Origin of the sequence: Sphingobium phenoxybenzoativorans (genome assembly GCF_018286635.1) — a bacterium.
GTDB classification, from domain to species: Bacteria; Pseudomonadota; Alphaproteobacteria; order Sphingomonadales; family Sphingomonadaceae; genus Sphingobium; species Sphingobium phenoxybenzoativorans.
In genome coordinates this window covers 1-55,484 of sequence record NZ_CP073910.1, presented here as the reverse complement: position 1 = coordinate 55,484, position 55,484 = coordinate 1, and the positions used below count along the sequence as shown (strand labels likewise).

Here is a 55,484-nt window from a genome sequence, read left to right as displayed (position 1 = left end):
GACAAGGACGATCAGGCCAAGCGCGATCGGCCACAGCGCCCGGCCGCCCGGACCCTGCGGAAAGCCGCCGCCGAAACCGCCGCCAAAGCTTTCCCGGCTGCGACGGATCAGCTCGTCTATCGCCGTGGGGCCACGGCCGCCGGAGGGACCGCCGCCGCCGGGCTTTTGCGTCCACGGGTTGCGCGGGCCATCGCTCCGGCCATCGCCTTTATCCCCGCCAGGCTCCTCGCCCCCGGAGTCGTTACCCTTGCCGCCCCACGGCCCCTGGCTCATTGCGGCGACGATTGCGGGCATCCACCCGAATAAACTGCTCATCTGGTCTCTATAGGTAGGCGCAGCGGGGAAAAACAGTCCTCTGCCGCGATTTCCCGTTGGATAGGTGGTGAAGGATGGTTTCGCAGGCGCGCGTTCCGCTCTATGGGGCCGCGCATGACCGATCTTTCCGCCATCGCCGATCGCCTCTCCTCCCTCACCATGGGCCGCACCAGCGGGCTGCGATTGCGCGAGGGCATGCTGACCCTGGTGCTGGACGTGACCGGCCTGTCCAATGACGTGCGCGAGGCGATGGAGCGCGAGGTGCGCCACGCGGTGCAGGATGCGCCGGGCGTGGACGATGTGCGGATCGCGATGACGCAGGAAAAAACCGCGCTGCGGATCATCGCCGTGGGTTCGGGCAAGGGCGGCGTCGGCAAGTCCACCCTGTCGGCGAATCTGGCGGTGGCATTGAAGCGGCTGGGGCATCGGGTCGGGCTGGTCGATGCGGACATTTATGGCCCGTCGCAGCCGCGCCTGATGGGCAGCGAGGGCGAGAAGCCGGAGGCGCAGGACAAGCAGATGTTCCCGATCCAGAGCCGCTGGGGCGTGCCGATGCTGTCGATGGGGCATCTGGTGAAGCCGGGGCAGGCGATCGCGTGGCGCGGGCCGATGGCGGGCAATGCATTGAGCCAGCTTGTCGATGCGCGCTGGGACGGGATCGACACGCTGATCGTCGACCTGCCGCCCGGCACCGGCGACGTGCAGCTTTCGATGATCCAGAAGCACAAGCCCGCGGGCGCGGTGATCGTCTCCACGCCACAGGACCTGGCGTTGATCGACGCGGCGCGCGCGGTCAGCCTGTTTGAGCAGGCGGGCGTGCCGCTGATCGGGCTGGTGGAGAATATGGCGGGCTATGCCTGCCCGTCATGCGGGGAAGTGTCCGACCCCTTCGGCTCCGGCGGGGCGGAGAAAGCGGCGGGCGAGATGGGCATGCCGTTCCTGGGACGGATACCGCTGGCGATGGGCATACGCACGGCATCGGACGCGGGGGAGCCGCCTGCGGCTGGGGATGGCGCGGAGGCGGAGGCTTTCCGGGCGATTGCGGAGCAGGTGGCGGCGTGGTTGGGGAAGGGGCGGTAGTTTGCGATAGGCGCTGATCTGGGCGCTATCTTGTCAGGCTATCATCCAGTTCCCTCAGCCTTGCCTCTATCTGGGGACCGAACTGATAAATATCGGTCAGGTCCGCGATAGTGTGCCTTTCTTCATCCTTCCCGGAAAATGTACCGAAATATTTGGTGGTGACGCCATTGAAGTGCATGCGGGCAATGGATTTGCGATTATTGTCGTCCAACAAAATGGCGGCATAGGATTTCGCGTCACGAAGTATGATCCGCTTTGGATGCACCCACTTCGACGCGATGGCCTGAACAATATGAAACCCTGATATTTCTTCTGCCGTCGTTATAATTTCCGAATTGTCGGTGAGGGCCGTTTCCTCCTCGATATCAGGATCTCTTGGGGCAGAAGCGTTCAGGGCCGAGGACAGGCGTTCCGTGACCAGATCGCGAATGAAAGTGGCGATGGAGTTGGCCAGCAGCTTGGCGAAATGATCCTTGATCGCCGGCGTAAGGCGGCCTTCATGTATGCGCCGCGCCATCATGCCGACAAATTCTTCCGACGGTTCGGAAAACTCCTTCGCCAATTCGATGCGGATCAACGACTGCAGCTTAAGATTGCCTGCTTCCTGCACGATCTTGTCGATGTCGAAGGAAGATTTGGCAAATTTCTCCAGGGTTTTGACGTCGGTTGGCTTGATCGCATCCATCGTGAATGTGAAGAATGGCTTTTCATCCATCTTGTTCGGTTTTTCGATGTCCGCATAAAATTGATAAACCACGCCGTTGGTGAGGACTGCCAGACGCGCATCCGTCACGCTGAAATAACGGAAAAGTTGCCCGGCGTGATTGATGTTCAATTCAAGCGACGAAGGCTTGCATTCGACAAGAATGGTGACCTTCCCACCCTTGCATATCGCGTAATCGACCTTCTCGCCTTTCTTGGTGCCGACATCGGCGATAAACTCCGGCACAACCTCGCTGGGGTTGAAAACATCATATCCAAGAGCCTGAAGAAAGGGCATGACCAAGGCGGTTTTGGCTGCCTCCTCAGTCAGCAAAACTTCGCGATGTTCTATGGTCCGCTTCTGAAGTTCGGAAAGCCGCGTCGCCAGGTCCATGATCCTATCCCCCAATAAGACAAGAACAATGATGCCGTGTCGCCATCATCTGGTCCACGCCAATTGGAGCCATATTTGAGGGATCATATATTTCGAAAGTAAGCCGTTGTTTTTGTTTACGATGATGCAGGCTAGTTGCCACGCTTCCAGATGAAGATGCTGGCCGCACGCGCATCCTGACCACTGTCTTTTGCTGCGGCCTTTTCGTACCTATCTCCACTCATAAAGGAGAACCCCCATGCCATTGACCCGTGACGAAGATATCGCCGCCCTGCTGAACGGGGCGCGGACCATTGCGATGGTGGGGGCTTCGGACCGGCCGGACCGGCCGAGCTATGGCGTGATGCAGGTGCTGCAGGATCATGGATACCGGGTGCTGCCGGTCAATCCGCAAATCCCCGGCGAGCATATTCATGGCGAATTTGTGTGGGACCGCCTGTCCGACATCGGCGTGCCGATCGACATTGTGGACATTTTCCGGAACAGCGCGGCGGCGGGCGCGGTGGTCGATGACGCCATCGCGGCGGGCGCAATGGCGGTGTGGATGCAACTGGGCGTCGTCAACGAGGAAGCGGCGGCGCGGGCCGAGGCGGCGGGGCTGAAAGTGGTGATGGACCGCTGCCCGGCGATTGAGATACGCAGGCTGGGTCTGACGCCTGTGGGGGAGGGGTGAAGGGGGCTGGAGTTGTCCATTTTACGTGGAAGCACTCCAATCTCCGTTCGTGTCGAGCGAAGTCGAGACACTGCGCGAGACTTCTCGACTACGCTCGAAGCGAACGGAGGGGGGTAATTTGCGGAGGCCGTTCGGCTCCAAGTGACTCCCGCCACTTTAGCACCTTCCCGTTTCGCGCGGGGCCTTCTATCAGGCTGATATATGGCGCGCGCACCGGGATCGAAGGAGAGGCAGGGGATCGCGATCGACCGGCGCACGATGCTGGTCGGCGGGGGCGCCGCCGCCGGGCTGCTGGTCGCCTGGAGCCTGTGGCCGCGCGATTACAAGGCCAATGTCAATGTGTCGCCGGGCGAGCAATTGTTCGGCGCTTTCCTGAAAATCGACAAGTCCGGCGTCGTCACCGTCATCGTGCCGCAGACCGAAATGGGGCAGGGGGTCACCACCGTCCTGCCGCAGATATTGGCGGACGAGCTGGGCGCGGACTGGCGCGCGGTTGCGGTGCAGCCAGCCCCGATCAGCGCGCTCTACGCCAATACGCTGCTGGTCGAGGAATGGCGCGGCGGCGACCTGACGACCATGCTGGGCGGCGTGGGCGACTGGGCGCTGAAGGAATATGCCACCCGCAACGCGATCATGCTGACCGGCGGATCGACATCGGTGCGGATGTTCCATGACAGCTATCGCGACGCCGGGGCGGCGGCGCGCGTGCTGTTGTGCAAGGCGGCGGGCAAGCGCTGGGACGTCGCCTGGGAAAGCTGCGACATCAAGAATGGCATCGTGTCGGACGGCGGCAAGCGCCGGTTGAAGATCGGCGAGCTGGCGGCGGAGGCGAGCGCGTTCGACCTGCCGGAGATATTGCCGCTGCGGCAGGATAGCGATGCGGACGGGCGGCTGGCGGGCGAAAGCGTGCCGCGGATCGACCTGCCCGCGCAGATCGACGGATCGATGACCTTCGCCGCCGACATCCGCGTGCCCGACATGCTGTACGCATCGATCCGGCAGGGACCGGTGGGCGATGCGACGCTGGGCAAGGTCAATGAGGCCGCCGCCGCCAAGGTGACGGGGTTCCGCAAGCTGGTGCGGCGCGACCGGTGGGTGGCGGCGGTCGCGTCCAACTGGTGGGCGGCGAACAAGGCGCTGGACCTGCTGGACCCTGTGTTCACCCTGCCGCACAGGCCGGTCGACACCGCCAGCATCGAAAAGGCGCTGGAGGACGCATTTGCGGGGAGCGGCGGACGGCGGCTGTATGAGCAGGGCGACCTGCTGCCGGTGTTCGAGGGCGCGACCATCGTCGCCAGCGAATATCAGGTCGCGCCTGCGCTGCACCTGGCGATGGAGACGATGGCGGCGACGGCGCGGGTGAAGGACGGGCTGGCGGAAGTGTGGATGGCGACGCAGGCGCCCACCTTCGCGCGGGCGGCGATCGCCGAGGCGCTGGGCTTCTCGAAGGGCGATGTGATCCTCTATCCGCTGCATGCGGGCGGATCGTTCGACCGGAAGATGGATTTCGAGGCCGGGGTGCAGGCGGCGATCATCGCGCAGGAAATGAAGCAGCCGGTGCAGCTCATGTGGTCGCGGGCGGAGGACATCATCCGCGACCTGCCCCGCGCGCCCGCCCATGCGCGCATGGCCGCGAAGCTTGGCCGCAACGGGGTGATCGAGGGCTGGCTGGCGAAGGTCGCCGCGCCCGCTGCCCTCGCCGAAACATGGGCGCGGATCGCCGATGGCGCGCTGCCCCATGACGCGGCGAAGGCGGCGTCGGGGCGCGCCGACCGGCTGGCGGTGTCCGGCATGACGACGCCCTATGCGATGAAGAATTTCGCCATCGACCATTATCCCGCCGACATCGGCCTGCCCACGGGGCGCTGGCGGTCCAACGCCAATCATTATTCGGCCTTCTTCACGGAAAGCTTCATCGACGAGCTGGCCAAGTCGGCGGGGATAGAACCGCTGTCCTTCCGCATCCAGATGCTCGGCGGTCAGCCGCGCCTTGCCCATTGCCTCGCCACGGCGGCGGCGATGGGCGGATGGCAGGGCGGGATTGCGGGCAGCGGGCAGGGCATCGCCTGCCACGCGATGAACGGCGCCTACATCGCCGTGCTGGTGGAGGCGGGGCTGAACAATGGCAAGCTGACCGTGCCGCGCATCGTCGCGGCGGTCGATTGCGGCGATCAGATCAATCCCGACATCGCCCGGCAGCAGATAGAGGGCGGGCTGATCTTCGGCCTCGCCTCCGCCATGGGCGCGTCGGGCAGCTATGCGAAGGGCCTGCCCACCCGCGCGATCCTGGGGCGGCTTGGCCTGCCGCGCCTGGCCGATGTCGGCGAAGTTACGGTCGAGCTGATCCGCAGCAATGCGGCGGCGGGCGGCGTTGGCGAGATTGGCGTGCCGCCGGTCGCGCCCGCCATCGCCAACGCGCTGTTCACGGTGACGGGCGCGCGGTTCCGCACGCTGCCGCTGGTGGCGCCGGCATGACGGCGGGATCGGCGCCTCCCCGCGATCACCCCGATGTCCTGCCGCGCCGCATCGGCGTGCTGATCGTCAATCTGGGCACGCCCGATGCGCCGGACGCCAGGGCGGTGAAGCGATACCTGAAGGAATTTCTGTCCGACCGGCGGGTCGTGGAAATCCCGCCCGCCATCTGGCAGCCGATCCTGCGCGGCGTCATCCTGACCACCCGCCCGAAAAAATCCGCCCATGCCTATGCGAAGGTATGGACGGAGCGCGGGTCGCCGCTCGCCTTTCATACGCATGACACGGCCGCCGCGCTGAAGGATGCCTTCGGGCCGGATGTGCTGGTCGACTGGGCGATGCGTTACGGCTATCCGTCCATCCCCTCCCGTCTGGCGGCGATGAAGGCGGCGGGGTGCGACCGCATCCTGATCGCGCCGCTCTATCCCCAATATAGCGCGGCGACGACGGCGACCGCGAATGATGCCGTGTTCCGGGCGCTGGGGGATATGCGCTGGCAACCGGCGGTGCGGACATTGCCGCCCTATCATGACGACCCCGCCTATATTGCGGCGCTGAAAGCGTCAGCGGAGCGGCATCTGGCCGCGCTGGATTTCGCGCCGGACGTGCTGCTCGCCAGCTTCCACGGCATGCCGGAGCGGACGCTGCATCTGGGCGACCCCTATTTTTGCCAGGCGCAAAAGACCGTGCGGCTGCTGTCCGAAGCAATGGGGCGGGAGGTCGCGATCAGCTTCCAGTCGCGCTTCGGCCGCGCGAAATGGCTGGAACCGGCGACCGATACGACGCTGGCGCGAATGGCGTCGGAAGGTGTCCGTTCCGTTGCTGTGATGATGCCCGGCTTTTCCGCCGACTGTCTGGAAACGCTGGAGGAGATCGCGCTGCAGGGGGCGGAGACATTCCACGTAAATGGCGGCAAAAATTTCGCCTGCATCCCCTGTCTTAACGCGGATTCCGAGGCTATCATCTTGTACGAGAGTCTGATTTCGCGGGAACTGCAGGGGTGGTTGAACGTCACCCCATAGGACCCATCCAAGGAGAGGAAAAGCGCATGAGCAGAGTAGCGGTCGTGACCGGCGGAAGCCGGGGCATCGGGGAAGCAATCAGCGTTGCGCTCAAGGAGCTGGGCTATAAGGTTGCGGCCAATTATGGCGGCAATGATGAGAAGGCGAAGGCCTTTTCCGAGGAGACGGGCATCCCGGTCTATAAATGGGATGTGGGCGATCATCAGGCATGCCTGGACGGCTGCGCGCAGATCGCGGCCGACATCGGCCCCGTCGATATCGTCGTCAACAACGCTGGTATCACCCGCGACGGCATATTGCTCAAGATGAGCTTCGACGACTGGAACGAAGTGATGCGCGTCAATCTGGGCGGCTGCTTCAACATGGCGAAGGCCTGCTTCCCCAGCATGAAGGAGCGCGGCTGGGGCCGGATCGTCAATATCGGGTCGGTGAACGGTCAGGCCGGGCAATATGGCCAGGTGAATTATGCCGCCGCCAAGTCCGGCATCCATGGCTTCACCAAGGCGCTGGCGCAGGAAGGCGCGCGGTTCGGCATCACCGTCAATGCGCTGGCCCCTGGTTATATCGACACAGACATGGTGGCCGCCGTGCCGCCGCCGGTGCTGGAGAAGATCGTCGCCAAGGTGCCGGTCGGCCGCTTGGGCAAAGCCGAGGAAATCGCGCGCGGCGTCGCTTTCCTCGTCAGCGAGGATGCGGGTTTCGTCACTGGCTCCACCCTGTCGCTGAATGGCGGCCAGCACATGTATTGAGCCGCAGGTGTCAGTGGCTGTGCCAGTGGTTCGCCCGTCGCGCCTGCGCTCCTTGATGTTCGTGCCGGGCGACCGGCCCGAACGCATGCGCAAGGCGCTCAACAGCGGCGCGGATGCGCTGATCCTGGACCTGGAGGATTCGGTCGCGCTGTCCGCGAAGGAAGGCGCGCGAGCGGAGGTCGCCGCATTCCTGGCGGAAGCCGGAAGGGATGTCGCGCTGTTCGTGCGGATCAATCCGCTGGACGGCGGGCTGGCCGATGCCGATCTTAACGCCGTGATGGGCGCGCGGCCCACCGGCGTCGTGCTGCCCAAGGCCGAAGGCGCGGCGTCGATGGCCGATCTGGACCGGCGGATGCGCGAAAGGGGGGATGAGGACGGCCTGATCCTGCCGATCGCGACCGAAACGCCGCGGGCGATATTCCATCTGGGCGAATATGCCGGGTCGGGCGCGCGGCTGATCGGCGTCACATGGGGGGCGGAGGACCTGCCCGCCGCGATCGGCGCGCTGTCCGCCCGGCATGAGGATGGCAGCTATACGCCGCCCTACGAAATCGCCCGGTCGCTGACGCTGTTCGCTGCCGCGGCGGCGGAGGTCGCCCCGATCGAGACGGTCTATCCCGCGATCCGCGATCTGGACGGGCTTGCGGTCTATGCGGCGCGGGGCGCGCGGGACGGGTTCCTGGGCATGATGGCGCTTCATCCCGATCAGGTGCCGGTCATCAATGCCGCCTTCACGCCATCGGACGCCGCCATCGCGCATGCGCGCGCCGTGGTGGCGGCGTTTCAGGACAATCCGGGCGCGGGCGTGCTTGTCCTGGACGGCAAGATGATCGACGGCCCGCATCTTAAGCGCGCCCAGGCCCTGCTTGCCCGGACGGCGTAAAGCCACTGCTTCCGGCCGTACGGCGCTCCCATATTTCCCAATATTTCTCGATCGATGAGGCGGGCGGCAATATTCGGCTACATTTTGCGACAGAGATGAAATCAGTTCGCAATAGCGATTGACAGTGCGAATGACTCTCAATAACTGACCCCCAACTTTCCGAAGGGGGAATCGATGACTGTGAGCAAGAAAAATCGTGGTGCGACGCCGGCTTTCCTGGCGTTGTCCTGCATTGGCGCCATCGCCACATCGCAGACCGCGTTTGCACAGGACAGCCAGCAGAAGCTGGGTGGCATGACCGTGACCGACACGGCGATCGACGAAAGTCCGATCAAGGTTGAAAAGGCGGAATCGCCGAAATATGTCCGGCCGTTGCTGGATACGCCGCAGACGATCACCGTCATCGGCAAGGAAACGATCAAGCAGCAGAACCTGCTCACCCTGCGCGATGTGCTGAGCACTGTGCCGGGCATCACTTTCGGCGCGGGCGAAGGCGGCTTCGGCTATGGCGACCGCATCATCCTGCGCGGTCAGGACGCGAAGAACGACGTCACCATCGACGGCGTCCGTTCCGGCGCATTCCTGAACCGCAACGAAGTTTATAATATCGAGCAGGTTGAAGTGACCAACGGCGCCAACTCTGTCATGAACGGCGGCGGCTCGGTCGCGGGCACCATCAACCTGGTGACGAAGCGGCCGCTGGCCGACGACCAGACGATCCTGAATGCGGGTGTCGGCACCGACAATTATTACCGCGCCACCGTCGACGCCAACAAGCGGCTGAGCGACATGATCGCCGTGCGCATCAACGCCGTCTATCATCGCAATGACGTGCCAGGCCGCGATGTCGAGGATTATGAGCGCTGGGGCATCGCGCCCGCCATCACTCTAGGCATTGACGGCCCGACCAGCCTGACCCTGCAGGGCGAATATCTGGATGACAAGGCGATGCCGCAATATGGCATCCGCTATTATGCGAACAATGGCGGTTTCGTGCCGGACTTCGATCGCGGCGGCTATTATGGCTTCGCCAATCTGGATCAGCAGAACAGCAAGACCAAGTCGCTCCAGGCGATTTTCAGCCACCAGTTCAGCGACACGGTGAAGATCCGTAACCTGACGCGCTACGAGAATATCAGTCAGGACACGATCACCAGCCAGCCCAACGGCACCTTCTGCCTCGCCTCCACCGGCCGTCAGCCGATGGACATCAACGGCGTTAGCGCAGCCTGCCCGGCAACGGTTCCTGCCGGCTATTATCTGCCGACTGGCGGACGCGGCGTGGAGCGCTTCATTCACAACGAAACCGCCTATAACCAGATCGACCTGAGCGCCGATTTCGCAACCGGCGGCATCGAGCATACGCTGGTGATCGGCGCGTCCGCGCTGTGGGAGAAGTATCGCCAGAACCAGGGCACGCTGCCCCGCAACCCGGACGGTTCAACACCAGCCTTCCCGTTGGTCTACATCAACGACCCGGAGACGATCGTGCAGGGTCCGGCGGGTTTCACCTATGGCAACAACACCTATAACGGCCCGATCAACTTCATCCAGACAAGCAAGAACTTTGGTGAGCAGACCAGCTATGCCGCCTATTTGTTCGATGCGATGAAGTTCACCGACTGGTTCGAGCTGAATGGCGGCATCCGCTATGAGAAGGTGAAGGGCGAAAACCGGACGCTCAGCTATGTGACGACCGCCGGGTCCGCCAATCTGGGCCAGATCAGCGCGGCAACCGGGCCGTTCGAAGTGGATGACAATCTATTCTCCTATCGCATCGGCGCAGTGGTCAAGCCGACACCCAGCACCAGCTTCTATGTCGCCTATGGCAACTCCAAGTTGCCTTCCAAGGTGTCTGTCGATGGTTCCTGCTCTGCGCTGACCTGCAACGTGAAGCCGGAGACGACCGAAAATTATGAGATCGGCGCTAAGGCTGACCTGTTTGACGCAAAGCTGCTGTTGACCGCCGCGCTGTTCCGCAACGACCGGAACCAGATCAAGGTCATTTCGGGCGATCCGACCCTGCCTGACCAGGCGACGGACGGCTTCCAGCGGGTCGAGGGCATTTCACTTGGCGCGTCCGGCAACATCACGCCCAACTGGACGATTTCGGCCAACTACATGTACCTGAAAAGCAAGATCAAACAGGGCGTGTCCGATTATTGCCTCGCCAATCCGGGCGCGGTGGATGCGACAGCGGGAACATGCGCCAACAGTGCGGCCTTCCCCGATCCGACGCGCGGCTATTCGCTGACCAATGCGCCCAAGCATTCGGGCAGCTTGTTCACCACCTACCGCTTCGATTTCGGATTGGAGCTGGGTTATGGCCTGACTTATCAGGGCAAGTTCCTGCTCAATCAGCCGACCCTCGCGCAGCTCACGGCCGGGAACTATGTCGCCTATAATGTGCCGAGCTACACCATTCACCGCTTCATGGTGAACTATCCGATCACGGATCAACTGACGGCGCAGGTGAACGTCCAGAACTTCACCAACGAGAAATATGTGACGACGGTTCGCAACAATGTCGGCGGAAGCTGGGCGCAGCCGGCACCGACCCGTTCGGCGGTGTTCAGCCTGAACTACACCTTCTGATCCCCCTTCCGGGCTGATCACTCTCCTCCGGGGGCGGAGGACGGGCGGGCGCTTTCACTCCCCTTGGGTGAAACGCCCGCCCGCACTGTTTGTGCGAATGCGAAACAGATTGTCATTTGCGGTTCACATGCAATTGATTCGCATTACGCTTTGCGATAAGGCGGCCCCGCCGGGCCAATTGGGAACAGGGGTGGCATGTTCGATACCGTCACGCAGATCGATGAGGTGGCCGAGGCGGATGCCCGCGCCGTCTCGTTCGCGCCGCGCCGGCCCGCCGCTCCGCCGTCCGCCGGGCACAGCAGCGGCGAACGCTATGGCGCCAGGCGGATCAATATGCCCGCCGCCATCGCTGTCGCGCTGATCCATGTCGCCCTGTTCGGCGCGCTGTTCCAGATGCGCACCATCTATATCCAGAAGAAGGCGGCGTCGCTGGCCGTCGTCAACCTGACCCCGCCCGCGCCGCCGCCGCCCGCAGAGGCGGAGCCGGTTCCGCCGACCCGCCCGGAAGTCGTGGCGCCGCGCCCGATCGTGCAGACCCCCGTGCCGGTCGTCTATCAGGTGCCCGTCATCGACAAGATCACGCCGCTGCCCGTGGTTCAGGCCCCGCCTGCGCCACCCGCGCCCGTCGCCATCCCGTCGACCATCGATGCGGGCGACCTGGGCACGCGCATGGTGTCCGGCAAGCCGCCGCGCTACCCGATCGAAAGCCGCCGCAAGCATGAACAGGGTACGGTTGTCCTGTCCCTGACGCTGGGCGTGGACGGGCGCGTGGCGTCGGTGGCGATCACGCAGAGCAGCGGATCGCCCCGCCTGGATGACGCCGCGCGCGACGCCGTGCGGACCTGGCGCTGGGAGCCGACGATCCGGGGCGGGCAGCCGGTGCAGGTGCGCGGCGTCGTCGAAATCCCCTTCGTCCTCAAGGGCTGAGCGCATCCGCCCATGATGATCCCCATTCCCGGTCTGCTCGACGCCGAGGGCGTAGCGCGCGTCCGCGCGCTGATCGACACCGCGCAGTGGGTGGACGGCAATGTCACCTCCGGCTTCCAGTCGGCGCTCGCCAAGCGCAACCTGCAACTGCCCGAAGACTCGGCCGAGGCGCAGCAGGCGGCGCAGATCGTGTTCGATGCGGTCAGCCGCAACGCGCTGTTCATCGCCGCCGCGCTGCCGCTGCGCGTCTTTCCGCCGCTGTTCAACAGCTATGGCGGGGGGCAGGCGTTCGACACCCATGTCGACAATGCGATCCGCATCCAGAAGGGCACCGGGTTCCGCGTGCGCAGCGACCTGTCCGCGACCCTGTTCCTGGAGGATCCGGACGACTATGATGGCGGCGAGCTGACGGTCGAAACCAATTTCGGCGTGCAGCAGGTGAAGCTGCCCGCCGGCGACATGATCCTCTATCCCGCTTCATCCCTGCACAGGGTCGAGCCAGTGACGCGCGGCCGCCGGGTCGCCAGCTTCTTCTGGATTCAGTCGATGGTGCGGGACGACAGCCAGCGCCAGACGCTGTTCGATCTGGACAGCGCCATTCAGGCGGTAGCCGCGACGCAGGGGCAGGGCGCGCCGGAGGTCATCAAGCTGACCGGCGTCTATCACAATCTGCTGCGGCGCTGGGCCGACGCCTGATCGGCGTGACGGGTGCCCCGGCGGCGGTTATCCCACCGGGCATAGCGTCATGATGCGATAATCGTCCGGTTTCTGCCGCTGCTCTTGGCTTCGTAAAGCGCCTTGTCCGCATCCTGTAGCGCCTGTTCGGGGTTGGAGGTGGTGGAGGCGATCCCGGCGGAAAAAGTGACCTGGCCCAGCGGCGCGTCCGTGTCGCGCAGCCGGAAAAATTTCTCGCTGACGGTAACGCGCGCCTGCTCGATCAGGCCGAACGCCTCCGCCTCCGCCATATCGGGGAACAGCGCCACAAATTCCTCGCCGCCGAAGCGGGCCACGGGGTAGGGGGCAAGGCCCGTCTGGAGAATATCCGCGACGGCCTTCAGCACGCGGTCCCCCACGGCATGGCCGAACCGGTCGTTGACCGACTTGAAATGGTCGATGTCGCAAAAGGCGATGGTGATGCGCGCGCTCTTGCGGAACGCCTCCTCAATCTTCTCGTCCATCGCCCGGCGGTTGGACAGGCTGGTCAGCGCATCGCGCGAGGCGTCGTTGCGCGCGGCGTCCAGGTCGAGCCGGAGCTTTTCGGTCTCCTTCTTCGTCTCGGCCAGCTTGCGCTCCACCTCCGCGGTTTTCTGCCGCATCGCGCTGATCACGCCGGCAAAGTCGAACCCGGCGGCGATCTGCTCCATGCCCTCGGCCAGATCGCGGTTGAACGTGCTGGCGTCGGAGAGCGCGGCGGTCGTCAGTTCGGTGAAGGTCAGGGCCTGATGCCGGAGCTGTTTCTGGATATCGTCCATCGCGTCGGACGGGATCGCGGCCGTGTCATCCGCGGCGCCATCCGCGGTGTTCGTCATCATGTCGTCGACCTCACCCTGGGTCAGGCGGACGCCGCCATCGGTGATGTCGTTGACCAGTTTGCGCAGCAGGCCGTTGCTTTCCGTGATGTAGAGAAAGGCGAAAGCATAGTTGGCTGGCGTCGGGTCCAGCATATGCTTGTCCAGGAACCGGATGACCTCCTCTGCGATCTTCCGGTTAGAGCTTTGTTTCCCCACGCATTTCCCCCTTGGCAAGCTCAGAATGCCTGCCTATTCCGATGCTCCTAGAGCAAGAAATGGAACATTGCAGCATCTTTCAATGATAGAAAAACAATCGGGAATTCAGCCTGACCTATGCCTGCGGCATGCGGGGCGTCCGCTTGACCTGTCGAGCCGCCTGTCTAGGAGCTGGCGCGGCTTCGCGGTTGAGCTGGTGAGCGTGGATGGGGCCAGCGAGTTCAGTTTCCAGCGGGTCAGCAACAATCATTATCTCGCCCTGCATGACATCGTTCTGGATCAGGGGCAGATACGCGTCGATGATTTGGCGATGGACCAGAGGCGGGATCTGCGCGGCACCATCACATTTCTGCCAAGTGGATGTTCCGTACAGGGCTGGTCCGCCGCGACCGCCCGGACGAACAGCTTCACCGCGCTCTATTTCGACGCAACGCTGCTGCGGGAGGAGATGGACATGCGATATCGCGAGGCGTCGCTCGCCCCCGTCCTCTATGCGCGCGGGGGACCGCTGCCCGCGACGATGCGCAAGTTCCAGACGGTCTTTGCCGATCAGGCGCTGGACAGCCTCCATGCGGAAAGCGCCTGCCTGATCGCGGCGATAGAGGTGCTGTCGCTGCCGCAGATGCAGGGGGCCGGGCGGTTGACCGCGCGGCAGACCAGCGCCGTGATCGATTATATCGGGGATAATCTGGCGCACGATCTCAGCCTGTCGGATCTGGCGGGCGTCGCGGGACTCAGCCGCTATCATTTCGGCCGCGCCTTCAAGACGACAACGGGGCAATCCCCCTATGCGTTCATCCTGCAGCGAAGGGTCGATGCCGCCGCGGAGATGATGGCGACCAGCCGGATGTCGGTGGAACAGGTGGCGGAGATGTGCGGTTTCCGCACCACCGCCAATCTGCGCAGGAAGTTTCAGCAGGCCAAGGGCATGACGCCGCTGGCCTTCCGGCGGAGCGTGCAATAGCGGCCTTGCGGTTTCGTCCAGCCCGGCGGCCTGGCCTACCCGCGCAGGGCTACCTCCGCCGCCGCCATATAGTCCCGCGTGATCGGCAGGGTGCGGCGGTCGCGGCAATATTGGACCTGGAAATTGACCATGCCGCCATGTTCGAACGCGGCGGTCGCCCCGGCGAGGTAGAAGCTCCACAGGCGGAAGAAACGGGCATCGTACAGCGCCTCTATCTCCGCCTTCTTCTCCTGCGTGCGCTTGTACCATTCGCGCAGGGTCAGCGCGTAATGGAGGCGCAGCACCTCGACATCGGTGATCATCAGCTTGTTGGGTTCTGACCCCGCGACCATTTCCGACAGCGCGGGGATATAGCCGCCGGGGAAGATATATTTGCGGGTGAAGGCGTCCGTGCGGCCTGGCTTCATCCGCCCGATCGTGTGGATCAGCATCACGCCCTGCGGCGTCAGCAGATTGTGGCAGTGGCGGAAAAATTCCTGGAAATGCGCGGTGCCGACATGTTCGAACATGCCGACCGAAACGATTCGGTCGAACGGTGCGCCCAGCTCCGCGCCGACGTCGCGATAATCGATCAGCTCGAAGCGGACATGATCGGCGACGCCCGCGTCGATCGCGCGCTGCCGCGCGACCTTCAACTGTTCCTCCGACAAGGTGACGCCCAGCACGTCGACGCCGCATGTCTTGTGCAGATAGAGCGCCATGCCGCCCCAGCCGCAGCCGATGTCCAGCACCTTCATGCCCGGCTCCAGCGCCAGCTTGGCGGCGATATGCGCCTTCTTGTCGACCTGCGACTGTTCCAGGCTGATGCCGGGGCTGTTGTCCGCGTCCGGCCAGTAGGCGCAGCTATATTGGCGGTCGGTGTCGAGGAACAGGGAATAGAGCGCGCCGGACAGGTCGTAATGATGGGCGACGTTCGCCTTCGCCTTGCGGCGATCGTTCACCTGCGCGACGCGGCGGGCGATCTTCTTCGCCGCCCTGCTGACGGGGCTGGCGGCGTCGATGTCCTTGCCGCTTTCCCAGGGGTTGTTGCCCCGGATGAAGGCGATGAAGTCCATGATGTCGCCGCCCTCTATCGTGGCGCGGCCGTCCATATAGGCTTCGGCGATGCCAAGGCGGGGGTCGCGGACGATATCGAACGGCACGCGCTTGTCGTGCAGTTTAAGCGTCAGATCAGGGAAGTCGGGGTCGGCCGCGCCGAACTGGCGGCTCCGTCCATCGGAGTAGACAAGGGTGAGGCGTCCCCGGCTGACCAGCCGGCTCAGCACTTTCTCGAATAGCCACATGTTATTGGTAATGCGCGATCATAACGGCTGCGTCAAACGCCGTAAGTCAGATGCCTGCATACCAGTCGTAACCGGCATAGTCCTCCCAATAGCCGCCTTTTCCCCTGCCGATGCCGGACAGGCTGTCCACCGCCTCTATCGCCATCAGATATTTCGCCTGCTTGTAGCCAAGCTGCCGTTCGACCCGCAGGCGCAATGGCGCGCCATTGGCGACGGAGAGCGGTTTGTCATTGAGCGCGAAGGCGAGAATGGTCTGTGGGTGGAAAGCGTCGATCATGTCGATGCTGTCATAATAGGGGTGTCCCGATCCCATCGTGTCGGCGCAGCGGAACACCAGATATTTCGCGCGGGTGGACAGGCGCGCGGCGTCGAGGATCGTGCGCAGCGGCACGCCGCGCCACTTGCCGATCGCGCTCCACCCCTCGACGCAATCATGGCGGGTGATCTGCTCGCGATGGGGAAGCGCATGAAGCTGGGCGAGGGACAGGGAGAGCGGCCGCCCGACCATGCCCGTGACCTTCAGCCGCCAGTCGGCGAAGTCCGTCCGCCAGATCGCCTTATAGGCGTCCGTATTGGGATTGGCCGTGCCGTTGGCGCGGAAGATGGGCGAGATGTCGGCGGCGCTGAACTCGCGGGCCAGGGCGTTCCGGTCCATCAGGCTGCGTTGCGCCCAGCGGTGGAAATTCTCCGCCGAGAACAGGATGCGCTGCACATTCTCATGCTCCGCCAGCCGGTCGCACCCGGTCAGCATGGTCGCCGCCATACTGCCGATCAGGGTGCGGCGGGACAGTATCATGGGGCCGCTCATTCCGGCGGCACCCGGTAGCGGCCAGTGATCATCGACCGGATTTCGTTCACTGGCCCGGCCAGCAGCACCATCAGGATATGGACGAAGAAAAAAGCGACCACCGCCCAGCAGGCGATGAAATGCACCGACCGCGCCGACTGCCGCCCGCCGAAAATGTCGATCAGCCAGGGCCATGCCGCGTTCATGCCCGGCGACATGGCAAGCCCGGACAGGATGAGCGCCGGGAGCGCCAGGAACAGCACGCTATTATAAGCGGCCTTCTGCAGAATATTGTAGCGCAGCGCCGCCTGCCCCTTCGGAAAGCGCAGCCGGGCATGGTCGATAATGTCGCGCCAGATGTGGCGGGGCGACAGTTCGTCGCGGCGGAAGGCGAGGTCGCGGCGGAAGTGCCGGTTGGCGAGGCTCCACAGCATATAGCCGAGCAGCGCGAAGGCGAAGACGGGCGCGAAGGTCAGATGCCAGTGGCGCGACATGGCGAGGCTATAGTGACCGGGCAGGGTGATCCATCCGGGAAAACGATCCAGCACCAGCCAGGCATGATCGAAATTCGCGCCATATTGGCCCCAATAGAGCCGGGTATGGGCGTTGAAGATGCCAAGGCCGCTCATGAACAGGATCGCCATCACCGCGGCGTTCAGCCGGTGCCACAACCGGGTCGACAGGCGATGGCGCTTTACCAGCGGCGCTGGCGGCGCAAGAGGGGGGACGGCGGGATTCATCGGTCTGCCTCTAGGCGCGCGCTCCATGGGGTCCGCTATCATTCGTTCCGCGAAGCCAGAAGGTTACACGGCGCAGGCCGCGCATGCCATCCCCGCCGGGTCGGACAGGGTGTGGCCTCTCTGCATCACCTGTGGAAGATTTGTGCTGCATTGCGATGGAGGCTTTCATTCCGTTCATGTGGCAGCCATCTAGGCGGCGCATAAGCCCCCTCGTCGCGCTTAAGTAACGATACGCGGCATATGTAGAACACGTTATGATTGCTCGTATATTCAAGAGGTCGTAGAACAAATTTAATTAGAACCATTCCCCTTGAACCCTAGTCGGCAAGATCAAAGATATGCGCCGGCCCGGACGAGTGTCGAATTTAATACAATGAGGTTAATTATGAAGACTGCGATTTTCGCGGCTTTTGCCGTTGCGTCCATTTCTGTTCCTGCTTTTGCTCAGGACGAAGCCCCCTTCACTGGTCCGCGCATCGGCGTAACCGCTGGTTACGACAAATATGCGGGCGAGGCTGGCGTGAGCTATGGCGTGTCGGCTGGCTATGACCTGCCGGTTGCGCAGAGCATCACGGCGGGCGTCGAAGTGTCGCTGGCTGACTCCTCCGTGAAGGGCGGCGGCATCCACGCGAGCCGTGACCTCGCCGCGTCGCTGCGCCTGGGCTATGTCGCCAACCCGCGCATTCTGGCCTTTACCAAGGTTGGTTATGTCGACAGCCGTATCGAGGCCGCCGGCACCGGCGCAGCCTTTGAGGGCGTCCGTTATGGCGGCGGTCTGGAATTTGCGGTGACGTCCAACACCTATCTGTCGGCCGAATATCAGCGGACCGAATATGAGCAGAATCTGGGCGGTCGCGACGCGGCCCTGTTCGGGATCGGCTTCCGCTTCTGATCCGCTCCGCCGGGTGAAAAGGAAGGGGCGGTCCCGTGCGGGCCGCCCCTTTTTATTTTGCTCCCCATATTCAAAAGGGAAAGGGCGCGACATCCGGCTCCACCCAGGTCCGGCGCGCCTCCGCCGACATCAGCCGGCCATGCGACCAGTAGGCGAGCAGCCAGTCCTTGTCGCCGCACGGCCCCGCCATCAGCGCGGCATGGCTTTCGTGCAGTGTGCGCGGAGCCGTCTCCGCCGCCAGAAACGCCCGCGCCGCGCGGATGGAGGCAAGGGTGATCGTCTCATGATAGCCGGACGTGTCGCTGTTCACGCCCCCCACCGACTCATTGTAGCGGCGGATCATGCCCGGCATGTCGCGTTCGGCAACCATATCCGGGCGGCATCGCAGCAGCCAGATCGCCCCTGCGAAATGGGCGGCATGGGTCCACGCCTCTTTGGGCAGGGTCAGGTCCGTGAAACCGGCACAGAGCGTTTCGATCTCCGCATCGCTGGCATAATATATCGTCGTCATCGTCATTCTCCTCTGGTCGGGCCGGCCGGCGGAGCGCAAACAAAAACCCCGCCGGAAGCGGCGGGGTGCTTGGGTTCATGGTCCGGGCGGAAAGGCGGTCAGCCTCTCCCGTCGGCCATGCACGCTGGGCAGCCCGCCGGAATGCGGGTTTGCCGGATGCTTGCAGGGGCGATCATGCGGGCCATGAAGGGGCGGATACAGGGAATCGCCGGAAAGGTCCACTCCACAGCCGTCATGCCTGCGCAGGCAGGCATCCCGCTTTTGCGTTGGCTGGAATAAGAAGCGGGACTCCTGCCTTCGCAGGGGTGACGGCAGGGGGAATTTATCCCAGCGCCAGTTGCTTTTCTTCGGCCAGCCGGTCGAGTTCGGCGCGGCTCTTTTTCTCCGACGCTGATTTGAGCTGCCCGCAGGCGGCCATGATGTCGCGGCCGCGCGGCGTGCGGACGGGGGCGGAAATGCCCGCCTCGAAGATCAGGCTGCTGAACGCCTTGATCCGTTCCGGCGTCGAACATTCGTAGAGCGCGCCCGGCCAGGGATTGAAGGGGATCAGGTTGACCTTGGCGGGCAACTTATATTTGCGGATCAGGCGGACCAGTTCGCGCGCATCGTCGTCGCTGTCATTCTTGTCCTTCAGCATCACATATTCAAAAGTGATGCGGCGGGCATTGTTCGCCCTGGGATAGTCAGCGCAGGCCTGAAGCAGTTCCTCAATCCCATATTTGCGGTTGATGGGCACGATCTCGTCGCGCACTTCCTTGGTGACGGCGTGCAGCGACACGGCCAGGTTGACGCCGATCTCCTCCGCCGCGCGCGCCATCATCGGCACCACGCCGCTGGTCGACAGGGTGATGCGCCGCTTCGACAGGGCAAGCCCGTCGCCATCCATCACGACCTTCAGCGCATCCCGGACATTCTCGAAATTATAGAGCGGCTCGCCCATGCCCATCATCACGATATTGGTGAGCAGGCGGCCGTCGGCGGTGTAGTGCGGCGCGTCCTCATCCTCGTCGATGTCGTTCGACGCCCCGGCCGAAGCATCCGCCGCCATATTGCCGCGCGGCCATTCGCCCAGCGCATCGCGGGCCAGCATCACCTGCCCGACAATCTCGCCCGGCGTCAGGTTGCGGACAAGGCGCATGGTGCCGGTGTGGCAGAAGCGGCAATTAAGCGTACACCCGACCTGACTGGATACGCAGAGCGTGCCCCGGTCCGCGTCCGGGATGAACACCATTTCATAATCCTGGCCATCGTCCGACCGGAGCAGCCATTTGCGCGTGCCGTCATTCGACACCTGCGCCTCCACCACCTGCGGACGGCCGATGACGAATCGCGCCGCCATCCACGCGCGCATCGGCTTGGCGAGGTCGGTCATCTGCGCGAAATCGGTCTCGCCGCGATGATAGAGCCAGTGGAACAATTGCTTGGCGCGCAGCTTCGCCTGCTTCTCGTCCAGGCCCGCCTCGGCCAGCGTATCGCGGATCTGTGGGCGCGACAGGCCCAACAGGTCGACACGCCCATCCTCACGGGGCGTCACGGCGCGCGGAACCGGCACCGGATCAATATGACCGGGAATTTGCATGGGCGCGCATATAGGGCGAAAGCGGCCGAAACGCTAGGCCCCGCGCCCTATCGCGTTTTGGCGCACCCCAACGCCGCCGCGTCGATCGCGGTGGCGGCGCCGCGCAGGGCGTAGACATCCGTGAACAGGCGGCCTCTGGCGTCGCGGCCCTGCACGCTCATGCTGGTGCCGGACCGGATGGCGGCGACGATGGCTGCGTCGGTGCGGCGGTCGGGCGCCCAGGCGTCGGCCGTTCCCGCGACCAGCGCGAATTGCCGGTCGCCAATGCCCAGTGTCACTTTGCTATTGGCATTTTTCGGGCCGTCGGGCGCGCGGGCGCGGCTGAGGCGGAAGTGAATCTGGCCGCGCACGCCCTGCTTCGGCCAGGAGCCGATAGAGGCATAGGCGCGCCACGCCGCATCCCGGTGGCGGCGCGCAGGTTCCGCTATGGCGTAGCAGCGGGGCACGCTGGGATCGCGAAACGCGCCCCAGCTTTCGAAAACGCCCAGCGAATCCCTTGCCTGCGCCGCGTCGGGCATTGCGCCGGCCATGACGCTGGTCAGGGCCGCGATCGTCAGTGCAAGGGCGGAAAGGCGCGTCATCTTCGCCCGGCAAAGCCGATGCCCACAGCTTTTGCAAGCGCTCTGTCAGCCATTTGCTGACGAACGCTTGCCCATCAAGACATAGTTGCTAATGAGAGAAGGCATTTCCAGACTGCCCGGACTCGCGCCGGGGTTCGCCGGCAGGCATGGTCTGGGAATTCGGGGCGGACTGCAGCATAGAATCGGGATTTAGGGAATGAAGGCCACCATCGAACGCGCAACCCTGCTGAAAGGGCTGAGCCATGTGCAATCGGTGGTCGAGCGCCGGAACACCATCCCCATCCTGTCCAACGTGCTGATCGAAGCGACGGCGAACGGCACGCTGAAACTGATGGCGACCGACCTTGACCTGCAGATCGTCGAGAGCATTCAGGCGCAGGTGGACACGCCGGGCGCGACCACCCTGTCGGCGCACACGCTGTTCGACATTGCGCGCAAGCTGCCAGAGGGCAGCCAGGTCTCGCTGCAGGCGGCGGACGGCAAGATGCTGATCCAGGCGGGCCGGGCGCGGTTCAACCTGTCGACCCTGCCGCGCGACGATTTCCCGGTGATCGCCGAGGGCGACCTGCCGACCGCGTTCGAGCTTCCCGCAGCGACGCTGATCCAGATCATCGACAAGACGCGCTTTGCGATTTCGACCGAGGAAACGCGCTATTATCTGAACGGCATATTCTTCCACGTGTCGGACGATCCGCAGCCGGTGCTGAAGGCGGCGGCGACGGACGGCCACCGGCTGGCGCGCGTCACCGTGCCCCGCCCGGATGGCGCGGAGAAGATGCCCGACATCATCGTGCCGCGTAAGTGCATCGGCGAGCTGCGCAAGCTGCTGGACGAGGTGGACGGCAGCGTCGACATCAGCCTGTCCGCCAGCAAGATCCGCTTCGGCCTGGGCACTGCGATCCTGACCAGCAAGCTGATCGACGGCACTTTCCCCGATTACAGCCGGGTGATCCCGACCGCGAACGACAAGCTGCTCAAGATCGATCCGCGCAGTTTCGAGGATGGCGTCGATCGCGTCGCCACCATCGCCACGGAAAAGACCCGCGCGGTCAAGATGGCGCTGGACAAGGACAAGATCACCCTGTCCGTCACCAGCCCGGAAAACGGCACGGCGGCAGAGGAAGTGCCGGGCGATTTCGCCGGCGAGGGTTTCGATATCGGCTTCAACGCCCGCTACCTGCTCGACATATTGCAGCAGGTGGACAGCGACCTGGTGGAACTGCACCTGGCCGACGCCGCCGCGCCGACCCTGATCCGCGAGAATGACAAGAGCCCGGCGCTCTACGTCCTCATGCCGATGCGTGTCTGACTTTTCAGCCTGCTCCTGCGAAAGCAGGAGCACGGCACCCTTCAAACCGACAGCTTCGCGCTCAATCCCCCGAAATCGCCGACACCATTTCCGGGATGGAGGTGAACTTCTCCCGCGGCGCGCCTGCGCGGGCGTGGGCGATTTCGGCCAGGTCGATCTTCTGCCAGTCGCGGAAGGTGACGATCTCGACGCCGCGCCCCTCCATCAGCCGGTCTAGGCCGGCGCGGCCCTCCTTGCCTGACCCCGCGCCGATATCCTCGCCGATCTTCTCCGCGATCATATAGCCGTCCGGCCGGTTGGTGCCGATGGTGCCGGTCGGCCCGCGCCGCGCCCAGCCGACGCAATAGAGGCCGGGCTGAATGCGGCCCTCATCATTGGCGAAGCGGCCGAGCTTCGTGTCATAGGGCACGCCCTCGATCGGCGGGGTGCGGTAGCCGATGCAGCTCACCACCAGCGATGCGTCGATCGTGTAGCGTTCGCCGGTGCCGACCGCGCGGCCCTCATCGTCCAGCCGGGTCTTTTCCAGCGTCAGCCGCTCCACCTTGCCGTCGCCGCTGATCTCCACCGGGGCGGCGAAGAAGTCGAAATCGATGGTCACCGGCTTTGCGGCGGGGTTGGCGGCGAATCCGCGCAACAGGGCGACCGACTTGCGCACCCCCGGCTCCAGAGCGGCGTCGCTTTCCGGCGGCGGCAGGTCGGCCGGGTCGACATGCGGCGCGGCGCGCTCCAGATGACCCAGCTCGCCCAGCTCCTTGGGCGTCATGGCGATCTGGTGCGGCCCGCGCCGTCCGGCGATGGTGATATGCGCCACCTTCGATTGCGTCAGCGCGGTCAGGGCGTGGGCGACGATATCGCTGCCAGCAAATTCGCTTTCCGCTTTCGACAGGATGCGCGCGACGTCCAGCGCGACATTGCCGTTGCCGATGACGGCGACGTTCGCGCCGGACAGGTTAGGCGAAAGGCCCGCAAATTCGGGATGGCCGTTATACCAGCCGACAAAGGCGGCGCTGCCGACTACGCCCGGCAGGTCGTCTCCGGGGATGCCAAGCGGGCGGTCGCCGGGCGCGCCGGTCGCCAGCACCACGGCGTCATAAAGCTCCAGCAGCTCTGATATGGCGACGTCCCGGCCGACCGCGACATTGCCCACGAACCGGACCGTGTCGGTCAACGCCACGGCCTCATAGCGTTTCGACACCGCCTTGATCGATTGATGGTCGGGCGCGACGCCGGAACGGATCAGCCCGAAGGGCACGGGCATCTTGTCGATAATGTCGACCCGCGCCTCCTCGCCGAACGCCTTGCCGCAGGCTTCGGCGGTATAATAGCCCGCAGGTCCCGAACCGATAATCGCGATGTGCCGCATCCGGCTCTCCTATTTTTGATCTTCCAGCCATGCTAACGCAGGACGTCTCCTGCACAACCGATAAATGTGGATGGAGGAGCTGTGGAAAAACGGCCCATGTTGGACCATTGTAACCGGATTTAAAGCAGTGCCGGTGCATGGGGGGCGCATGACCATATCCCGCGCCGCCATTTCGCAACGCACCGATCCGCGGCGAGCCACCTTTCTCGTATCGCTTGGTCTGGCCGACGCCAGCCAGGATGCGCCGCCGACCTGGCTGATCAGCGCCATCCGGTCGGTGGCCATGCTGTGGCCGCTGGTGCTTGCATCGAAACTGGCGTGCGCCGGGTTGATGATGATTTTGGGCGAAGCCAGGCTTGTGTCCGGCGGGGCGCTCCCGGCGCTGTTGGCGGCGGCCGCCGTCGCGGTGGATGCGGCGATGATCATCCTGCCGCGCACCGGCGGCTTCCGGCTGCGCGCGCCCCATATCCAGTTGCGCCTTGTGCTGCCGCTCGCCTTCCTGTCCGGCGCGACATACAGCTATTGGCTGGAGCTTGCCTCCTCCGCATCGTCGACCGGCATCGGCCCGTGGATGATGTTCGCGGCGATGACCGCGCTGATCGCGGTGTCGATATTCGGCAGCCGCCGCATATTGGGGCTGTCCTATTGCGTGGGGGCCAGCGTGCCGCTGGTGCTGATCACCGAGGATGCGGCGCATTTCGCGATATTGGGCCTGTCCATCATGGCCATCGCCTTCGCATCCGTGCGGCAGGCGAAGATCGACCAGTTGAAGCTGCTCGCCAATCAGGAAGCGCAGCAGCGCGGACGGCGCGCGGAGCGGCTGCTGAATGAGCATGAGCGGTCCGGCCGGGGCTGGTTCTGGGAAACGGACCGCCAGGGGTGCATTACCTATATTTCCGAGACTCTCGCGGAATCGCTGGGGTTGAAGGCCAAGGACCTGATCGGGCGCGCCATCACAGAGCTGATTTCCCAGGGCGAGCGGCAGCGCGGCGATGGGGAACGGACGCTGGGATTCCATCTGTCCGCCCGCTCGTCCTTCTCCGAAATCGCGGTGCGCGTGGCGATGAGCGAGGAGGAGCGGTGGTGGGCGATTTCCGGTCAGCCGATCGTCAGCGACTTCGGCCAGTTCCACGGCTTTCGCGGCAGCGGCACCGACCTCACCGAAATGAGGCGGTCGGAGGCGGAGGTGACGCGGCTGGCGCAATATGATTCGCTGACCGGCCTTGCCAACCGGGTGCAGATGATGCGCACGCTGGAGCATGCCGTGGTTGGCGCGCGGGGCCAGCCGGGCGATTGCGCGCTGCTGCTGCTCGACCTCGACCGGTTCAAGGGGGTCAACGATACGCTGGGCCATCCCGCAGGCGACCAGTTGCTGCGCCTGGTCAGCCAGAGGCTGCAACGGGTGATCGGCGAACGGGGCCGGGTGGGCCGCCTGGGCGGCGACGAGTTCAAGGTCGTCCTGCCGGGCCGCACCGACCGGCAGATGCTGGGCGCCATTGCCGATGCGATCATCGTTTCGTTGTCCCAGCCCTACGCCATCGAAAATACGCAGGTCGTGATCGGCGCGTCGATCGGCATCGCCATCTGCCCCGACCATGGCGTGACGGCCGATGCCATGATCCGCAACGCCGACCTTGCGCTCTATGCGGCGAAGGGCGACGGGCGCGGCGTCTATCGCTTCTACTCGTCGGAAATGCATGCCGATGCGGAGGATCGCCGCCAGTTGGAGGAAGATCTGCGCGGCGCGCTGGCCAATGACGGCCTGCACCTCGTCTATCAGCCGGTGGTGAGTTCCGCGACGGAGCAGGTGACGGGCTATGAAGCGCTGCTGCGCTGGAGCCACCCGAAGCGCGGCCTGATTTCCCCCACCGTGTTCATTCCGATCGCGGAGGAAACCGGGCTGATCTCGCAGATTGGCGAGTGGGTGCTGCGCACCGCCTGCCGCGACGCCGCGCGCTGGCCGGACAGCATCCGGGTCGCGGTCAATGTGTCGCCGATCCAGTTCGCCAACCCATCCCTGCCGACCATCGTCATGAGCGCCCTCGCCGGCGCCCGGCTGTCGGCCGAGCGGCTGGAGCTGGAGATTACGGAAAGCGTATTCCTGAACGACGACGCCGATACCGACGCCATGTTCGCGCGGTTGAAGGGGGTTGGCGTGCGCCTGGCGCTCGACGATTTCGGCACCGGCTATTCCTCGCTCGGCTATCTGAAGAAAGCGCCGTTCGACAAGATCAAGATCGACCAGAGCTTCGTGCGCGGCGCGGCGATCAAGGGCAATCGCAACAGCGCCATCATCAAGTCCATTGTCAGCCTGGCCGAAGCGCTGTCGATGGACACGACGGCGGAAGGCGCGGAAACCCATGACGAGCTGGACATGATCCGGCAATTGGGGTGCAGCCATGTGCAGGGCTATATCTATGGCAAGCCCATGCCCGTGGCAGAGGTGATCGACCGGCTCAACAGCAATGGCACGCGGGCGCAGCCGGAAGGCTTCCGGTCCAGCCGCCCGGTGCGCAAGTCGATGCTGCGGTCGGTGTCGGTGCTGCATGACGGGCATCGCTATGCCGCCCGCGTCCGCAACATCTCGTCCACCGGCGCGCTGATCGAAGGGCTGTGGAACGTGCCGACGGACACGGTGTTCCTCGTCGATCTGGCGGAGGGCTACGCCGTGCAGGCGACGGCGCGCTGGTCCATAGAGGACCGGATGGGCATCGAATTCCACGCCAATATCGACATCGAAAGGCTGAAGGCCGCCTCCGCGCCCAGAGCGCTGGCGTCTTAGCGTTGCCGTCATTACCGTCCAAAGCGCACCTTCCGCCCATTGGCGGCAGGTGAATCGAGGGCGCCAGCGCTAGAGTCGGCGGTTTATGGACAATCAAAAGCACACCTTGTGCTAAAATCATTTCGATATTATTCGAAATATCGAAATGGAAACATCCTTGATGCTCCTGCCCCAAGCCATCGAAGCGCTTTCCGCCCTTGCGCACGGGCACAGGCTGGCGGCGTTCCGGCTGCTGGTACGGGCAGGCGTGGATGGCCTGCCTGCGGGTGACATCGCCCGCGCGGTCGGTGTGCTGCCAAACACCCTCTCGACGCATTTGACGATCCTGAGTCATGCGGGCCTTGTCCGATCGCGGCGCGAGGGGCGATCGATCATCTACCACGCGGATTATGATGCCATGCGGAACCTGCTTGGTTTCCTCGTCGCTGACTGCTGCGCCGGTCACCCGGAAATCTGCGCACCGCTTGCGGAAACCGCGCAAGAATGCTGTCCGCAGGCATGATCCGGCGCGCGATTGCCGAGCTGGTCGGCACCGCCATGCTGCTTGCGGTCGTTGTCGGGTCCGGCATTATGGGTGAACGCCTTGCCGCCGGGAACGCGGCCATCGCCTTGCTTGGGAACACGCTCGCGACCGGCGCGGGGCTGGTCGTGCTGATCCAGGTCTTTGGCCCGATATCCGGCGCGCACTTCAACCCCGCAGTGACGCTGGCCTTCACGCTGCGCGGTGAAGCCGATCGTCGATCCGCCATTGCCTATGTCATGGCTCAGCTTATGGGCGCGGTTCTTGGCGTATGGGTAGCGCACGCGATGTTCGCCGAACCGATCCTTCAGGTGTCGTCGAAGCTGCGCGGTGGAGCGGCGCAGGGGTTCTCTGAATGCGTCGCGACTTTCGGCCTGATCGGAACGATCTTCGGCACGCAGCGGGCGCGACCGGAATTTACGCCGATTGCCGTGGGCTTGTTCATTACCGCGGCCTACTGGTTCACAGCCTCGACATCCTTCGCCAATCCGGCGGTCACGCTCGCGCGGAGCCTGTCGGACAGCTTCGCCGGGATTGCGCCGGTTTCAGTCCCGCTGTTCATGGGCGGACAGATTATGGGCGCGTTGGCGGGCGTGGGATTCTTCACTTGGCTGTTACGCGAGGATTGCCCGCAATGACTGATCCGTTCCCGATTACCATCTACCACAATCCCGAATGCGGCACGTCGCGCAACGCGCTCGCAATGATCAAAGCGGCCGGTTATACGCCCACCGTCATTGAGTATCGCAATGTCGGCTGGACATGCCCCTTGCTGCACCAATTGCTGGCGGCTATGGGTGCGCGCCCCCGCGATCTGTTGCGCGCGAAGGGCACGCCCGCCAATGAATTGGGTCTGCTCGACCCATCCGTATCGGACGACGCGATGATCGAGGCGATGCTTGCACATCCGATCCTGGTCAACCGCCCGATCGTGGTGACGCCCAGGGGCGTGGCGCTTTGCCGCCCCTCGGAAGCCGTACTGGACTTGCTCGACCGCAAGCCAGCTTCCTTCATCAAGGAAGATGGGGACATTGTGTACCCTTGACGATGGCCATGGCGAACATCGCCTGCGCCTTGATATCGGAGGCGCAATTGCCGCGCCAGGCGGGAGTTGCAACCGCGGGGCCGCCTGCTAGGCTTTGCCGCGTCCAATGACCGCCCTTGAAATCCTCGCCGTCGCGCTTGGCCTTGCCAATATCCTGCTGCTGGTCCGGCGCAGCGTCTGGAACTATCCGTTCGGCATTGCGATGGTGTGCCTCTACGCGTGGATATTCTTCCATGCGCGGCTCTACAGCGACACCCTGCTGCAATTCTTCTTCCTGCTGCTCAACGCCTATGGCTGGTTCCACTGGAGCCGGGCGCGGGACGGGGGCGCGGTGCCGGTGCGGATGTTGAGGCCGCGCAGCCGGATCATCGCCATCGCCGGCGTCACGGTGGCGAGCGCTCTGTGGGGCAGCGCCATGGCGCGGTGGACAGACGCAGCGGCGCCCCATTGGGATGGCGCGATCGCGATGTTGAGCGTCCTGTCGCAATATCTGCTGGCCAAGCGGTTCGTGGAGAACTGGATCGGCTGGATCATCGTCGATTGCCTCGCCATCTTGCTGTTCTGGACGCGCGGGCTGCAGCTTACCGCCGGACTCTATCTGGTGTTCCTGATCCTGTCGGTCGTGGGGCTTCGGGAATGGCTGCGCGCGCGGGCGGCGCAAAGCCGTGCTTGATGTCGTCCTGCACGGCCCGGAAAGCACGGGAAAATCGACGCTGGCGGCGCAGCTCGCCGGGCATTTCGGCACGCTATGGGTGCCGGAATATGGCCGGACCTATTGCGAGATCAACGGCACCGATCTTGTCCCGCAGGACCTGATCGCGATCATGGACGGGCATGTCGCCGCGCGCGCCGCAATGGGGGAGCAGGCGCGGAACGGCCTGATCGTTCAGGACACCGATCCGCTGATGACGGCGGCGTGGAGCATGATGCTGTTCGGCCATCGCCTGCCGGAACTGGACGCCTTTACCGGCGTCGGCGATCTGTACCTGCTGATGGAAAATGACCTGCCCTTTGTGCAGGACAGCGTCAGGATGTTCCCCGACCGGGAGAGGCAGGCGCGCTTCATGGCGCTGTGCGAGGCGGAGCTTGTGTGCAGGGCCGTGCCCTATGTCCGCATCGGCGGATCGCGGGAGGCGCGTTTTGAAAGCGCGGTTCAGGCCATCCACGCATATGGCTTCGATCCCGAACTCCGTTCGCCCTGAGCCTGTCGAAGGGCTGTCCTTCTCTTGGAAGAAAAGGACAGGGCTTCGACAAGCTCAGCCCGAACGGGGTTCAGGAGCGATGGCTTTTGTTACTTCGCCGTCGGCGCAGCGGCCGCCGCATTCTCCGGCAGGCCGCCGAGCTGGCTGACCAGCTTGGTATAGGCGTCGAGATAGGCGAGCACGATGACCTGGCCGATGTCGGTGTTCTGGTAGCCGCCGCCGCCAGCGCCGGCGAAACCGCCCCACCAGCCCGCGCCGCCGCCAGCACCGAAGCTCAGGTCAGACTTGCGGGCATAGCCCTCGGTCATCGCTTCTTCTTCGGTGGTGCGGGCGTTGACGATGGACAGGGTCACATTCGCCTCGCTCTTCTTGACCGAGATGCCGCCGGCGAGCGCGCCGAAGGTCGAACGGCCAAGGAAGCCGCCCAGAACCGCGCCAACGGCGTTGCCGCCGGAATTGCGGTTGGACGACACGATGTCAGGCTGCAGGAAATAGTCGGCGGCCTTCACCTGGCCCTTGCCCAGGTTCGAACCGGCCTGCAGTTCGCCGGAATCGGCCATGGCGCGCTCCAGATTGCGGCTGGCCATCGAGCGGCCGCGATTGACCAGGCCGAAACAGCCGGACTGCTGCACGAAAATCTTCAGGATCACTTCCGGGCTGCCCAGGTTCAGCTCGCGCCACCACTGATTGTCAGGCTCGACGATGGCGACGGTGCCGAGACGGCGGGTGCAGCGCGGGATGTCGCGTTGACCCTTTTCCTGATCGCGGCGGCCGGACGATGCGCCCTTGGTGGTGCCGTCCTTATTGGTCTTGCCCGATGCACTCGTGACCGCGGCCTCCGCGATAACGGGCGTTGCCACCATCGCGGCGGCGGCAAGGGTGGAAACCAGCTTCTTCATGATAAAACCCCCTAAAAGGCGAATACATGCCGTGACTTATCGTTGCGGACGCGACCTCGCTTTTGCGGCGGCGTCTAGCATAGTGCGAAAACCTTGCATACTGGTTGCGAACGTCCGTTATGGGACAGCCGTGCTGACAGCCGGGAAAACCCCTGCTATCGGGCGCGCATGACCGAACTCTCGCATATCCGCAACTTTTCCATCATCGCGCATATCGACCATGGCAAGTCGACGCTGGCCGACCGGCTGATCCAGCGCACCGGCGGCCTGACCGACCGCGAAATGTCCGCACAAGTCCTTGATAATATGGATATTGAGAAGGAGCGCGGCATCACCATCAAGGCGCAGACGGTGCGCCTCAACTACACCGCCAAAAATGGCGAGCTGTACGAGCTGAACCTGATGGACACGCCCGGCCACGTCGACTTCGCTTATGAAGTCAGCCGGTCGCTGGCCGCGTGCGAGGGCGCGCTGCTGGTCGTGGACGCGGCGCAGGGGGTGGAAGCGCAGACGCTGGCCAACGTCTATCAGTCGATCGAGCATGATCATGAGATCGTGCCCGTCATCAACAAGATCGACCTGCCCGCCGCCGAACCGGAAAAGGTGAAGGCGGAGATTGAGGAAGTGATCGGCCTCGACGCATCCGAAGCCGTGCTGGCGTCGGCCAAGTCCGGCATCGGCATCGACGAGGTGCTGGAGGCGATCGTCGCCAAGATCCCCCCGCCCAAGGGCGACCGGGACGCGCCGCTCGAAGCCATGCTGGTCGATAGCTGGTACGACCCCTATCTGGGCGTCGTCATTCTGGTGCGCGTCGTCAACGGCGTGATCCGCAAGGGCCAGAATATCAAGTTCATGATCGGCGGCACCGAACATCTGATCGACCGGGTCGGCTGCATGCGGCCGAAGATCGAGAATCTCCCGGAGATTTCCGCTGGAGAGATCGGCTTCATCACCGCGCAGATCAAGGATATCAGCCAGACCCGCGTCGGCGACACCATCACCACGGTCAAGAACCCGGCCGCCAAGCCGCTGCCGGGTTTCAAGGAAGTGCAGCCGGTGGTGTTCTGCGGCCTGTTCCCGGTGGATGCGGCGGATTTCGACAAGCTGCGGGACAGCATCAGCAAGCTGCGCCTGAACGACGCCAGCTTCAGTTTCGAGATGGAGAGCAGCGCGGCGCTGGGCTTCGGCTTCCGCTGCGGTTTCCTTGGCCTCTTGCATCTGGAGATTATCCAGGAGCGGCTGACCCGCGAATATGATCTGGACCTGATCACCACCGCGCCGTCGGTGGTCTACAAAATCCAGCTCACGCACGGCAATGGCGAGATTGAGCTGCACAACCCGGCCGACATGCCCGACCCCACCAAGATCGCGGACATAGAGGAGCCGTGGATCGAGGCGGTGATCTACTGCCCCGACGAATATCTCGGCTCCATCCTGAAACTCTGCCAGGACCGGCGCGGCATCCAGAAGAACCTGACCTATGTCGCCGGGCGTGCGCAGGTGACCTATGAGATACCGCTGAACGAGGTGGTGTTCGACTTCTACGATCGGCTCAAGAGCATCAGCCGGGGCTATGCCAGCTTCGACTATCATCAGATCGGCTATCGCGAGGGCGACCTCGTCAAGATGAGCATCATGGTGAACAGCGAGCCGGTGGATGCGCTGTCGATGATCGTCCATCGCGGATCGGCCGAAACCCGCGGGCGCGGCATGTGCGAACGGCTGAAGGACCTGATCCCCCGCCACCTGTTCAAAATCCCGATCCAGGCGGCGATCGGCGGCAAGGTGATCGCCCGCGAGACCATCGCCGCGATGCGCAAGGACGTGACCGCCAAATGCTATGGCGGCGACATCAGCCGCAAGAAGAAGCTGCTCGACAAGCAGAAGGAAGGCAAGAAGCGGATGCGGGAATATGGGTCGGTGAGTATTCCGCAGGAGGCGTTCATCGCGGCGTTGCGGATGGGGGATGAGGGGTAGCGTACTTACCGACAACAAAGGCTGCGTGTAGATTAATTAAAACGCGTAAAGCGCCATGTTATACAGCTTGCTCGACCAAGCGCCGAAATCTTTCGAATTTGGGTGTAGTTATTCCCATCCCGCCGGAATAATCCCAATAAGTACCTGTTATTTCGTTATAGAGGCCGGTTCGCGAAATTCTTGTCATAAAACTGGATGCCTCTTCTTTTTCTACATTTAGGATGCTTTCCAAATCAGCGACGAATACTTCCCATATTGGATTGACGCGCTTCAAAGGATTCTCGTCTGGTGGCGTTGTATCAAGGTGCTTCTTGAATAATATCAATGCTTCCCATTCTCTGTATGAAAGATCATCAAGTAAATTTAGCAATTCTTCATAGTCATCAGGGGATTTTGCTTTACCTTCCACGGCACCATTTTGGAGGAGGCGAGCGAACATTCGGATTTTTTGTTCGCGGCGTGAACGAAAAGCGGCAATCATGGTTGCATTAAGCGAGTGCAAAAATTCATTATCGTTGATAAGATCTTTGGTGAGTACCACCGCGCCAGTCTCTAGTTCGTCAAAAAAGGTGCGCACTCGTTGCTTTTTTATTCGGTCTGCTCGATCCATAATTATGACGTCAAATGCAGAACCAAGCCCATTCGGAATCAGTTGAATCAAGGCACGTATTACTGGATTGCCTGCGTAATCACTCGCTAAGCTAATCTCGTTGCCGTTGGCATCTTTTGTCATTTGGATTTCCTAGACTATCGCTATTGTCCGGAGCAATTTGGGCATGATGCCAGTGCTCAGATACTGCAATTTTGAAAGTTTGCTGTGGGCTGCAAATGATCGACTGCGGTGATAAAATTATGTCACTAATTCACCGGAGCCCGTCTCCGATAACTCAACGCCTCCGCCACATGCACCCGGCCCACATCCTCCGCGCCAGCCAGATCCGCGATCGTCCGCGCCACGCGCAGCACCCGCGTATAGCCGCGCGCTGACAGCTTCATCGCCGCGGCCGCCTGCGCAAGCAACTGCCGCCCCGCCTCGTCCGGCCCTGCGACATCCTCCAGCATTTCGCCGTCCACCTCCGCATTGGTGCGCGTGGGCGTGTCGGCATAGCGCGCCGTCTGGATCGCGCGGGCCTGCGCCACGCGGGCGGCGACTTCGGCTGACCCTTCCGAGGGCGGCGGGAGGATCAGGTCGGCGGCGGTGACGGCGTTCACCTCGACATGCAGGTCTATCCTGTCCAGTAAAGGCCCGGACACCTTTGCCTGATAATCGGCGGCGCAGCGCGGCGCGCGGGCGCAGGCCAGGGCCGGATCGCCCAGATGGCCGCAGCGGCACGGGTTCATCGCCGCCACCAACTGCACGCGGGCGGGGAAGGTCACATGCGCGTTGGCGCGGGCGACGCTGACCGTGCCGGTCTCCAGCGGCTGGCGCAGGGAATCGAGCACGGCGCGCTGAAATTCCGGCAGCTCGTCGAGGAACAGCACGCCCAGATGCGCGAGGCTGACCTCGCCCGGCTTCACCTTCAGCCCGCCGCCGACCAGCGCCGCCATCGACGCGCTGTGGTGCGGCGCGCGGAAGGGGCGGGCGCGGCTGATCCGGCCACCCTCCAGCATCCCCGCGACGCTGGAGACCATCGAAACTTCCAGCGCCTCGGCCGGGTCAAGGTCGGGCAGGATGCCGGGCAGGCAGCTCGCCATCAGCGACTTTCCTGCGCCGGGCGGACCGATCATCAGCAGATTATGTCCACCCGCCGCCGCGATTTCGAGCGCGCGCTTGGCCGTCTCCTGCCCCTTCACCTGTTTCAGATCCGCGCCGCGCACGGGCGGCAGGACGTCGCCGGGCTTCGGTGGAGAGAGGGCGGCGGTGCCCTTGAAATGGTTGAGCAGGCCGAGCAGGTCCGGCGCGCCGATCACCTCGACATGGCCGGCCCATGCCGCCTCCGCCCCCTGCGCCGCCGGGCAGACCAGGCCCATGTCCCGCTCGCCTGCATGCAGCGCCGCGAGCAATACGCCCGGCGTCGGCGCGACCCGGCCGTCCAGCCCAAGCTCGCCGACGACGACATAGCCGGACAGCGTTTCGGCATCGATCACGCCCATCGCGCCCAGCAGGGCAAGGGCGATGGGCAGGTCGTAATGCGACCCTTCCTTGGGCAGGTCGGCGGGGGAAAGGTTGACGGTGATCCGCTTGGGCGGGAGGGCGAGGCCGATGGCGGCGATGGCGTTGCGCACCCGCTCCTTGCTCTCCGCGACGGCCTTGTCGGCCAGGCCCACGACGATGAAATTGGGGAGGCCGGGGACCAGTTGGCACTGCACCTCCACGGCGCGCGCCTCCAGCCCCAGATAGGCCACCGTGGCGACTGTCGAAACCAGAACCGACCCCCAATCTGTTCGCTCCTTGTTCTTAACCGGAGCGGAAGGGCTGTCGAGTCAATTCGGGTGCGTATCGGTTGCATTTTCTGTTGCGAATAATTCGCAATAAAGCGATGATGCGTGTAAGGCAGAGTCACAAATGCCTGCATGTGTGACATATGCAGGCAATATTATGCAGTCAGATTCTGCAATGAAATCAGACGGTCAAGCCAGGGTCGGCCGCCTGTGCGCATAAAAGAAGCGATGCCAGGGAGATAGTGGCAACCCGTACCCAGGAGAATGACCGTGAGCCCGATCGATGAAGTGACATATCTGAGGGACCGCATCCGGCAGGAAGATGATTGGGCGAAGCAGGCCGAAACGATGGCCGCGCGCTTCCGCCATGCCGAACTCGCCATGCATTATCGCGCGAAGCTGAAAGGCTTGCTGGGCGGCGGCGCGACTCCGGCGCAATCGCCCGCCTGACGCGCCGCTGCTTCCGCTGCCGGAGAAGGGCGCGCTATCCGCACATCGGCGGTGGCGGGATTTTCTCCGGCAGCGGGAACAGCGTGATGAACCTGTCCGCCAAGGCGAGGTCGCCCTTCACCTCCAGCATGCCGGCAGCGGCAAGAGTCTCGAACGGCACACCACCATAGACAGCGCCCGCCAGCGCGGCAGGCAGGCCGGTGAACTGCAGGTCCGCGCCGTCCGGGTCGCCGCGCGCCACGGTAAAGCCATTGGCGTTCAGGCGGCCGAGATAGCGGTCCTCGCCAAAGCGGAAGCCGATGCTGGCGTCGATATCGCCGATCCGGGATAGGTCCAGCATCGTGCGAAAGGAGAGCAGCACCGACACGCCGCTGATCTGGCGGGTGGGGTCGTGCAGCGGCGATCGCGTCGCCCATCGGCCCATCACCTGGATGATCGGCTCCGCCTCATACCCCCACGCGGTCAGTTCATAGACCTGCACGGACGCGGGCGGGGGCAGTTTGTGCCGGGTCAGCAGACCGCGCGCCTCCAGCTCGTCCAGCCTTTGCGTCAGCACATTGGCGCTGATGCCGGGCAGGTCCGCCTTGATCTCGCCGAAGCGGCGCGGGCCGAGCATCAGCTCGCGCACCACCAGCAGCGCCCAGCGTTCACCGATCAATTCCAGCGCATGGGCGGTGCCGCAGGCATCGTTGATCCGGCGCTTTTCCGTGGGTTTCTGCTTATCAGTTACTTTTTCTAACTTCATACTTGCTTTTTATAATTGATGCCGCGATGATTGGCAAGTCGATTCGCCATTCAGAGAGGATGTTCCGATGGCAAAGATGATCTTCGTGAACCTGCCCGTAGCCGACCTGCAGAAGTCCATCGCCTTCTATGAGGCCGTCGGCGCGGTTGCAGACCCCCATTTCGCCGACGCCAGCGCGCAGATGATGACATTTTCGGAGACGATCCACGTCATGCTGCTGACGCATGAGCGGTTCAGCAGCTTCACCAGCCGGCCGATCGCAAACGCCCATGAGGTCGCGCAGATGCTATTGTGCATCACCGAAGAGAGTCGCGAGGGCGTCGATATCACGGTCGGCAAGGCGCTGGCGGCGGGATCGAAGGAGCATAACGAGCCGGATGATCATGGCTTTATGTACGGCCGCAGCTTCGAAGACCCGGACGGCCATTGCTGGGGCGTGAACTGGATGGATGTAGAGGCGGCGATGGCCGCAGGCGCGGACGCCGCCGCCTTATCGCACTCACAGGAACGGAAAAAAGAGGAGACGAACGATGCGCTATATGGACGGTTTCGTGATCCCTGTGCCGGACGGCAACAAGCAGGCCTATATCGACATGGCGGCCAAGGCGGCCCCGATCTTCATCGAGCATGGCGCGATCCGCGTGGTGGAAACGTGGAATGACGACGTGCCCACCGGCAAGGTCAATGACTTCCGCACCGCCGTCATCGCCAAGGAGGGCGAGAGCGTCGTCTTTTCCTGGATCGAATGGCCCAGCAAGGCGGTGCGCGACGAAGGCATGGCGAAGGTCATGAAGGATGAGCGGATGCAGCCGGACGGCGACATGCCGTTCAGCGGCGAGCGGCTGATCTATGGTGGTTTCGCGACCCTGGTCGACACCGGCGAAGGCTGACGCCGCCTGCCACCCCCATATGCATGAAGGAGATGGATCATGGCCGACATGACGGGCCGGTTCTTCTGGTATGAACTGATGACCAGCGATCCGAAGGCGGCCGAAGCCTTCTACACGACAGTCGTGGGCTGGACGGCCGCGCCATTCGATGGCGGCAATGCCATGCCCTATACGGTGATCAGCGGCAGCGAAGGCGGTATGGGCGGTATCATGGCGATCCCGCCGGAGGCCGCGGCCAATGGCCTGAAACCCTGCTGGCTTGGCTATATCGGCGCGGCCGATGTCGACGCCGATGCGGCGGCGGCCGCCAATGCGGGCGGGTCCATCCACAATCCGCCCTCCGACATTCCCGATGTCGGCCGCTTCGCCGTGATGGCCGACCCGCAGGGCGCGGTCTATAATCTGCTCAAGGGCAGCAGCCCGCAGGAAATGCCCTCCTATTCCGGCGGCGCAATGGGGCATGTGAGCTGGAACGAGCTGCACACGACCGACTGGGAAGGTGCCTTCTCCTATTATTCCGGCCTCTATGGCTGGACCAGGGAGCATGCGATGGACATGGGTCCGATGGGCACATACCAGATCTGGAACCGGCCGGACGGCGTGACCGCTGGCGGCATGATGAACGATCCCAACTTTCCGCGCCCGGTGTGGCTGTTCTATTTCCAGGTCGGCAATATCGACGCGGCGCAGGCGCGCATCACCGATAATGGCGGCAGCATCCTGTTCGGACCCAGCGAGGTGCCGGGCGGCGGCTGGATCATCAACGCGCTGGACCCGCAGGGCGCGATGTTCGCCCTTGTCGGAACCCGCGAAAGCTGAATCAGCAAAAGTAAGGAGAGAGGCGATGTCGAAAATATCCCCCTGCCTGTGGTTTAACGGCGAGGCCGAGGAAGCCGCCAATTTCTATGTCGATACCTTCCGGGATGGGGAGGTCGGTAAGATCGGCCGCTACCCGGAGGATAATCCCTTCCCGGCCCCTTTCCCCGCCGGGACGGCGATGATGGTGGAGTTCACCCTGTTCGGCCAAAGCTATCAGGCGTTGAACGGCGGCCCCGAATTTACGTTCAGCGAGGCGATTTCACTTTCGGTGGTGTGCAGCGATCAGGCGGAACTGGACCGCTATTTCAACGCGCTGACGGCCGATGGCGGCTCGCCCCAGCCCTGCGGCTGGCTGAAGGACAAATTTGGCCTGTCCTGGCAACTGGTGCCCGAAGCTTTCCTGCGCATGATGGAAAGCGGCGACGCCGCCGGGATCGGCCGCGCCATGGCCGAGGTCGCGAAAATGTCCAAGCTGGACATCGCCACGCTGGAAGCCGCCTTTGCAGGAGAGACCGTATGACCGACGCATCGCTGGACCTGACCATCACCCGTTACATCGCCGCGCCGCCGGAGACGGTCTATAAGGTGTGGAGGGAGCGGACCGAGGAGTGGTTCGCGCCAAAGCCCTGGACCGCGAAGCTGCTGGAGCAGGATCTGCGGCCGGGCGGGCGCTCCGCCCTGACCATGACCGGTCCTGACGGCGTGGAAACGCCGCCGATGGAGGGCGTTGTCCTGGAAGTGATCCCGAACCGGAAGATCGTCACCACCGATGCGTTCAGCGCCGGTTGGGTTCCGCAGGGGCCGTTCATGACGGCGATCACCACCTTCGAACCGGAGGGCGAGGGCACCCGCTACACCGCCACCGCCCGCCACTGGACGGAGGAGGCGATGAAGCAGCATGAGGAGATGGGCTTCACGACCGGCTGGGGCCAGGTCGCGGATCAACTCGCGGCGCTGTGCGAAGCGGTGGATGCCTGAACGCTGATCTACCTGCATCGTCATCCCGGCGGACGCCGGGACCCAATTCTCCTCTTTGAGTGACGGACCCCGGAGGCGAGATGGGTTCCGGCTTCCGCCGGAATGACGAGGGGAGAGTGGGCGATCCAGATCCCCGTCATCCCCGCGCAGGCGGGGCCCCATCTCCGGTGCTAGCCGCCTGACGGAAGGTTGGGAGATAGGTTCCCGCCTGCGCGGGAATGACGGTTTTCGATTATGCGCGGCTATGTTCCCGGACGGAAACCGCATTGACTTCCCCCCGGCCTTTCCCTATCGGACCCGCTTCCGACAAGGGTCGCCGGTTTGGCGGCCATTTTTTGTCATGCCCGATTCGATATATTGTTTGAGGAATGAGCGATGAAGCGCACCTTTCAGCCGAGCAACCTCGTGCGCAAGCGCCGGCACGGTTTCCGCGCCCGCATGGCGACCGTGGGCGGCCGCAACATCCTGCGCGCGCGCCGCGCCCGCGGCCGCAAGAGCCTGAGCGCCTGATCGCAGCCGGGGAGGCGCGCGGCTTCGTGACGCTCACGAAGCGGGCCGACTTCCTCGCCGCGAACAAGGGGCGCAGGCAGCCGATGCCCGGCTTTGTCCTGCTGGTCCGCGACCGCGCGGACGGCGATCCGGTCAAGCGAATCGGCTATACTGTCACGAAGAAGATTGGCGGCGCTGTCGTTCGTAACCGGATGAAGCGCCGTTTTCGCGCCCTCGCCAGGGAATTGCTGCCGGAACTGGGCGTGCCCGGCGCGGACCATGTGCTGATCGGCCGCGAAGGCGGGATCGAACGGGATTTCGCCCTGCTGCGCGCGGAGATGGAAAAGGCGCTGCGGAAATTGGGGCGGGGTGGCAAATGACCCATCGGATGTCCTTTCCTCCGTTCGGGCTGAGCCTGTCGAAGCCTTCCGCTGAGCGAAGCGAAGTGCTTCGGCTTTGCCTCAGCAGTACCCTTCGACTTCGCTCAGGGCGAACGGATGTGCGGGATGGGCATCGATGATCGCCCGCATCCTTTCCCTCATCGCCCGCGCGTGGCAGATCGGCCCTTCGCGGGTGCTTCCCCCCACCTGCCGCTATTCTCCCTCCTGTTCCCAATATGCCATCGACGCGCTGGGAAAATATGGTGCCATCAAGGGTAGCTGGCTGGCCATGAAGCGGCTAATGCGATGCCACCCCTGGGGCGGGTCTGGGTACGACCCGGTTCCCTGACCAGACATAAGACACAAGATAAACGGCCGGAGCCTCAAGCGCGTGGACGACAAGCGGAATATCATTTTGGCGGTGGTGCTGACGGCGCTGATCCTGTTCGGTTGGCCCTACATCGCCGGTCATTTCTTCCCCCCGGCCAATCCGCCTGCGACCAAGGTGCAGGGCGGCAAGACCACGCCGGTCGCCGCGCCCGACGCCAGCAGCGCGCCGCTGTCCCCCGCCGCCGCGGCGCGGGCGGTGCAGGACCGGACGGCCGCGCTGCGCGGTTCGCCCCGCATCCCCATCGAGACGCCCAAGCTCACCGGCTCCATTAACCTCAAAGGCGCGCGGATCGACGATATCGTCCTTCCCACCTATCGCGAGACCATCGCGAAGGATTCGGCCCCCATCCGCCTCTATTCGCCGAGCGGCACCCGCGACGCCTATTTCGCCGGTTTCGGCTGGTCGGGCGAGGGCCTGAAAGGGCCTGACGCCAACACCGTCTGGACCGCCGAAGGGACCAAGCTGACCCCAGCGACGCCGGTGACGCTGCGCTGGAACAATGGCGCAGGGCAGACATTCGCGATCCGCCTGGCGATCGACCCCGATTTCATGATCACTGTGCAGCAGACGGTCGCCAACACCGGCAGCGGCCCGGTCGCGGTGAAGCCCTATGGCTATATCAGCCGCGACGGCCATTCGAAGGACCCGACGAGCTGGACGATCCACACCGGCCCCATCGGCGTGTTCAACGGCGCGGCCAATTATGACGTCGATTTCACTGACCTGGACAAGGAAGGAAACCAGTCCTTCGCCAGCACGGGCGGCTGGATCGGCTTCACTGACAAATATTGGCTGTCCGCGCTGGTCCCGGATCAAAAGACCGCCTTTGCGGGCCAGTTCCGCAAGGGCGTCGGGGAACAATATCAGGCCGATTACAGCCTGAACCCCACGCTCCTCGCCGCGGGCAAGTCCGTCACCCAGACGTCGCGGCTCTTTGTCGGCGCGAAGGAAGTGAAGACGCTGCAGACCTATGAGCGGGGCGGCATCACCCTGTTCGACCGGTCTATCGACTGGGGCTGGTTCTACTGGTTCGAACAGCCGATCTTCGCGCTGCTGCACTGGCTGTTCACCGTCACCAGCAATTTCGGCGTGGCGATCATCCTGCTGACCTTCTGCGTCCGCGCATTGATGTTCCCGGTCGCGCAGAAGCAGTTCAAGTCGATGGCGGCGATGCGCTCCGTGCAGCCCAAGCTGAAGGCGCTGCAGGAGAAGTATAAGGACGACAAGCCCAAGCTGCAGCAGGAGATGATGGAGCTTTACAAGCGGGAGAAGGTCAATCCGCTCGCAGGCTGCCTCCCTGTGTTCCTGCAGATCCCGATCTTCTTCGCGCTCTACAAGGTGCTGCAACTAACCATCGAAATGCGGCACCAGCCGTTCATCCTGTGGATCAAGGATCTGTCCGCGCCGGACCCGCTGCATGTGCTGAACCTGTTCGGCCTGCTGAATTTCCAGCCGCCCGCCTTCCTGGCGATCGGCGTGCTGGCGATCCTGCTCGGCATTTCCATGTGGCTGCAGTTCCGCCTGAACCCGACGCCGATGGACGACATCCAGAAACAGGTGTTCGCGATCATGCCGTGGATGATGATGTTCATCATGGCGCCGTTCGCGGCGGGCCTGCTGGTCTACTGGATCACCAACAATATGCTGAGCATCGCGCAGCAATGGTTCCTGTACCGCTCGCATCCGCAGCTCAAGGAAGCGGCGGCGGCGAAGTAATTCGAACCTTTGCTTCCGTTCGCCCTGAGCTTGTCGAAGGGCTGTCCTTACTTCAAAGAAAGTGCAGGGCTTCGACAGGCTCAGCCCGAACGGTAAATTATCATGAGTGAAGATGAGCAATTCGAAGCAATCGAAACCGCGCGGAAGATTTTCGCCGGGCCGATCGCGTTCCTGAAATCCGCGCCGGACCTGAAATTCCTGCCCGATCCGGTGGCGAAGGAGGTGGCGTTCGCCGGGCGGTCGAACGTGGGCAAATCCTCGCTGCTGAACGCGCTGACCAACCGCAACGGCCTTGCGCGTACATCCAACACGCCGGGACGCACGCAGGAGCTGAACTTCTTCGACGTCGGCGATCCGGCGCAGCCGCTGCTCCGCCTGGTCGACATGCCGGGCTATGGCTATGCGCGGGCGCCCAAGGATATGGTCCGCAAGTGGCGCTTCCTGATCAACGACTATCTGCGCGGGCGCGCGGTGCTGAAGCGCACGCTGCTGCTGATCGACAGCCGCCACGGTATCAAGGAGGTCGATCACGACATCATGAAGATGCTGGACGATGCCGCCGTCAGCTATCGCATCGTGCTGACCAAGGCGGACAAGGTGAAGGCCAGCGAGCTGGCGGCGGTCGCCGACCGCACGATGCAGGAAATCCGCAAGCGCCCCGCCGCGCACCCCGACCTGCTGATGACGTCGAGCGAGAAGGGCATGGGCATCCCGGAACTGCGCGCGGCGGTGATCGACGCGCTGGATTGATTTTGGGGATCAGGGTTCGGGGATTGGGGTTTGGGGATCAGGGGTTGCGGATCAGATTTTAGCGCTCGTGGCTTGCCAAACCTCGTCATCCCGGCGAAAGCCGGGACCCATCTCTCCCGCATGCGGACGATTGCCGGCGGCGAAATGGGTTCCGGCTTTCGCCGGAATGACGGATTTGGGGAAATCAGATGCTAAAGCTCTTCATCGGCAACAAGGCCTATTCAAGCTGGTCCTTGCGCGGCTGGCTGGCGGCGAAACAGTCCGGCCTGCCGTTCGAGGAAGTCGTCGTCCCCCTCTATGACGAAAGCTGGGAAAAGCGGCGCGAGGGCGACGAGTTCGCGCCCTCGTCCGGCAAGGTGCCGATCCTGTGGGCGGGCGACGACCTGGTCGTATGGGACAGCCTGGCGATCATCGAATATCTGAACGAGAAGTCCGGCGGCGACCGCTTCTGGCCGCAGGATGAGGCCGCGCGCGCGATGGCCCGGTCGATGGCGGCGGAAATGCATAGCAGCTTCGCCGCGCTGCGCCGCGAGCACAGCATGAACATCCGCCGCATCTATGAGGCCGTGCCGCCTTCGCCGGAGGTGATGCAGGACATCAACCGGATCATGCAGCTCTGGGCGGAGGCGCGGGCGCGCTTCGGCGGCACGGGCGATTTCCTGTTCGGCGAGTTCGGCGCGGCCGACATCATGTTCGCGCCGGTGGTGACGCGCTTCATCACCTATCAGCTTCCCATCGCCCGCTTTGCCGAAGGCTATATGCAGGCGATCATCGCCCATCCCTTCATGCAGGAATGGATCGGCGGCGCGCAGGCGGAGGACTGGGTGATCGAGAAATTCGAGCAGATACCGGCTTGAGCCTCTTGGCGTCATCCTGACGAAAGTCAGGAACCATTGGCGCAACGCCGCTTCGACCCACAAAGATTTGCGCCCATGGATCCCGAAACAAGTTCGGGATGACGAGGAGAACGGAATCACTCCGGAAAGCGCGTGCCGTCCTTCCGCAGGAAGGCGGGGTTGCCCGGAAATATGTGCATGTCGATGTCGGGATAATGGCATTCGCTGCGCGCGGGGCGGCCGAAGGCGACGAACAGGCAGTCCGCGCCGCTTTCGTTGATCAGGTGATGGCCGTTGCCGTCGCCCTTCGGAAATACCGCCATGTCGCCGGCATGCATTGGCGTGCGGCCATGATCGTCGACCAGCACCGCCTCCCCCGCCAGCATCACGACAAATTCATCCTCGCCCGCATGCCAGTGCCGTTGCGATGACCATGCGCCGGGTTTCAGCGTCACATGGCTGACCCCGAAATCGGTAAGGCCCAGCGCGGGCGTCATGCGCCGCACCCATCGGCCCTCGACCTCCTTCGCATAGACCGGCGGATATCCCGTCCTGTTGTTCTGCGGAATGGCGTCCAGATCGATCTTGGGCATGGCGCGCTCCTCCTGCTGGTCAAGCGTCAGCGCATTCGCTAACGCACGGCGATGTCCACGACCAGTACCGTTCCCGCCGCACTGGCCCTCGCCAGCCGCCTGATCGCCTGTCCGTCCGTCACCCCCGCGACCGGGGCGGTGTTCACGGCGATGGAGGAGATGCTGACGCCGCTCGGCTTCACGGTGGAACGCTTTGTGTGCGGAGAGGCTCCTGACGGGCCGGTGGAAAATCTGCTGGCGGTGCGGGACAGCGGCGCGCCGGGGCCGCATTTCGCCTTTGCCGGGCATCTGGACGTGGTGCCGCCGGGCAATAACTGGACCAGCGATCCGTTCACGCCGGAACTGCGCGGAGACTTGCTCTACGGGCGCGGCGCGGTGGATATGAAGGGGTCGATCGCCTGTTTCGTCGCGGCGCTGGCCGCCGCGCCCGGCCTGCCCGGCACGGTCAGCCTGATCATCACCGGCGACGAGGAAGGCCCCGCCGTCCACGGCACCGTCGCGCTGATGGAGCGTATGGCGGAGCGCGGGGTGAAGCCGGACCTGTGCCTTGTCGGCGAACCGACCTCGGTCAACCGGCTGGGCGACATGGTGAAAATCGGCCGGCGCGGATCGGTCAATATGTGGATCACGGTCAACGGCATGCAGGGCCATGTCGCCTATCCGCATCTGGCCGACAATCCGATCCCGCGCCTGCTGCGCATCCTGACCGCCATCGAGGCGATCGAACTGGACGCGGGTACGGACTGGTTCCAGCCGAGCAATATCGAGATTACCGACATCACCGTGGGCAATCCGGCGACCAATGTGATCCCGGCGCAGGCGACCGCGCGCCTGTCGATCCGCTTCAACGACCAGCATAGCGGCGCGGGCCTTGTGGAGCGCATCCGCGCGCTGGTCGAGGCGGAGGGCGGCGTGCTGGAGGCGAAGATCAGCGGGGAGGCGTTCCTGACCGCGCCCGGAACCTTCTCCACCCTCATCTCCAACGCGATCCAGACCGTGACCGGCATCGCACCGGAACTGTCGACGACCGGCGGCACGTCCGACGCGCGCTTCCTGTCAAAACTGTGCCCGGTTGTGGAATTCGGCCTGACCAACGCGACGATGCATAAGCTGGACGAGGCGGTGGCGGTGCAGGATCTGGAGCAGTTGACCGCGATTTACGGGGATATTCTGGAAAGGGTGCTGGCGAATTAACCGTCCCGAAGCTTGGCGCTATTTTCGTCCGACAGCGATCATCTATCGCCGTCATGCCGGGCCTGACCCGGCATCCATTAGCTCGGCTTTAGAGATAATGTGCTGAGATTGAGGCTCATGGATCCCGGATCAAGTCCGGGATGACGGCAGATCATTGTGGAATTAGGGACTTCTTCGCCTCCCTACGCATCCAGCACCTTCTGCCCCAGCCGTGAGGGCGCGAAGCGGGCGAGATAGTCCTCCTCGTTGAGCGGGGTGGACAGATGATAGCCCTGGAACACCGCGCACCCCATGATGCGCAGCATGTCCACCTGATCCTGGCTCTCGACCCCCTCGACTACGGTTTCCAGGCCAAGGCCCTGGATCAGCCCGATCACGGCGCTGCATATGGTCCGCGCCTCGGCCGACAGGGTGATATCCTCGACAAGGCTGCGGTCGATCTTCACCCGGTCTACGGGCAGGTCCTTCAGCCGCGACAGGTTGGAATAGCCGGTGCCGAAATCGTCGATGGCGATGCGCACGCCATCCTTGCGCAGCGCGTGCAACTGGTCGAGCAGTCGCGCCTCCATCTCCATGGCCAGCGTTTCGGTGATTTCCAGCTCCAGTGCCTCCGCCGGGGTTCCGTGCCGCGCCATGGCGTGCCGCAGGCGCATGAAGAAATCGACCTGCGCCAGTTCGCGCGTCGAGATATTGATCGCGATGCGCTGGGTCAGGCCCGCCTGCGCCCATTCCGCCGCGGTCTGGCACACCCGGTCCATCACCCAGTCGCCCAGTTCGACGATGACGCCGGTTTCCTCGGCAAAGGGGACGAAGGTGCCGGGCAGCACCATGTCGCGATCCGGGTGCGCCCAGCGGACCAGCGCTTCGGCCACCACCGCAGCGCCGCTGCCGATATCGATCTGCGGCTGGAATTGCAGGACGAACTCGCCGCGCTCCAGGGCGATGCGCAGGTCGCGCTCCAGCTCCGCCCGGCCTGCGGCGGCGCGGGCCAGCTTGGCGGTGAACAATTCCACGCGGCCCCGGCCATTGGCCTTGGCGTGATACATGGCGATGTCCGCCGACCGCAGAAGGGCGCTCAGCGTCTCGCCATGATCGGGATAATAAGCGACGCCGATCGACGCGCCGAGATCGATCTGCTGCCCGCCAAGGTCGAACCGCTCGCCCAGTGCGAACTGGATCGCGCGGCCGATGCGCGCGGCGGCCTCACGGCGCGGCAGATCGGGGAAGAATAGCGTGAACTCGTCACCGGCAAGGCGGCCGACCACCGCATCGCCCGATCCCGCGCCGACCTGGCTCATCACCACCTCGCGCAGCCGCCCGGCGACGCGCGAGAGGAGAAGATCGCCGGCCGCATGGCCCAGCGTGTCGTTGACGGCCTTGAACCCGTCCAGATCGATGAAGAACAGCGCGCCCGGCCCTTCGACCTCGCCCTCCGCCAGCAACCGTTCGACCTGACGGCAGAAGCTGGTGCGGTTCGCGAGACCCGTGACCGGATCGAACATCGCGAGCAGGTGAACATTGTCCAGATTGGTGCGCACATGGCTGAACAGGCTTTCCATCGCGACGCCCAGGTCGGGCAGGTCGCGCTTCACCTCCGCCGCGACGGGCGCCTGCAGGTCGCCATGCGCCGCGCTCAGCAGCCGTTCGGCGGCGCTGTCCACGGATGCGGCGATGCCGGAAATGGTGCGCTGCGCCGACGCCCAGCTCATCGTGCCGCAGATGATCGCGACGATCAGCGCCCGGCCGATGTCCTCGACGTCGCCATAGGCTCCCTGCCCTGCGATCAGGGCAAGGATGAAGGCAAACGCCCCGGCGCTCGCCGCAAAGGCGAGCGCGCGGCTCTTGAGAGACACGCCTTGCATTGGCCCCCTTTGGCCCGCGTCACAACCATGATGCCCGACGGGGCACCGCTCAGGGGGTCAGTTATGAATGGCATTGGTTAAGAAACTTTCCGATCCGGCCGTCTTTTGCTCATCTTTTTCGGCGCAGGATGATGTAGAGCGCGCCTGCCCCGCCATGCCGGGGATGGGCGGTGCGCACGCTGGCGATTGCGCCCGCATGCGGGCCGGACGCCAGCCAATGGCCGATCTCCGCGCGGATCGCGCCGCGCCGCGAGGAATCGGCATTTTCCGAAGGATTCCGCGGCCGTCCGGTGATCACCAGCACCACCCGTACATCCTGCGCGATGGCGAAAGCGAGGAAGCGGTTGAGCCGCAGATGCGCGGCGGCAAGGCTGTGGCCATGCAGGTCGATGGACTGTTCGGGGCTGATGCGGCCGCTGCGAATCTGCTTTTCCCAGCTTCCGTCCAGGACGTCTGCGGGGCGTTTCATTACCTCCGCCGCGGCGGGGGCTGGCTTCGCGGGCGTTAACGACATTATCGCCGGGCCGGCCTTTCTGGCGGGCGGGCGGACCGGTGCTGACGGCTCGGTTTCGGGAAGCGGGATCGGCGCGCCGGGGCGGACGGTGCGGGCGACCTTGTCCCAGGCGGCCCGCTCCTCAGCGGTCAGACGACGGCCAGCCATTGGCCTGCGCCAGACGGGCATAGGTGCCGATCGGCAGGAGCAGCAGCACGCTGCCCCGCGCCGACATGCCGCCCGCGATCGATCGCGCGCGGGAGCCTGCGCCCCAGAAAGTATCGAAACGGTTCGCGCCCTTGATCGCGCCGCCGGTATCCTGCGCGATCCAGATGCCGTTCGGCTCCGCCCGGTCCATCGACAGCAGCACGGGCGCGCCCAGCGGCACATATTTGGGGTCTGCGGCGACCGTCGCCTCGCCCGTCACCGGCACGCCCAGCGCGCCGAGCGGCCCGGCGCCGGTCAGCTCCTTGAAGAAAACGAAGCTCTTATTCTCGTTCATGATCGCCGCGCCTTCGACGGGGTTGGCGCGTATCCAGGCCATGATGTCCTGCATCGACCCCGCCTGGATCAAGCCGCGATCCTTCATCAGCTTGCCGATGCCGGTATAATCGCGGCCATTCTGCCCGTCATAACCGATGCGCATCACGCTGCCGTCGGGCAGGCGCAGGCGGCCGCTGCCCTGCACCTGCAGGAAGAAGAATTCCACCGGGTCCTTGGCCCAGGCGATTTCCAGCCCGCGCCCGGTGAGCGAACCCCCAACGATCTCCGACCGCTCGTCGAAGGGGACGAAATTGGTGCCCTGCACCTTGCCCCGGATCGTCTTGCCCTTCAGCGCGTCGCTGAACTGGCCGAGATTGACGTCGATCAGCTCGCGCGGGCGGGCATAGATGGCGACATCATAACCGCTGCGCCGGTCGCGGGAGCCAAGGATTTCCGGTTCGAAATAGCCGGTCACCAGCCCCTTGCCGTCGCCGACCTGCACGCTTTCGAAATAGCGGCGGAAAAATTCGGTGGCGGTTGCGTCCGGCCAGCTTGCGGCGGCGCTGCACGGCTGTTGCCAGTCCGAACCCTGCGTCAGCCCGCTCTGGTCGGCGCGGCGCAACAGGGACGGGCAGGATATGCGGAACGCCTGCAGCGCGAGGCGGGATCGTTCGCCCGACTGCAGCAGGTCGCCGATCGGCGGGCCTTTCACCAGCCCCGTCCTGACGGCGTTATTGGTGTCGGTATCGACCGCAGGCGTCGTCGCGCCCGGCGGCGGCAAAGCGGGGCGCGGCGTCGCGGGCACGGGGCGCGCGGGCGCTTCGGCTGGGGGCGGACGATGCGTAGGAGCAGGGCGGGAAGGACGGGCCGGCCCGCCATTGGGGATCAGGCCCCCGGAGCAGGCGGACAGGAGCAGCGCGCCGAGCAGCGCGGCGCTGCGGCGCGCCCACCGCTGAGGGGCGATCACGCCGCCTCGTCGGTTTCGATCAGTTTCCAGTTCGGGTCGGCGCTGCGGATGTCGCGGCTGAACGTCCAGGCGTCAAAGGTAGACACCGCGTCGGTCATCGACCCGGCGACGACATTGCCGTCCTTGTCGCGCGTGACGGCGGCGATGTCCGCGTCGAAACGCATCGTAACCTGGGCGATCCGCCCGTTCAGCGACGCCTCGATCACCTGGGCGCGGTCGATTCGGACCAGCCGGTTTTCCAGCACATGCCCTTCCGCCTCACGGGCGGCGATCGCTTCCTCGAAGGAAGCAAGCACATCGGCGTCGCACAGCCATTCCAGTTCCTTGCGGTCGCCGCGCCAGAACGCCTCAAGCACCTGGCCATAGGCGGCCTTTGCGCCCTCGACGAACTGGGGCACGTCGAAATTGCGGTCGGCGGCGATCAGCGTGCGGATGCCCGCCTCGGCCTCCGGCGCGATCAGGCCGGGCGCGGCGCGCGCGGCGTCGCCGATGGCGTCTCCGCTTGTCCGGGGCTGCAGGACGGTGACTTTCGCGCGCTCATCCGTCTGGATCGGCGCGGGCTGCTGCTCATGGCCGGTGCGCTTGCCCAGAACCGAGTAGAGACGCAGGGCGAGAAATCCGGCGACGAAGGCGAGAATGACGATGAGATACACTGTAGTCCAAAACCTCCGGCACGAGGGACAGGGCCAACATAGGCACAATTGCGCCCTGTTTCAAATAGCAAGCGCGGTTTTGCGATATTCGGCCCCGCGCGGATGATTGGCCGGGCTGGCGCATCGGGGTTCGGCGGCATTGCTCTGTCCCTCGCCCCCTGCTAAGCGCGCCGTTCGTACTGGCGACATGGAACCGATATTGGCCATGCGCCGGGGGCAACAGGGACAGATTAAGGACGCATGATGGCGGATCAGGCCGACAGCAACGCAACAGTGGGCAACGGAGCGGACAATCTGCCGCAGATCGGGCTAATCACCCAATATGTGAAGGACTTGTCGTTCGAAAACCCCAACGCGCCGGGCGTCTATCAGTGGCAGACCCAGCCCAATATCGACGTGCAGTTCAATATCGGGTCGGACCGCGTGGCCGACGACCTGCATGAAGTGCAGCTCAAGATCGAGGTGAAGGCGACCACCGACGCCGGCACCGCCTTTGCCGTGGAGCTGCTCTATGCGGCGCTGTTCGGCATGCGCAACGTGCCCGATGATCAGGTCAACCCCTTCCTGCTGGCCGAAGCGCCGCGCCTGCTCTTTCCCTTCGCCCGCCGCATCCTGGCCGATGCCGTGCGCGACGGCGGCTTCCCGCCGCTGCTGCTCGACCCCATCGATTTCGGCGGTCTGTATGAGCAGCAGGCGCAGGCCGCGCTGGCGCAGTCGGCGGGCGCACCCATCGGCAACGCCTGATCCCGGCGCTGGGCGCGGGGGCGGCGCATGAGCCTGCTTAGAGCCTCCGGCGTCATTGGCGGGCTGACCCTGGTCAGCCGCATCCTTGGCATGGTCCGCGACATGCTGGTCGCGCGCTATCTGGGCGCGGGGCTGGCGTCGGACGCCTTTTTGATCGCCTGGCGGCTGCCCAACCTGTTCCGCGCCCTGTTCGCGGAGGGGGCGTTCGCCGCCGTGTTCGTGCCGATGTTCAACCGCACCATGGCGCAGGCGGACAAGGACAGTCCCGGCTCCGGCAAGGCGGCCGCCATCGCCTTCGCCGGGCAGATATTGTCGGTGCTGTTCCCCTTCCTGCTGATCTTCACCGGATTGATGATGGTTCTGGCCGCGCCCGTCGTGTGGGCGATGACCGGCGGCTTTCCCGATGGCGGCGTTGAGAAATTCAACCTCGCCGTCACGCTCACGCAGATCACCTTCCCCTATCTGGCGCTGATATCGCTTGTGTCGCTGCTCGGCGGCATCCTCAATTCGCTTGATCGCTTCTGGGTGAACGCGGCCGCGCCGGTGTTGCTCAACATCTGCATGATCGTCGCGGTGTTGTTCTTCCGGGGCGATACGGAAGTCGCGACGGCGCATACGCAGGCGATTGCGGTCACGGTATCGGGCGCGGCGCAACTGCTCTGGCTGATCTGGTCGTGCCGCCGCGCGGGGGTCGTCCTGCGCCTCGGCCGGCCGCGGCTTTCCCCGCCGGTGAAGCGGCTGCTCGCGCTGATCGGCCCGGCCGCGCTTGGCGCTGGGGCGATCCAGTTCAACCTGCTGGTATCCACCTCGCTCGCCGCCCGCTTTTTGCCGCAGGGCGCGGTCTCCTATCTCTATTATGCCGACCGGCTGAACCAGTTGCCGCTCGGCCTGATCGGCATCGGCGTCGGCACGGCGATCCTTCCCGCCCTGTCGCGCCAGATCGGGTCGGGCAATGAGGCCGCCGCGTCCCACACCCAGAACCGGGCGATGGAGCTGGCGCTGTTCCTCTCCCTGCCCGCTGCCGTCGCGCTCTGCGTATCGGCCGTGCCGCTGATCCGCGGCCTGCTCCAGCATGGCGTGTTCACCGCCGCCGACACGATCGGCGCGTCGGGCGCGCTGGCGGCGTTCGCGATCGGCGTCCCGGCCTATGTGCTGATCAAGGTGCTGACCCCCGGCTTCTACGCCCGGCAGGATACAAAGACGCCGGTCCGGGTCGCGGTATTCTCCATGCTGTTCAACCTGGTCGGCAATCTGGTGCTGATCTGGCCGCTCGGCCATGTCGGCGTCGCGGTATCGACCGCCATCGCCGCCTGGGTGAATGTGATCGTGCTTTACTGGCTGCTCCACCGCCGCGATCAGCTCCGCATGGACGACCGCTTCCGGGCAAAGGCGATCCGCATCCTGGGCGCCAGCGCGGTGATGGGCGCGGCGCTCTGGTTCCTCAACCCGCTGCTTGATCCCTATATGGCGAGGGGCCTGATGGAGCGTGTCGCCGCGCTCGCCCTGTTGTGCGGGCTGGGCGGTCTGGTCTATGCGGTCGCGGCGTTGGCGCTTAAGACCTACGCGATTTCCGAACTCCGGTCGCTGTTCCGGCGGCCCTCCAGAACGAGCTGAATCCTATGCGCGTCCTTTCCGGCATCCAGCCGACCGGCAACCTGCACCTTGGCAATTATCTGGGCGCGATCCGCAACTGGGTCCGCATGCAGGATGAGATGGACTCGGACAGCCAGTGCTTCTTCTTCCTGGCCGACATGCATTCGATCACCGTGCATGAGGAGCGCGCCCAGCGCCTGCGCAATGTGCGGGAAATGGCGGCGGCGCTGATCGCGGCGGGCATCGACCCGGATCGCAGCGTCCTGTTCAACCAGGCGCGCGTGCCCGCCCATGCGGAGCTGCAATGGCTGCTGAACGGCACGGCGCGGATCGGCTGGCTGAACCGCATGACCCAGTTCAAGGACAAGGCGGGCAAGAACCGCGAGGGCGCATCGGTCGGCCTCTATGTCTATCCGGTGCTGCAGGCGGCGGACGTGCTGCTCTATCAGGCGACGCATGTGCCGGTGGGCGAGGACCAGAAACAGCATCTGGAGCTGACCCGCGACATGGCGGTCAAGTTCAACACCGATTTCGGCGTCGACCTGTTCACCATCCCCGATCCGATCATCCCCAAGGAAACGGCGCGGATCATGTCCCTGCGCGACGGGACGTCGAAAATGTCCAAGTCCGATCCTTCGGACATGAGCCGCATCAACCTGACCGACGATGACGACGCCATCGTGCAGAAGATCCGCAAGGCCAAGACCGACCCGGAGCCGTTGCCCGAAACCGCCGCCGGTCTCGAAGGACGGCCGGAGGCGGCCAATCTGGTCGGCATCTTCGCCACCTTCACCGGCGCCACGCCCGATTCGGTCTGCGCGCAGTTCGTGGGCCAGGGGTTCGGCGCGTTCAAGGCTGCGCTGGCCGAAGTGCTGGTCGAGGCGCTCCGCCCGATCCGCACCCGGTTCGAGGAATTGAAGGGCGATGACGCCGCGCTGGACGCGATCCTGATCAAAGGGGCGGAAAAGGCCGCGGCCGCCGCCGAGCCGACCCTGCGCGGGGCCTATGATGCGCTGGGCCTGATGCGCTGAGCCTGATGCGTTCGGCGCGCGCTGACGGTTTTCCGCGCCCGGCAACGTCCTCATTTCATGGAAACCGTAAGGTGCGCAATGCGTTCAAACGGTGTTCAGTTGCGTTATGCTACGGCATGACGCAGATATGAGGCACAGGGCGTTCCGCCCACGACCAGGACAAAAGACAATGACCATGTTTCGCAGGATCGGCATGCTCGCGACGCCGGCCTTGGCGCTGTTCGCGCTTTCCGGCTGTGCGACGTCATTCAAGGCCGATGTGGCGCGCTTTCAGCAGCTTCCTCCGCCCAGCCAGGGCCAGACCTTTACCGTGGTCGCGGATGATACGCGGTTGGCCGGCGGGCTGGAGTTCAGCCAATATGCGGGCCTTGTGTCCTCGCGGCTGAGCCAGCTTGGCTATACCGCCGCGTCCGACCCCGCCAAGTCCGATCTGGTCGTGCGCATGCGCTATATCGTCGACAATGGGCGTGAGAAGGTGCGCAGCACCGGCTTTGGCGATCCGTGGGGCGGCTGGGGCTATGGCCGCTTTGGCGGCGGCTGGGGCTATCCCGGCTTTTACGGCCGCCGCTACGCCTATGGCTTCTACGACCCGTTCCTTTTTGGCCCCGGCTTCGGCGGCTATAACGACGTGTCGAGCTATACCGTCTACACCAGCCAGCTCGAGCTGAAGATCGATCGCGCCGGAGACGGCAAGCGCGTGTTCGAAGGCACGGCTTCGGCCCAGTCGCTCAGCAACAAGCTGACCTATCTGGTCCCGAATCTGATCGAGGCGATGTTCACCAACTTCCCCGGCCAGTCCGGCGAGAATGTGAAGATCACCCTGCCGCCGGAGCCTAAGGCATAGGCCCGGCGCATTGACCGGAATAATGTGACAGGCGGTGGCTCCCAGGCACGTCTGACAATTGCCCGGCGGTCTCCCTAAAGAGGCCGCCGGTTTTTTTTGAATCATCCGAATCGGTTAGATCGAATCGATCCGTCTTAGGACCGTCCTGCGAGTCGTGGGCGCGGCGACGGGGCGTGATTCACGTCTCCGGCAACCGCGCAACGGGCAAAATCCCTCAATCCGTCGCGGTTACAGTGTGGTTAACCAGATTTTACTGGACTCTTGACCGCCGCCGGAGCCTGTATGCTGCACCGCACATAATTCCTGTGCGTAAAGACATAAACTGGTCGCATTTTGGAATATTGACGCAATCGTGGAGACCCGCGTTCGCCGTCAAATGATTGGAGGACACCATGACCATGCTTGCAATAGGCGCTGCGGCCCTAGCAGCTACAGCCGTGGGTACCGTTCTTGGCGCTGCGGCGCTTCTGTGCCTTGCGGAGCCTTCGTCTCCCGCTGAATGGGACTGGCAGCAGCACCGCTGACCGCCATTATAGCATGACCCGCGCAGCAGGCTGCGGCCCTGTCTGACGACCGGCCGACAGCCTGTATCGCTCACCCTTCCAACTTACGCTGCAGTGCACGAATATCGGCGTCGATATCCGCATGATCGCGGCGCAGGGTCTCGATCGTGCGAATGGCGTGGATCACGGTGCTATGGTCGCGTCCGCCAAAGATGCGGCCGATTTCCGGCAGCGACCGCGGCGTCATCTTCTTCGACAGATACATGGCGACCTGCCGGGGCCGGGCGACGGCGCGCGCGCGGCGCTTGGACCGCATTTCCGCCGGATCGATGCGGTAATGGGCGGCGCAAGCCTTCTGGATCTCATCGACGGTGATGCGGCGCGCATTGGCGCGGATCGCGTCGGCCAGCATGCTCTGGGCGAAGTCCAGGTCGATCTTGCGGCCGGTCAACTGGCCGTAGGCGACCAGCTTGTTGAACGCCCCCTCCAGCTCGCGGACGTTGCTGCGGATGGCGCGCGCCAGGAAATCGATCACCGCGTCGGGGACCGGCGGGTCGCCCGCCACGCTGCGCTTGGCCTCCAGGATCGCAAGGCGCAGGTCGATGTCGGCGGGCTGGATGTCGGCGACCAGGCCGCCCGCCAGCCGGGACAGGATGCGCGGGTCCACCGCGTCCAGGCTCTGCGGCGCGCGGTCGGCGCTGATCACGATGCGCGCGCCGCTCTCGACCAGATCGTTGATCGTGTGCAGGAACTCCTCCTGCGTCGATCCCTTGCCCGCGATGAACTGAATATCGTCGATCAGCAGCAGGCGGGCGGCGCGCAGCCGCGCCTTGAACGCCATCGTGTCGTTCGCCCGCATCGCGTTCACAAATTCCATCATGAACTTTTCGGCCGACATGTAGATGATCGGCGCGGCGGGCGAATGCGTCAGGAAATCCTCGGCAATGGCATGCAGCAGGTGCGTCTTGCCCTGGCCGGTGCCGCCATGGATGAACAGCAGGTTGAAACGCGGGTTCGCCTTCGCCGCCATCGCCCGCGCGGCGGAATGGGCGAGCTGGTTGCTTTCCCCGGTGATGAAGGAGGCAAAGGCGTGCCTGGGCCGGAAGCCGGGCGCGGACGCCGCAGCGGCGGGCGCCTGCTCCTCAGTCCGGGCTTCCTCGACCGGCACGGACATCAGGCGCGGCGCGGTGGCATCCGGCGCCTTGATGATGCGCACGTCGCGGACACCGGCATTGGCCGCGCGCCAGGCAAGGCGCAGGCGGTCGCCAAACTGGCCAGCGACGAAGGTCGCCGAAAAATCGGACGCGACCAGAATGTCCAGCGTCTGGGAAAAAGAACAATATTCGCCAAGCCGGGCGGGCTTGAGCCATTGGTCGAACATCTTCGCGCCGATGTCGCGGCGCAAACCGGTGCGTATCAATGACCAGGCGGCGTCGATCCGGGCATTGTCCTCGCCCGTCGCTTCGCTTGCCACCTGACCCTCCTCCATTGCCATTGCGACCCCAGCCCCCTCATTCGCCCGTCATGTGCATGACGCACTATCCTTCACAGGGGAAACCGGCTTTGCCGTTTCTCCTGGATCGGACACTCTCAAACCTTGCAGCAGGCAGGAAACCTGATTCGATTCCCGCCCTGTTCAGACAAACTAGACAGCCCGGAGGAGGGGGATCAAGGGCGCGGCCAGTCAAAAAACTGAAATAAAAATATTGACTCGCCAAAGAGCAG

General features: G+C 64.2%; 56 protein-coding genes (1 of these 56 running past the window's edge). 36 read left to right on the top strand and 20 right to left on the bottom strand.

Going from position 1 to position 55,484, the window contains the following annotated elements:
- On the bottom strand, nt 1-315 hold the beginning of the coding sequence (gene hflK, locus KFK14_RS00280) for an FtsH protease activity modulator HflK (protein WP_246524779.1). It extends 819 nt beyond the left edge of the window; 315 of the gene's 1,134 nt are visible here — the first part of the coding sequence; it begins with the start codon at nt 313-315; the stop codon falls past the left edge of the window.
- A 114-nt stretch (nt 316-429) separates the two neighbouring features.
- On the opposite strand from hflK, the gene KFK14_RS00275 reads away from it, so the two are divergent.
- Nucleotides 430-1,395, top strand: a complete 966-nt coding sequence (locus KFK14_RS00275; RefSeq protein ID WP_212609460.1) for an Mrp/NBP35 family ATP-binding protein — start codon at nt 430-432, stop codon at nt 1,393-1,395.
- 25 nt (nt 1,396-1,420) lie between these two features.
- On the opposite strand, the gene KFK14_RS00270 is transcribed toward KFK14_RS00275, so the two are convergent.
- Nucleotides 1,421-2,491: a type I restriction endonuclease gene (locus tag KFK14_RS00270; protein WP_070155688.1), complete on the bottom strand. Its 1,071-nt coding sequence runs from the start codon at nt 2,489-2,491 to the stop codon at nt 1,421-1,423.
- Between the two features lie 238 nt (nt 2,492-2,729).
- Between KFK14_RS00270 and KFK14_RS00265 the strand changes: the two genes are divergently transcribed.
- The 8 genes from KFK14_RS00265 to KFK14_RS00230 all read left to right on the top strand — a co-directional run bounded on the left by KFK14_RS00265 (nt 2,730) and on the right by KFK14_RS00230 (nt 12,508).
- Nucleotides 2,730-3,164 carry a CoA-binding protein gene (locus tag KFK14_RS00265; protein WP_070155690.1) on the top strand — a complete coding sequence of 145 codons (435 nt, stop codon included), beginning with the start codon at nt 2,730-2,732 and terminating at the stop codon, nt 3,162-3,164.
- Between the two features lie 201 nt (nt 3,165-3,365).
- Nucleotides 3,366-5,639: a xanthine dehydrogenase family protein molybdopterin-binding subunit gene (locus KFK14_RS00260; protein ID WP_212609459.1), complete on the top strand. Its 2,274-nt coding sequence runs from the start codon at nt 3,366-3,368 to the stop codon at nt 5,637-5,639.
- Nucleotides 5,636-6,658, top strand: coding sequence for a ferrochelatase (gene hemH, locus KFK14_RS00255; RefSeq protein ID WP_212609458.1), 1,023 nt, complete (start codon nt 5,636-5,638; stop codon nt 6,656-6,658). Before KFK14_RS00260 ends, hemH begins: the two co-directional genes overlap by 4 nt.
- A 26-nt stretch (nt 6,659-6,684) precedes the next feature.
- The gene (gene phbB, locus KFK14_RS00250) at nt 6,685-7,407 is read left to right on the top strand and encodes an acetoacetyl-CoA reductase (RefSeq protein ID WP_070158282.1); all 723 of its coding nucleotides are present in this window, start codon (nt 6,685-6,687) and stop codon (nt 7,405-7,407) included.
- A gap of 55 nt (nt 7,408-7,462) precedes the next feature.
- Nucleotides 7,463-8,290: an HpcH/HpaI aldolase/citrate lyase family protein gene (locus KFK14_RS00245; protein ID WP_281417197.1), complete on the top strand. Its 828-nt coding sequence runs from the start codon at nt 7,463-7,465 to the stop codon at nt 8,288-8,290.
- A 174-nt stretch (nt 8,291-8,464) separates the two neighbouring features.
- A complete protein-coding gene (locus KFK14_RS00240) occupies nt 8,465-10,885 on the top strand; it encodes a TonB-dependent receptor (protein WP_212609456.1) in 2,421 nt (806 codons plus the stop codon).
- Between the two features lie 195 nt (nt 10,886-11,080).
- Complete coding sequence (locus tag KFK14_RS00235; protein ID WP_212609455.1) at nt 11,081-11,812, top strand: energy transducer TonB; 732 nt, start codon at nt 11,081-11,083, stop codon at nt 11,810-11,812.
- 12 nt (nt 11,813-11,824) lie between these two features.
- On the top strand, nt 11,825-12,508 hold the full coding sequence (locus KFK14_RS00230) for a Fe2+-dependent dioxygenase (protein ID WP_212609454.1): 684 nt from the start codon (nt 11,825-11,827) through the stop codon (nt 12,506-12,508).
- Nucleotides 12,509-12,555: 47 nt separating this feature from the next.
- On the opposite strand, the gene KFK14_RS00225 is transcribed toward KFK14_RS00230, so the two are convergent.
- Entirely contained in the window at nt 12,556-13,539 is a 984-nt protein-coding gene (locus tag KFK14_RS00225) for a GGDEF domain-containing protein (RefSeq protein ID WP_212609453.1), read from the bottom strand.
- Between the two features lie 82 nt (nt 13,540-13,621).
- On the opposite strand from KFK14_RS00225, the gene KFK14_RS00220 reads away from it, so the two are divergent.
- Nucleotides 13,622-14,503, top strand: coding sequence for a helix-turn-helix domain-containing protein (locus KFK14_RS00220; RefSeq protein WP_212609452.1), 882 nt, complete (start codon nt 13,622-13,624; stop codon nt 14,501-14,503).
- Between the two features lie 35 nt (nt 14,504-14,538).
- Here the strand turns inward: KFK14_RS00220 and KFK14_RS00215 are convergent, their stop codons facing one another.
- From KFK14_RS00215 to KFK14_RS00205, 3 genes are read right to left on the bottom strand one after another with little or no spacing between them, the layout of a single operon-like run.
- Nucleotides 14,539-15,786, bottom strand: a complete 1,248-nt coding sequence (locus KFK14_RS00215; protein WP_212609451.1) for an SAM-dependent methyltransferase — start codon at nt 15,784-15,786, stop codon at nt 14,539-14,541.
- 46 nt (nt 15,787-15,832) lie between these two features.
- Nucleotides 15,833-16,582 (bottom strand): molybdopterin-binding protein, encoded by a 750-nt coding sequence (locus KFK14_RS00210; protein ID WP_212609450.1) that lies wholly within the window; start codon nt 16,580-16,582, stop codon nt 15,833-15,835.
- Nucleotides 16,583-16,590: 8 nt separating this feature from the next.
- Nucleotides 16,591-17,313: a cytochrome b/b6 domain-containing protein gene (locus KFK14_RS00205; protein ID WP_212609449.1), complete on the bottom strand. Its 723-nt coding sequence runs from the start codon at nt 17,311-17,313 to the stop codon at nt 16,591-16,593.
- Between the two features lie 385 nt (nt 17,314-17,698).
- Between KFK14_RS00205 and KFK14_RS00200 the strand changes: the two genes are divergently transcribed.
- Complete coding sequence (locus tag KFK14_RS00200; protein ID WP_070157861.1) at nt 17,699-18,205, top strand: outer membrane beta-barrel protein; 507 nt, start codon at nt 17,699-17,701, stop codon at nt 18,203-18,205.
- A 70-nt stretch (nt 18,206-18,275) separates the two neighbouring features.
- On the opposite strand, the gene KFK14_RS00195 is transcribed toward KFK14_RS00200, so the two are convergent.
- From KFK14_RS00195 to KFK14_RS00185, 3 genes are all read right to left on the bottom strand, one after another.
- Nucleotides 18,276-18,716 carry a hypothetical protein gene (locus KFK14_RS00195; RefSeq protein WP_212609448.1) on the bottom strand — a complete coding sequence of 147 codons (441 nt, stop codon included), beginning with the start codon at nt 18,714-18,716 and terminating at the stop codon, nt 18,276-18,278.
- A 322-nt stretch (nt 18,717-19,038) separates the two neighbouring features.
- Nucleotides 19,039-20,295 (bottom strand): 23S rRNA (adenine(2503)-C(2))-methyltransferase RlmN, encoded by a 1,257-nt coding sequence (gene rlmN / locus KFK14_RS00190; RefSeq protein WP_212609447.1) that lies wholly within the window; start codon nt 20,293-20,295, stop codon nt 19,039-19,041.
- Between the two features lie 47 nt (nt 20,296-20,342).
- Nucleotides 20,343-20,876: a hypothetical protein gene (locus tag KFK14_RS00185; protein WP_425516646.1), complete on the bottom strand. Its 534-nt coding sequence runs from the start codon at nt 20,874-20,876 to the stop codon at nt 20,343-20,345.
- Nucleotides 20,877-21,072: 196 nt separating this feature from the next.
- Here KFK14_RS00185 and dnaN point away from each other — a divergent pair, with 196 nt between their 5' ends.
- Nucleotides 21,073-22,185, top strand: a complete 1,113-nt coding sequence (gene dnaN / locus KFK14_RS00180; RefSeq protein WP_212609446.1) for a DNA polymerase III subunit beta — start codon at nt 21,073-21,075, stop codon at nt 22,183-22,185.
- Between the two features lie 61 nt (nt 22,186-22,246).
- Here the strand turns inward: dnaN and KFK14_RS00175 are convergent, their stop codons facing one another.
- Entirely contained in the window at nt 22,247-23,548 is a 1,302-nt protein-coding gene (locus KFK14_RS00175; RefSeq protein WP_212609445.1) for an FAD-dependent oxidoreductase, read from the bottom strand.
- Between the two features lie 148 nt (nt 23,549-23,696).
- Between KFK14_RS00175 and KFK14_RS00170 the strand changes: the two genes are divergently transcribed.
- The 6 genes from KFK14_RS00170 to KFK14_RS00145 all read left to right on the top strand — a co-directional run bounded on the left by KFK14_RS00170 (nt 23,697) and on the right by KFK14_RS00145 (nt 29,097).
- Complete coding sequence (locus KFK14_RS00170; RefSeq protein ID WP_212609444.1) at nt 23,697-26,330, top strand: putative bifunctional diguanylate cyclase/phosphodiesterase; 2,634 nt, start codon at nt 23,697-23,699, stop codon at nt 26,328-26,330.
- A 160-nt stretch (nt 26,331-26,490) separates the two neighbouring features.
- On the top strand, nt 26,491-26,832 hold the full coding sequence (locus tag KFK14_RS00165; protein ID WP_070156896.1) for an ArsR/SmtB family transcription factor: 342 nt from the start codon (nt 26,491-26,493) through the stop codon (nt 26,830-26,832).
- Nucleotides 26,829-27,488, top strand: coding sequence for an MIP/aquaporin family protein (locus KFK14_RS00160; protein ID WP_212610946.1), 660 nt, complete (start codon nt 26,829-26,831; stop codon nt 27,486-27,488). The genes KFK14_RS00165 and KFK14_RS00160 overlap by 4 nt, the downstream gene beginning before the upstream one ends.
- Nucleotides 27,485-27,895, top strand: coding sequence for an arsenate reductase (glutaredoxin) (gene arsC / locus KFK14_RS00155; protein WP_070156894.1), 411 nt, complete (start codon nt 27,485-27,487; stop codon nt 27,893-27,895). The genes KFK14_RS00160 and arsC overlap by 4 nt, the downstream gene beginning before the upstream one ends.
- 106 nt (nt 27,896-28,001) lie before the next feature.
- Entirely contained in the window at nt 28,002-28,568 is a 567-nt protein-coding gene (gene pnuC, locus KFK14_RS00150; protein WP_212609443.1) for a nicotinamide riboside transporter PnuC, read from the top strand.
- Nucleotides 28,561-29,097, top strand: a complete 537-nt coding sequence (locus KFK14_RS00145; protein WP_212609442.1) for an AAA family ATPase — start codon at nt 28,561-28,563, stop codon at nt 29,095-29,097. Before pnuC ends, KFK14_RS00145 begins: the two co-directional genes overlap by 8 nt.
- Nucleotides 29,098-29,186: 89 nt before the next feature.
- Here the strand turns inward: KFK14_RS00145 and KFK14_RS00140 are convergent, their stop codons facing one another.
- Nucleotides 29,187-29,996, bottom strand: a complete 810-nt coding sequence (locus KFK14_RS00140; RefSeq protein WP_070156891.1) for a CsgG/HfaB family protein — start codon at nt 29,994-29,996, stop codon at nt 29,187-29,189.
- A 168-nt stretch (nt 29,997-30,164) separates the two neighbouring features.
- On the opposite strand from KFK14_RS00140, the gene lepA reads away from it, so the two are divergent.
- Nucleotides 30,165-31,973 (top strand): translation elongation factor 4, encoded by a 1,809-nt coding sequence (gene lepA, locus KFK14_RS00135; protein ID WP_070156890.1) that lies wholly within the window; start codon nt 30,165-30,167, stop codon nt 31,971-31,973.
- Nucleotides 31,974-32,031: 58 nt separating this feature from the next.
- Here lepA and KFK14_RS00130 read toward each other — a convergent pair whose 3' ends face one another.
- On the bottom strand, nt 32,032-32,706 hold the full coding sequence (locus KFK14_RS00130) for a hypothetical protein (protein WP_212609441.1): 675 nt from the start codon (nt 32,704-32,706) through the stop codon (nt 32,032-32,034).
- A gap of 125 nt (nt 32,707-32,831) precedes the next feature.
- On the bottom strand, nt 32,832-34,340 hold the full coding sequence (locus tag KFK14_RS00125; protein WP_212610945.1) for a YifB family Mg chelatase-like AAA ATPase: 1,509 nt from the start codon (nt 34,338-34,340) through the stop codon (nt 32,832-32,834).
- A 285-nt stretch (nt 34,341-34,625) separates the two neighbouring features.
- Between KFK14_RS00125 and KFK14_RS00120 the strand changes: the two genes are divergently transcribed.
- Complete coding sequence (locus KFK14_RS00120; RefSeq protein WP_212609440.1) at nt 34,626-34,805, top strand: hypothetical protein; 180 nt, start codon at nt 34,626-34,628, stop codon at nt 34,803-34,805.
- Between the two features lie 34 nt (nt 34,806-34,839).
- On the opposite strand, the gene KFK14_RS00115 is transcribed toward KFK14_RS00120, so the two are convergent.
- On the bottom strand, nt 34,840-35,550 hold the full coding sequence (locus KFK14_RS00115) for a winged helix-turn-helix transcriptional regulator (RefSeq protein WP_212609439.1): 711 nt from the start codon (nt 35,548-35,550) through the stop codon (nt 34,840-34,842).
- 67 nt (nt 35,551-35,617) lie between these two features.
- Between KFK14_RS00115 and KFK14_RS00110 the strand changes: the two genes are divergently transcribed.
- The 11 genes from KFK14_RS00110 (at nt 35,618) to KFK14_RS00060 (ending at nt 42,820) form a co-directional block, all read left to right on the top strand.
- Nucleotides 35,618-36,211 (top strand): VOC family protein, encoded by a 594-nt coding sequence (locus KFK14_RS00110; protein ID WP_246524777.1) that lies wholly within the window; start codon nt 35,618-35,620, stop codon nt 36,209-36,211.
- Nucleotides 36,144-36,440: a DUF1428 domain-containing protein gene (locus tag KFK14_RS00105; RefSeq protein WP_246524775.1), complete on the top strand. Its 297-nt coding sequence runs from the start codon at nt 36,144-36,146 to the stop codon at nt 36,438-36,440. Before KFK14_RS00110 ends, KFK14_RS00105 begins: the two co-directional genes overlap by 68 nt.
- Before the next feature lie 39 nt (nt 36,441-36,479).
- Nucleotides 36,480-37,259 carry a VOC family protein gene (locus tag KFK14_RS00100; RefSeq protein WP_212609437.1) on the top strand — a complete coding sequence of 260 codons (780 nt, stop codon included), beginning with the start codon at nt 36,480-36,482 and terminating at the stop codon, nt 37,257-37,259.
- Nucleotides 37,260-37,284: 25 nt separating this feature from the next.
- Nucleotides 37,285-37,779: a VOC family protein gene (locus KFK14_RS00095; RefSeq protein WP_212609436.1), complete on the top strand. Its 495-nt coding sequence runs from the start codon at nt 37,285-37,287 to the stop codon at nt 37,777-37,779.
- On the top strand, nt 37,776-38,237 hold the full coding sequence (locus tag KFK14_RS00090) for an SRPBCC family protein (protein ID WP_212609435.1): 462 nt from the start codon (nt 37,776-37,778) through the stop codon (nt 38,235-38,237). The genes KFK14_RS00095 and KFK14_RS00090 overlap by 4 nt, the downstream gene beginning before the upstream one ends.
- Nucleotides 38,238-38,612: 375 nt before the next feature.
- On the top strand, nt 38,613-38,747 hold the full coding sequence (gene rpmH / locus KFK14_RS00085; RefSeq protein WP_070156881.1) for a 50S ribosomal protein L34: 135 nt from the start codon (nt 38,613-38,615) through the stop codon (nt 38,745-38,747).
- A gap of 26 nt (nt 38,748-38,773) precedes the next feature.
- Entirely contained in the window at nt 38,774-39,106 is a 333-nt protein-coding gene (gene rnpA / locus KFK14_RS00080) for a ribonuclease P protein component (RefSeq protein WP_212609434.1), read from the top strand.
- Between the two features lie 136 nt (nt 39,107-39,242).
- A complete protein-coding gene (gene yidD, locus KFK14_RS00075) occupies nt 39,243-39,455 on the top strand; it encodes a membrane protein insertion efficiency factor YidD (RefSeq protein WP_212609433.1) in 213 nt (70 codons plus the stop codon).
- 42 nt (nt 39,456-39,497) lie between these two features.
- A complete protein-coding gene (yidC, locus tag KFK14_RS00070) occupies nt 39,498-41,213 on the top strand; it encodes a membrane protein insertase YidC (protein WP_212609432.1) in 1,716 nt (571 codons plus the stop codon).
- Between the two features lie 102 nt (nt 41,214-41,315).
- Nucleotides 41,316-41,963 carry a ribosome biogenesis GTP-binding protein YihA/YsxC gene (gene yihA / locus KFK14_RS00065; protein WP_212609431.1) on the top strand — a complete coding sequence of 216 codons (648 nt, stop codon included), beginning with the start codon at nt 41,316-41,318 and terminating at the stop codon, nt 41,961-41,963.
- A gap of 188 nt (nt 41,964-42,151) precedes the next feature.
- Complete coding sequence (locus tag KFK14_RS00060; RefSeq protein WP_070156877.1) at nt 42,152-42,820, top strand: glutathione S-transferase family protein; 669 nt, start codon at nt 42,152-42,154, stop codon at nt 42,818-42,820.
- 116 nt (nt 42,821-42,936) lie between these two features.
- Here KFK14_RS00060 and KFK14_RS00055 read toward each other — a convergent pair whose 3' ends face one another.
- The gene (locus tag KFK14_RS00055) at nt 42,937-43,392 is read right to left on the bottom strand and encodes a cupin domain-containing protein (protein ID WP_212609430.1); all 456 of its coding nucleotides are present in this window, start codon (nt 43,390-43,392) and stop codon (nt 42,937-42,939) included.
- Nucleotides 43,393-43,443: 51 nt separating this feature from the next.
- On the opposite strand from KFK14_RS00055, the gene dapE reads away from it, so the two are divergent.
- Nucleotides 43,444-44,586 carry a succinyl-diaminopimelate desuccinylase gene (gene dapE / locus KFK14_RS00050; RefSeq protein ID WP_212609429.1) on the top strand — a complete coding sequence of 381 codons (1,143 nt, stop codon included), beginning with the start codon at nt 43,444-43,446 and terminating at the stop codon, nt 44,584-44,586.
- Between the two features lie 182 nt (nt 44,587-44,768).
- Here dapE and KFK14_RS00045 read toward each other — a convergent pair whose 3' ends face one another.
- The 4 genes from KFK14_RS00045 to KFK14_RS00030 form a co-directional block, all read right to left on the bottom strand.
- Complete coding sequence (locus KFK14_RS00045) at nt 44,769-46,448, bottom strand: putative bifunctional diguanylate cyclase/phosphodiesterase (protein WP_212609428.1); 1,680 nt, start codon at nt 46,446-46,448, stop codon at nt 44,769-44,771.
- A gap of 109 nt (nt 46,449-46,557) precedes the next feature.
- Entirely contained in the window at nt 46,558-47,109 is a 552-nt protein-coding gene (locus tag KFK14_RS00040) for a Smr/MutS family protein (RefSeq protein WP_212609427.1), read from the bottom strand.
- The gene (mltA, locus tag KFK14_RS00035) at nt 47,084-48,391 is read right to left on the bottom strand and encodes a murein transglycosylase A (protein ID WP_246524772.1); all 1,308 of its coding nucleotides are present in this window, start codon (nt 48,389-48,391) and stop codon (nt 47,084-47,086) included. Before mltA ends, KFK14_RS00040 begins: the two co-directional genes overlap by 26 nt.
- Entirely contained in the window at nt 48,388-49,044 is a 657-nt protein-coding gene (locus KFK14_RS00030; RefSeq protein WP_212609426.1) for a Tim44/TimA family putative adaptor protein, read from the bottom strand. Before KFK14_RS00030 ends, mltA begins: the two co-directional genes overlap by 4 nt.
- Before the next feature lie 243 nt (nt 49,045-49,287).
- On the opposite strand from KFK14_RS00030, the gene secB reads away from it, so the two are divergent.
- The 4 genes from secB to KFK14_RS00010 all read left to right on the top strand — a co-directional run bounded on the left by secB (nt 49,288) and on the right by KFK14_RS00010 (nt 53,256).
- Nucleotides 49,288-49,788 (top strand): protein-export chaperone SecB, encoded by a 501-nt coding sequence (secB, locus tag KFK14_RS00025; RefSeq protein WP_070156899.1) that lies wholly within the window; start codon nt 49,288-49,290, stop codon nt 49,786-49,788.
- 27 nt (nt 49,789-49,815) lie between these two features.
- Entirely contained in the window at nt 49,816-51,402 is a 1,587-nt protein-coding gene (murJ, locus tag KFK14_RS00020; RefSeq protein WP_212609425.1) for a murein biosynthesis integral membrane protein MurJ, read from the top strand.
- Between the two features lie 5 nt (nt 51,403-51,407).
- Nucleotides 51,408-52,412 (top strand): tryptophan--tRNA ligase, encoded by a 1,005-nt coding sequence (trpS, locus tag KFK14_RS00015; RefSeq protein WP_212609424.1) that lies wholly within the window; start codon nt 51,408-51,410, stop codon nt 52,410-52,412.
- A 169-nt stretch (nt 52,413-52,581) separates the two neighbouring features.
- Entirely contained in the window at nt 52,582-53,256 is a 675-nt protein-coding gene (locus KFK14_RS00010) for a DUF4136 domain-containing protein (RefSeq protein ID WP_070156867.1), read from the top strand.
- A 594-nt stretch (nt 53,257-53,850) separates the two neighbouring features.
- On the opposite strand, the gene dnaA is transcribed toward KFK14_RS00010, so the two are convergent.
- Complete coding sequence (dnaA, locus tag KFK14_RS00005) at nt 53,851-55,248, bottom strand: chromosomal replication initiator protein DnaA (protein WP_425516698.1); 1,398 nt, start codon at nt 55,246-55,248, stop codon at nt 53,851-53,853.
- Between the last annotated feature and the right edge of the window lie 236 nt (nt 55,249-55,484).

Excerpts from the sequence above, each read along its gene's own strand:
- KFK14_RS00275 (WP_212609460.1), top strand. The coding sequence starts at position 430 with ATGACCGATCTTTCCGCCATCGCCGATCGCCTCTCCTCCCTCACCATG.
- KFK14_RS00270 (WP_070155688.1), bottom strand. The coding sequence starts at position 2,491 with ATGGACCTGGCGACGCGGCTTTCCGAACTTCAGAAGCGGACCATAGAA.
- KFK14_RS00265 (WP_070155690.1), top strand. The coding sequence starts at position 2,730 with ATGCCATTGACCCGTGACGAAGATATCGCCGCCCTGCTGAACGGGGCG.
- KFK14_RS00260 (WP_212609459.1), top strand. The coding sequence starts at position 3,366 with ATGGCGCGCGCACCGGGATCGAAGGAGAGGCAGGGGATCGCGATCGAC.
- hemH (WP_212609458.1), top strand. The coding sequence starts at position 5,636 with ATGACGGCGGGATCGGCGCCTCCCCGCGATCACCCCGATGTCCTGCCG.
- phbB (WP_070158282.1), top strand. The coding sequence starts at position 6,685 with ATGAGCAGAGTAGCGGTCGTGACCGGCGGAAGCCGGGGCATCGGGGAA.
- KFK14_RS00245 (WP_281417197.1), top strand. The coding sequence starts at position 7,463 with ATGTTCGTGCCGGGCGACCGGCCCGAACGCATGCGCAAGGCGCTCAAC.
- KFK14_RS00240 (WP_212609456.1), top strand. The coding sequence starts at position 8,465 with ATGACTGTGAGCAAGAAAAATCGTGGTGCGACGCCGGCTTTCCTGGCG.
- KFK14_RS00235 (WP_212609455.1), top strand. The coding sequence starts at position 11,081 with ATGTTCGATACCGTCACGCAGATCGATGAGGTGGCCGAGGCGGATGCC.
- KFK14_RS00230 (WP_212609454.1), top strand. The coding sequence starts at position 11,825 with ATGATGATCCCCATTCCCGGTCTGCTCGACGCCGAGGGCGTAGCGCGC.
- KFK14_RS00220 (WP_212609452.1), top strand. The coding sequence starts at position 13,622 with ATGATAGAAAAACAATCGGGAATTCAGCCTGACCTATGCCTGCGGCAT.
- KFK14_RS00215 (WP_212609451.1), bottom strand. The coding sequence starts at position 15,786 with ATGTGGCTATTCGAGAAAGTGCTGAGCCGGCTGGTCAGCCGGGGACGC.
- KFK14_RS00210 (WP_212609450.1), bottom strand. The coding sequence starts at position 16,582 with ATGATACTGTCCCGCCGCACCCTGATCGGCAGTATGGCGGCGACCATG.
- KFK14_RS00205 (WP_212609449.1), bottom strand. The coding sequence starts at position 17,313 with ATGAATCCCGCCGTCCCCCCTCTTGCGCCGCCAGCGCCGCTGGTAAAG.
- KFK14_RS00200 (WP_070157861.1), top strand. The coding sequence starts at position 17,699 with ATGAAGACTGCGATTTTCGCGGCTTTTGCCGTTGCGTCCATTTCTGTT.
- KFK14_RS00195 (WP_212609448.1), bottom strand. The coding sequence starts at position 18,716 with ATGACGACGATATATTATGCCAGCGATGCGGAGATCGAAACGCTCTGT.
- rlmN (WP_212609447.1), bottom strand. The coding sequence starts at position 20,295 with ATGCAAATTCCCGGTCATATTGATCCGGTGCCGGTTCCGCGCGCCGTG.
- KFK14_RS00185 (WP_425516646.1), bottom strand. The coding sequence starts at position 20,876 with ATGACGCGCCTTTCCGCCCTTGCACTGACGATCGCGGCCCTGACCAGC.
- dnaN (WP_212609446.1), top strand. The coding sequence starts at position 21,073 with ATGAAGGCCACCATCGAACGCGCAACCCTGCTGAAAGGGCTGAGCCAT.
- KFK14_RS00175 (WP_212609445.1), bottom strand. The coding sequence starts at position 23,548 with ATGCGGCACATCGCGATTATCGGTTCGGGACCTGCGGGCTATTATACC.
- KFK14_RS00170 (WP_212609444.1), top strand. The coding sequence starts at position 23,697 with ATGACCATATCCCGCGCCGCCATTTCGCAACGCACCGATCCGCGGCGA.
- KFK14_RS00165 (WP_070156896.1), top strand. The coding sequence starts at position 26,491 with ATGCTCCTGCCCCAAGCCATCGAAGCGCTTTCCGCCCTTGCGCACGGG.
- KFK14_RS00160 (WP_212610946.1), top strand. The coding sequence starts at position 26,829 with ATGATCCGGCGCGCGATTGCCGAGCTGGTCGGCACCGCCATGCTGCTT.
- arsC (WP_070156894.1), top strand. The coding sequence starts at position 27,485 with ATGACTGATCCGTTCCCGATTACCATCTACCACAATCCCGAATGCGGC.
- pnuC (WP_212609443.1), top strand. The coding sequence starts at position 28,002 with ATGACCGCCCTTGAAATCCTCGCCGTCGCGCTTGGCCTTGCCAATATC.
- KFK14_RS00140 (WP_070156891.1), bottom strand. The coding sequence starts at position 29,996 with ATGAAGAAGCTGGTTTCCACCCTTGCCGCCGCCGCGATGGTGGCAACG.
- lepA (WP_070156890.1), top strand. The coding sequence starts at position 30,165 with ATGACCGAACTCTCGCATATCCGCAACTTTTCCATCATCGCGCATATC.
- KFK14_RS00130 (WP_212609441.1), bottom strand. The coding sequence starts at position 32,706 with ATGACAAAAGATGCCAACGGCAACGAGATTAGCTTAGCGAGTGATTAC.
- KFK14_RS00115 (WP_212609439.1), bottom strand. The coding sequence starts at position 35,550 with ATGAAGTTAGAAAAAGTAACTGATAAGCAGAAACCCACGGAAAAGCGC.
- KFK14_RS00110 (WP_246524777.1), top strand. The coding sequence starts at position 35,618 with ATGGCAAAGATGATCTTCGTGAACCTGCCCGTAGCCGACCTGCAGAAG.
- KFK14_RS00105 (WP_246524775.1), top strand. The coding sequence starts at position 36,144 with ATGGCGGCCAAGGCGGCCCCGATCTTCATCGAGCATGGCGCGATCCGC.
- KFK14_RS00100 (WP_212609437.1), top strand. The coding sequence starts at position 36,480 with ATGGCCGACATGACGGGCCGGTTCTTCTGGTATGAACTGATGACCAGC.
- KFK14_RS00095 (WP_212609436.1), top strand. The coding sequence starts at position 37,285 with ATGTCGAAAATATCCCCCTGCCTGTGGTTTAACGGCGAGGCCGAGGAA.
- KFK14_RS00090 (WP_212609435.1), top strand. The coding sequence starts at position 37,776 with ATGACCGACGCATCGCTGGACCTGACCATCACCCGTTACATCGCCGCG.
- rpmH (WP_070156881.1), top strand. The coding sequence starts at position 38,613 with ATGAAGCGCACCTTTCAGCCGAGCAACCTCGTGCGCAAGCGCCGGCAC.
- yidD (WP_212609433.1), top strand. The coding sequence starts at position 39,243 with ATGATCGCCCGCATCCTTTCCCTCATCGCCCGCGCGTGGCAGATCGGC.
- yihA (WP_212609431.1), top strand. The coding sequence starts at position 41,316 with ATGAGTGAAGATGAGCAATTCGAAGCAATCGAAACCGCGCGGAAGATT.
- KFK14_RS00060 (WP_070156877.1), top strand. The coding sequence starts at position 42,152 with ATGCTAAAGCTCTTCATCGGCAACAAGGCCTATTCAAGCTGGTCCTTG.
- KFK14_RS00055 (WP_212609430.1), bottom strand. The coding sequence starts at position 43,392 with ATGCCCAAGATCGATCTGGACGCCATTCCGCAGAACAACAGGACGGGA.
- dapE (WP_212609429.1), top strand. The coding sequence starts at position 43,444 with ATGTCCACGACCAGTACCGTTCCCGCCGCACTGGCCCTCGCCAGCCGC.
- KFK14_RS00045 (WP_212609428.1), bottom strand. The coding sequence starts at position 46,448 with ATGCAAGGCGTGTCTCTCAAGAGCCGCGCGCTCGCCTTTGCGGCGAGC.
- KFK14_RS00040 (WP_212609427.1), bottom strand. The coding sequence starts at position 47,109 with ATGGCTGGCCGTCGTCTGACCGCTGAGGAGCGGGCCGCCTGGGACAAG.
- secB (WP_070156899.1), top strand. The coding sequence starts at position 49,288 with ATGGCGGATCAGGCCGACAGCAACGCAACAGTGGGCAACGGAGCGGAC.
- murJ (WP_212609425.1), top strand. The coding sequence starts at position 49,816 with ATGAGCCTGCTTAGAGCCTCCGGCGTCATTGGCGGGCTGACCCTGGTC.
- trpS (WP_212609424.1), top strand. The coding sequence starts at position 51,408 with ATGCGCGTCCTTTCCGGCATCCAGCCGACCGGCAACCTGCACCTTGGC.
- KFK14_RS00010 (WP_070156867.1), top strand. The coding sequence starts at position 52,582 with ATGACCATGTTTCGCAGGATCGGCATGCTCGCGACGCCGGCCTTGGCG.
- dnaA (WP_425516698.1), bottom strand. The coding sequence starts at position 55,248 with ATGGAGGAGGGTCAGGTGGCAAGCGAAGCGACGGGCGAGGACAATGCC.